Raw genomic sequence first — 57671 nt, forward strand, 5'->3', positions numbered from 1 at the left:
ACTGGCCGGCGCACTCGGCGATGAGCAGCCACGATGCGCTGATGGTGGCCAGCGGCATCACCACCGTGCTGGATGCTATCGGCGTGGGGGATGTGCGTGATGGCGGCCACCGACTGGAAAATCTCAGTAAAATGATTGGCGCGATTCGTGACAGCAACCAAAAGGGGCTTAATCGCGCGGAGCATTTACTGCATCTGCGTTGTGAGCTGCCGCATCATACAACGCTGCCGCTGTTTGAAGCCTTGCTGTCCTCACCTGAGCTGTCGCTGGTGTCGCTGATGGATCACTCACCGGGCCAGCGTCAGTATGCGTCGCTGGAAAAGTACCGGGAATACTACCAGGGAAAATACCAGCTGAATGACGAGCAGATGGATGCGTTTGAGCGCGAGCAACTGGAACTGGCCGAGGCCTGGTCACAGCCCAATCGTCTGGCGATTGCCGCGCTGTGCCGCGATCACGGCATCGCGATCGCCAGTCATGACGATGCGACTGTTGACCATGTCGAAGAGTCGCACGCCGTGGGCAGTGCGATTGCCGAGTTTCCCACCACGCTGGAGGCGGCGAAAGCTTCGCGCTACCGCAACATGCAGGTGTTAATGGGCGCGCCCAACATTGTTCGCGGCGGTTCGCATTCCGGCAACGTGGCCGCCTGGGAGCTGGCCGCTCACGGCATGCTGGATATCCTGTCGTCGGACTACTATCCCGCCAGCCTGCTGGATGCGGCGTTCCGTCTGGCCGCCGATGAGCGCAATACGCTCTCTTTGCCTCAGGCCATTGCGCTGGTGACGTGCAATCCGGCACGTGCGCTGGGGCTGGAAGATCGTGGCGTGATCAGCGAAGGCTGCCGCGCCGACCTGGTCCTGGCGCATACTCAACATGGCCATCCCCATATTCGCCATGTCTGGTGTAAAGGTCGGCAGGTGTACTGATGGCCCGGCTCATCTGGCTTATCGGCCCGTCCGGTTCAGGCAAAGACAGCCTGCTGGACCGGCTGCGCGAGGCACCGCCTGAGGGCTTGCTGATTGCTCATCGCTATATTACGCGTCCCCATGATGTAGGGGGCGAAAACCATATCGCCCTGACGGAAGCGGAATTTATCCGGCGCGATGCGCTGGGGTTATTTGCCGTCAGCTGGCAGGCGCACGGTTTTTATTACGGCGTGGGCAGTGAAATCGACCACTGGCTGGCGTGCGGGCAAAACGTGCTGGTCAACGGATCGCGCCAGCATCTGGAACACGTCCGGGCACGTTACGGCACGCGACTGTTACCGCTATGCCTTGAGGTGTCGTCTGCGGTACTGGCCGCACGGTTACGCCAGCGTGGCCGTGAGAGCGAAGCGGCGATCGCCCAACGGCTGGCACGGGCTGACCGGCATCAGCCAGAAGGCTGCCTGCGGCTGAATAACGATGGCGCACTCGAAGAGACCGTACAACAGTTACGTCAGCTGCTGGAGGGCGCCTCATGAAACTGACCCTGCTCGGTACGGGCGGCGTAACCGGGGCACCCGTGTTCGGTTGTGACTGTGGCGCCTGTTTGCGCGCCCGTCAGTTTGCCCGTTATCGCCGCGCGCCTACAAGCGCGTTAATCGAAGCCGGACGTGAACGTATTTTACTGGATGCGGGCTTACCCTGGCTGGCAGAACGGTTTCAGCCTGAGGATATCAACCGGATTCTGCTGACGCACTATCATATGGATCATGTGCAGGGCTTATTTACCCTGCGCTGGGGCAAAGGGAAACCGATTCCCGTCTGGGGGCCGCCGGATGAAAAGGGCTGTGACGACTTGTTTAAACATCCCGGCTTACTGGATTTCCGGCCCGCGTTAACCCCCTTCGTGGCCCAGTCATTTGGCGACCTGCGGGTGACGCCCTTACCACTCCAGCATTCACGGCTTACGCATGGCTATCTGTTTGACTGGCACGGTGCCCGGCTGGCCTGGCTGTGTGATACCTGCGGTCTGCCGCCGGATACCGCGGATTTCCTTCGTGGACAAACGCTGGACCACCTGGTGGTGGACTGCAACGATCCCCCCGGTCAGGGCGGGCGTAACCATAACGATGTGACCGCGGCCCTGACCATCATCGAGGCACTGAAACCCCACCAGGCCTGGCTGATTCATCTGAGTCACGATATGGACAACTGGCTGGCCGAGCATCCGCTACCGGCCTCGGTGCAGGCGGCGCATGACGGCCTGTCGCTGTCTCTGGACGCCGTTTTGCCTGTCATCGTTTAATCACATAACCGTAATACAGCTTTCATCCCCGGTGTTCTTAATATAGCGGTCTCTCGTCAGGTTCCTGCTGCGTGAGCAGGGCCTGCTGTCCCTGCTGCCAGCAAAGGCACTGAGCCAACAGGTACGGGCCAGACAGGGTAATGAAGCCCCGGATTCAGCGTCGGGTGCACAGAACGTTAACTGGAACAACGGAGAACATCATGGCACAGGCACTGCTGAAAACGGTGGTCGATAACGTCACGTCGTTGACCCACTCCGGCGGGCAAAAAGTGTTATCTGTTCAGGGATTGAGCAAAGCCTACGGTAGCAACAAGGTCCTCGATAATGTCAGTTTCGATTTGCATGCGGGTGAATTAGTAGCGGTGATTGGTCGCTCTGGCGCAGGCAAATCGACATTGCTGCATATGCTGAACGGCACCATTTCGGCCTCGCAGGGCGCAATCATCAGCCTGCATCACGGCGAAGCCGATCGCAATGTGGTCAACCTCAGTAGCCGCCAGATGCGCGAATGGCGTGCGCAGTGCGGCATGATTTTTCAGGATTTCTGCCTGGTGCCGCGTCTTGACGTGCTGACCAACGTGCTGCTGGGTCGTCTCAGCCAGACGTCGACGCTGAAATCGTTTTTCAAAGTCTTCTCTGACGCCGACCGCGCCCGCGCGATTCAACTGCTGGAGTGGATGAACATGCTACCGCAGGCGTTACAGCGTGCCGAAAACCTTTCAGGTGGACAAATGCAGCGCGTGGCGATCTGTCGGGCGCTGATGCAAAACCCCAAAATTCTGCTGGCCGACGAACCGGTTGCCTCTCTCGATCCCAAAAATACCACCCGCATTATGGACGTTCTGCGCCAGGTGAGTGAACAGGGCATCAGCGTGATGGTTAACCTGCACTCGATCGAGCTGGTGAAAAGTTACTGCACCCGCGTCATTGGGATTCAACGCGGTGTGGTGCTCTTTGACGGCCATCCTTCTGACCTGACCGACGGCCTGCTGCATCAGCTGTACGGCGATGAATTCAACCAGATCCACTAACTATCACAGCAAGAGAACAAGGCTAATGAAAATCAAAGCTTTCGCGTTATTGACTACGGCACTGCTTACCTTTGGCGTTAATGCAGCGGATGCACCTAAAGAACTGAATCTGGGCATTTTGGGCGGTCAGAACGCCACCCAGCAGATTGGTGATAACCAGTGTGTGAAATCCTTCTTTGATAAAGAACTGCACGTGGATACCAAAATCCGCAACTCGTCCGACTATTCCGGCGTAATTCAGGGCCTGCTGGGTGGCAAAGTGGATCTGGTGCTGAGCATGTCGCCGTCGTCTTACGCCTCGGTGTATATTCAGGACCCGAAAGCCGTCGATTTAGTCGGCATTGTCGTGGATGACAAAGATCAGTCTCGCGGTTATCACTCTGTCGTGATTGTGAAAGCTGACAGTCCTTACAAAAAGCTGGAAGATTTGAAAGGCAAATCGTTTGGGATGGCCGATCCGGATTCCACGTCAGGCTTCCTGGTACCCAATCAGGCCTTTAAAAAGCTGTTTGGCGGCAACATCGACAACAAATACAACAATTTCTTTTCCAGCGTAACCTTCTCCGGTGGTCATGAGCAGGACATCCTGGGCGTGCTAAATAATCAGTTCGACGGCGCCGTCACCTGGACCTCCATGGTGGGGGATTACAATACGGGCTACACCTCGGGTGCGTTTGGCCGCCTGATCCGTATGGATCATCCTGACCTGATGAAACAAATCCGCATCATCTGGCAGTCACCGTTAATTCCTAACGGGCCTATCCTCGTGAGCAATAAACTGCCCGCCGATTTCAAAGCGAAAGTGATTGCTGCCATCAAAAAACTGGATAAAGACGACCACGCCTGTTTCACCAAAGCCGTGGGCGGCCAGCAGCACATTGGCAAAACCTCTGTGGCTGACTTCCAGAACATCATCGACATGAAGCGCGAGCTGATGAAAGGCGCGCGCGGCTAACGGTAAAGCCGTTGGCGTTGAGCCAGCGAGCCGCCCGCCGGGGTGCGGGCGGCCCGCTATCACAGACAGATTTCCCTTTCTCTGCTGACTTTGCCACACATCAATCTGAGAACACCGCCGTGACCGACTTCGAACGCTATTATCAACGTATCCGCCGCCAACAGAAGCGTGACTCGCTCGTCTGGTCACTGGTGCTGGTGGGGCTTTACCTGGCGGCGGCGAATATGGCCGAGTTCAATCTCGTGACCATCTGGCAATCCTTACCGCACTTTTTTGATTATCTGCACGAAATCATGCCCGTATTGCATCTGCCGGTGTTATTTGCGGATGGCAAGACAGAAGGTTCGCTGGCTTACTGGGGCTATCGTCTGAATATCCAGCTGCCGTTGATATGGGAAACATTGCAGCTGGCGCTGGCCTCCACGCTGATTGCGGTGGTGATAGCGGGCGTGCTGGCCTTCTTTGCGGCCGATAACACACAAACGCCAGCCAGTCTGCGCATGGCGATTCGCGCTTTTGTCGCCTTTCTACGCACCATGCCGGAACTGGCCTGGGCGGTAATGTTTGTGATGGCATTTGGCATCGGAGCGATTCCCGGCTTTCTGGCGCTGGCGCTGCACACCATTGGCAGCCTGACCAAACTGTTTTATGAAGCCATTGAGTCCGCCTCGGATAAACCGGTGCGCGGGCTGGCGGCCTGCGGTGCCAGCAAACTGCAACGGATGCGCTATGCCTTCTGGCCGCAGGTGAAGCCGGTTTTTCTGTCATACAGCTTTATGCGCCTGGAAGTTAATTTCCGTTCGTCGACCATCCTGGGGCTGGTGGGGGCGGGCGGCATTGGTCAGGAGTTAATGACCAATATTAAACTGGATCGCTTTGATCAGGTCAGCATGACGCTGCTGCTGATTTTGATTGTGGTCTCGCTACTGGACACCGTTTCTGGCCGCCTGCGCCGTCGCGTTGTGGAGGAATAACCATGGTTACGCTTGCGCCCGATATCAGCGCGATGAAACAGCAGCATCCCGCGCTGTTTGCTGCACAAAACCGCTATCTGCTTCGCCTTGCCATGCTGGCCCTGGCGCTGGTGCTCTATTATGTCTTTTTCTTTATGGTGTTTGGCATCGAATGGAACCGCCTGCTTACAGGCTGCCAGCAACTGGGCCGCTATTTTCTGCGCATGTTTGTCTGGCAGGACTTCGTGAACTGGCCGTTTGGCTACTATTTCTCTCAGGTCGGCATTACGCTGGCGATTGTGTTTGCCGGCACGCTGACCGCCACGCTGCTGGCGCTGCCGCTCTCGTTTCTGGCGGCGTGTAATGTGATGCATGACAAGGTTGCCCGTCCCATTGCGTTTATTGTGCGTCGCCTGTTCGATATGCTGCGCGGCATTGATATGGCGATTTGGGGCCTGATTTTTGTTCGCGCGGTCGGCATGGGGCCGCTGGCCGGGGTGCTGGCGATTATCCTGCAGGACATTGGTCTGTTAGGTAAGCTCTATTCCGAAGGCCACGAAGCGGTTGAGCGTTCACCCAGTCGCGGCCTGGGCGCGCTGGGCGCTAACAGTCTGCAGAAGCACCGGTTTGGTATTTTCACCCAGTCTTTCCCACAGTTTCTGGCACTGAGCCTGTATCAGATCGAGTCCAATACCCGCTCAGCGGCGGTGCTTGGCTTTGTCGGCGCGGGCGGTGTCGGCCTGGTGTACGCGGAGAACATGCGTCTGTGGAACTGGGATGTGGTGATGTTCCTGACGATCATTCTGGTTGTCGTGGTCATGGTGATGGATGCCATCTCCAGCCGCCTGCGTAAACGCTATATCATCGGGAAGCCGGTGCCATTGTGGCAGCCTGGCGGGCACGATTAAGCCGCGCGCTGCGCTGCCAGGCGTGCTGAAGCGCCTGCACCAGCTGCGCAGCCTGCCAGGGTTTCGCCAGTCGTTCACACAACGGCAACGTGACGGGCTGGTGACGCAGATCCTGGCCGCTGATGAGCAATGTAGCCAACTGCGGCCACTTTTGCTGTGCCTGACGAATCACCTCCGCACCGTTAATCTCACCCGGCAGCATCAAATCGCTGATCAGCAAATCGATATCCGGCGTCTGGTGCAGTAGCGCCAGCGCCGCTTCGCCCGTGTCACACTCCAGCGTCAGGTAACCCAGTTGGTGCAGATGTTCACACAGGGTTTGCCGCACAGCCGGTTCATCATCCAGCACCAGAACTAACCGGTCCTGCGCGGCATCCGGCTGCGCCGGGTGCGAGGCGACGGATCGGACCGCCGGGACATCGGGCGCGCGGGGTAGCAACAGCCGTACGGTGGTGCCCTGGCCCGGCGCGGTTTCCAGTTCTACCTGTCCGCCCGACTGACGAACAAAACCGTAGACCATCGACAGGCCCAGGCCGCTACCAGTACCGGTTGTTTTGGTGGTAAAGAAGGGTTCAAACACCTGCGCACGCACCTCTTCTGACATGCCGCAACCGTGATCGATGACCTCAATGGTGACCCGGTCTCGCTTTTCACCGCGCTCAGTGCGGCGCTGGTTCCAGATACGCAGACGGATCTCGCCGCTTTGTCCGGCCATCGCATCTCTGGCATTCACCACCAGATTCATGACCGCATTCTCTAACTGACTGGCATCAATCCAGGCAGGCCAGCCGGGCCGTTGGGCATCAATAATCAGGTGTTGACCGGGCAACAGCGAATGTTGCAGCAGCCCCTGCAGGTTTTCCACTAACGACACGACTGACACCGCATGCGGATTCAGGGTTTGCTTACGCGAAAAGGCCAGCAGTCGCTGGGTCAGCAGGGCTGCCCGATCCGCCGCCTGGCGGGCGCGTTCTATCCGGCTCGCAAGAGGGCCGGGCGGCAGTTGCCCCTCGGTTAACGCCAGGCTGCCGATAATGACAGCCAGCAGATTGTTGAAATCATGCGCGATGCCGCCGGTCAGCTGACCTACCGCTTTCATTTTCTGGCTGTGTACCAGCGCTTCTTCCAGCACCTTCCGTGAGGTGCGTTCCAGCACCGTATTCACGCTACCGCGCCGGGGGACCGGGCTGAAGCGCAGTTCTACGGTGCGGCCATCGGCCAGCCTGACTTCCTGTGGTTCCGCCAGATCGTGCAGGTGTATATCAAGCTGCGCCAGCAGATGCTGGTAGTGCAGTCCCCGCTGCAAATCCCGCGGTGCGATGCCCAGAAGCTGCGGATACTGATCGTTCCACACCACCAATTCGCCGCTGTTATCAAACAGGGCAAAGCCATCACGCATTGCCAGAAAGGTGGATTCAAGTTGGGTACTTTTCTCTTTTAGCAGACGCGACGTATGGGCCAGCGAGGCGGTATTACGGGCAAACACGTTGAAGGCGCGCGCCAGCTCGCCCAGTTCATCCCGGCGCTGAAGGCCCGGCACGCTGACATTATGTTCCCCCTGGGCCAGCCGGGTCATTGCGGCGGCAATGGCGGTCAGGCTGGACCCCAGGTTGCGGTAGATGTAGTACCCGGTATAGACGGTGATGGCGAGTGCCAACAGGGCAGAAAGCAGGATAAAGCCACTGACCGAATCCCGTTGTCGGTGAGTGGCAATGTTACGCTGGTCACTTTGCCGGGCTACCTGCTGAACGTACGCGGTAATGTCATCATTCAGCGCGGCTACGAGCGCCTTGATACGGTAGGTGGCATAGGCGATGGACAGATCGCTCTGTTCCAGCGCTGCCGCCAGCGGGATCAGGTTGCGTTGGGTTTCCAGTAACTGCTGCACGTTGTCACCCAACGCCCCCGATGCGACCACGTTGCGCCATTGCGTCATCACCTGCTGCAACTGATCGATGACCGCGGTCGAGGAGGGCGTACGAATCGCAATATCCAGTAGCCTGCCGGTCTGCTGGCGCAAGGCGAAATCGGGTGCGCCGGTTCCGTTGCGGTGTGCCAGGTCATTAATGCGTTCCAGCAGCAGCTGTGACTGCCATAACCCGCTGAGCACAAGATTGCGCTGCAAATGACGTTCATGGCCTTTACGCAGCAACAGACTCACAGACTGCTCAAGCATCAGACTGCGTGCACGCAGTCGGGCCACGCGTTCAGGCTCGCGTGCAGCCAGCGGCGTACTGGCCAGCAGGGCGAGTGAATGTTGCAGGGCCTGCTGATTCTGCTGCAGTCGTCGCGATTCGCTCTGATATTCCAGCGCGCCCACGACCTGAGATAACCGCACGGCGGTGATGGCGACATTTGCGGTATTGCGCGCCAGCGCCAGGCTGCCGTTCATATCGGCCAGCGTCTGGGCCTGAGCCTGTTCCTGGAGGCTTCCGGCATGGCGAAAGCTGGTAATGGCCACCACGCTCACCATCAGGGTGACGCACACAACTAATAAATGCGACAGCAACAGGCGACCGCGCGCCCCGACCTGCCACGGCAAACTGCGTTGCATCAATACGCTCTCCGGCCATGCGACGATAGGGCGAGTATAAAAGTGAGTGCGAAGCGGAATATGACAAATATGAATGGCCGCTGACATTATCCATTTATCTTCTCCTGCTTAACTCGCGGCTATCCATAATCAGCAGGAGCGGGGCGATGACAGCTAAGCCGATACTTGAAATGCGTCAGATCACCCGGCGTTTTGGCCACTTCTACGCACTGAAAGGCGTTGACCTGACCGTTTATCCTGGCGAGGTGCATGCGCTGATGGGGGAAAATGGCGCGGGCAAAAGCACCCTGATGAAGATTCTGGCGGGGGCCTATACGGCCACCAGCGGCGAGGTGTTGATCAACGGCGAGCCGTATCCGCTTAAAGGACCGAAAGCGGCATTAGCGGCCGGGATTACGCTGATCTATCAGGAAATCAACCTTGCTCCGAATCTCACCGTGGCAGAAAACATCTTTCTGGGAAGCGAAATCACCCGTGCTGGCATGGTCAGGCGTCACCAGATGGCCCGTGAAGCGCAGCAGGTTATTAACCACTTAGGCGCGCAGTTCAGCGCAACGGACAAAGTCAGCAGGCTGAGCATTGCCGAGCAGCAACAGGTGGAGATTGCGCGCGCCCTGCATCGCAACAGCCGTATTCTGGTGATGGATGAGCCCACCGCCGCCTTATCCAGCCGCGAAACTGAACAACTCTTTGCCCTGATCAAACGGCTACGCAGCCAGGGAATGGCGATTATCTACATCAGTCATCGCATGGCGGAAGTGTATGAGCTGTCGGATCGCGTCAGCGTACTGCGCGACGGGCAGTACGTCGGCAGTCTGACGCGCGACAACCTTAACGCCAGCGAGCTGGTGCGCATGATGGTAGGACGCCCACTCAGCGATCTGTTCAATAAAGACCGCACCATTCCTCGCGGCGAGGTGCGTCTGGCTCTGCACAATCTGTCCGATGGCGGCAAGGTACAGCCCTGTAGCCTTAACGTACGGGCAGGCGAAATTGTCGGCCTGGCCGGCCTGGTTGGTGCGGGACGCAGCGAACTGGCCCAGCTGATTTTTGGCGTGCACCGGCTTCAGCAGGGTGAAATCTGGGTGGACGGCCAGAAGGTAGAGATTCACTCCCCAAGAGAAGCGATTGCGCACGGCATTGGCTTCCTGACCGAGAACCGCAAAGAGCAGGGATTATTCCTCGAAATGGCTGCACAGGAAAACATCGTGATGGCCACGCTGGAACGGGATGCGCAGTACGGCATGCTGAACCGCCGTCAAGCCAGAAAGATCGCCAGCAAGGCGATTGCCGCGCTCAATATCCGGGTTCCCCACGCGCTGGTGCGGGCAGGAGGCCTGTCCGGTGGCAACCAACAGAAGCTGCTGATTTCCCGCTGGATTGCCATTGGTCCGCGCATTCTCATCCTGGATGAGCCGACGCGCGGCGTGGACGTCGGGGCCAAAAGCGAGATTTACCGCATGATGCAGGATATGGCGCGGCAGGGCGTGGCCATTCTGATGATCTCCAGTGAATTACCGGAAGTGGTCGGCATGAGTGACCGGGTTTATGTGATGCATGAAGGCACTATCGCAGGGGAACTGGCAGGTAACAAGATCAGTCAGGAAAACATCATGACGCTGGCAACCGGTGCGTATAGCGCATCACCGCTTGAAGTATGAGGATAAAACCATGACACAAACGGCACGGATTCATCCACCCACGGTCAGACGAGCCCTGATGGGCGACATCATGCAGACCGTCGGCATTTTACCCATTTTGATTTTAATCGTGGCGGTCTTCGGCGTTGTCACACCCAATTTCTTTACCGAAGCCAATTTACTGAATATTACGCGCCAGGCGTCCATCAACATTGTACTGGCCGCAGGCATGACGTTTGTCATTCTTACCGGCGGTATCGATTTATCTGTCGGCTCAATGCTGGGCACGACGGCGGTGGTGGCGTTGCTCACTTCGCTGGATCCGATGCTGGCCTCGCTCACGATTCCGATGGCGCTGGGAGCCGGGCTGGCGATGGGCCTGTTTAACGGCATTCTGGTGGCCTGGGCCGGGCTTCCGCCGTTTATCGTGACGCTGGGCACCTATACCGCACTGCGCGGAGCCGCCTATCTGCTGGCGAACGGCACCACGGTCATCAACGCCGATATCAATTTCGAGTGGATAGGCAATGGCTATCTGGGGCCGGTACCGTGGCTGATTGTTATTGCGTTCGCGGTGATTGCGCTTTGCTGGTTCATCCTGCGCCGCACCACGCTGGGCGTTCACATCTACGCCGTAGGCGGCAATATCCAGGCAGCCCGTCTGACCGGGATCAAAGTCGGGCTGGTACTGCTGTTCGTTTACGGGATGAGCGGCTTGCTGTCCGGCCTGGGCGGGCTGATGAGCGCTTCACGTCTCTACAGCGCCAACGGCAATCTGGGCATGGGTTACGAGCTGGATGCCATTGCGGCGGTCATTCTGGGCGGCACCAGTTTTGTGGGGGGGATCGGCACCATTACCGGTACGCTGATTGGCGCACTGATTATTGCCACGCTGAACAACGGCATGACATTGATGGGCGTTTCTTATTTCTGGCAACTGGTGATTAAAGGGGCCGTGATCATCATCGCCGTGCTGATCGACAAATATCGCACGCGTCATCATGTGGGCTGATGTCCCCTATGCAGAGAGTACACAACACGCCATTCAGCAGTTGGCCGATAAATAACAGCAGGAGAAGATCTATGCGTTTTAATCCGATTGTAACCGGGTTGCTGGCGGCAACGCTGCTCAGCGCCGGTATGGCTCAGGCAAAAGAACTGAAATCGATTGGCGTGACGGTGGGCGATCTGGCTAACCCGTTCTTCGTGCAAATCACCAAGGGCGCAGAGATGAAGGCGCGCCAGCTGGCTGGCGATAACGTCAAGGTGACGCTGGTGTCGAGTGGCTACGATCTCGGACAGCAGGTAGGGCAGATAGATAACTTCATCGCCGCTAAAGTCGACATGATTATCCTGAATGCCGCGGACTCAAAAGGGATCGCGCCCGCAGTGAAACGCGCACGGGATGCCGGGATTGTGGTGGTGGCTGTCGACGTCGCCGCCGACGGTGCCAACGCGACGATCACCTCGGATAACACTCAGGCCGGTGAAATGGCCTGTAAATATATCGCTGACCGTCTGAAAGACAAAGGCAACGTCGTCATTATCAACGGGCCGCCGGTCTCGGCGGTGCAAAACCGCGTGGAAGGCTGTATGACGGCGCTGAAACGCCATCCTGACATCAAACTGCTTTCTTCTAATCAGAACGCCAAAGGCAGCCGTGAAGGCGGCCTGGAAGTGATGACCGGCCTGCTGTCGGCCAACCCGAAAATCGATGCCGTGTTCGCGATTAACGATCCAACCGCAATTGGCGCGGATTTAGCGGCGAAACAGGCACAGCGTAACGAGTTCTTCATTGTCGGAGTGGACGGTTCACCGGACGGCGAAGAAGCGCTGAAGCGTAAGAACTCGCTCTTTGCCGCCACGCCCGCTCAGGATCCTCAGGTGATGGCCGCGAAAGCCGTCGAAATCGGTTACGACATCCTGCAGGGAAAACCCGCACCGGATAAACCCGTGCTGATCCCGGTGAAGCTGATCGACCGTAATAATGTCGGCAGCTACAAAGGCTGGACCGTGAAATAAACCAGCAGGCGGCATCGCAGGGTGCCGCCTTAACGGGAGAGCGGAAGATGAAACGCGCCGACGTGAACAGACAGTTGCAATATACGCGAGACTTTTTCACCCGTCAGGACGTCCCAATGCCGTCCTGGGCCGATTACGGTCTCCGGCAGTGGCGTCAGCAACAGGAGGACATCACTGAAATCGTTGCCTTACGCCTGGGCTGGGATCTGACCAGTTTTGGTGGCGACGATTTTCTGCAAACCGGCCTGACGTTATTCACACTCCGCAACGGCTCGCCGCACGGAACGCCCTGGCACAAACCTTATGCAGAAAAAGTGATGCACGTGCGTGAAGGGCAGGTAACGCCGATGCATTACCATCCGCGCAAGATGGAAGACATTATTAATCGCGGCGGCGGCAACCTGATTGTCGAGCTGTATAACCGTGAAGGCCATGAAAAAGCCGCCACGCCGGTGACGGTTTCCCTGGACGGCATCCGGCAAACCCATGCGGCGGGTTCGCAGATCAGGCTTTCCCCTGGTGAAAGTGTCACGCTCGTCGCGGGCGTCTGGCACAGCTTCTGGGGCGAAAACGGCTTTGGTGACGTGCTGGTGGGGGAAGTCTCCATGCCCAACGATGATGACAACGACAACGTCTTCCTGACGCCGCTGGCGCGTTTCAACGACCTTGACGAGGATGAGGAACCCCAGAGGCTGCTTTGTAACGACTATTCCCGCTGGCTCACCTTGAGGAGTGAATGATGGCTTTGATTTCTCTGGCACAGGGGCTGGCGCATGCCCAGCAACAGGGCTATGCGCTGGGCGCGTTTAATGTCCTGGACAGCCATTTCCTGCGTGCGCTGTTTGATGCGGCAGAGCGACAGCGCTCGCCGTTTATTATCAACATTGCCGAAGTGCATTTTAAGTACGTCACGCTCGATCAGATCACTGAGGCGATCCGTTTTGAAGCCGCGAAGCATACTGTTCCGGTGGTGCTGAACCTGGATCATGGCTTGCACTTTGAGGCGGTAATGCAGGCGATTCGTCTCGGGTTCACCTCGGTGATGTTTGATGGTTCGACCCTGAGCTATGAAGAGAACATTCGCCAGACACGGGAAGTGGTTCGCGCCGCACATGCCGTCGGCGTTTCCGTTGAGGCAGAGCTGGGCGCAGTCGGGGGTGATGAAGGCGGCGCACTGTTTGGGGAAGCGGACAGCGAGAAATTTACCGATCCGCGACTGGCCGCTGAATTTGTGCGCGAAACCGGCATTGATACGCTGGCGGTCGCCATTGGTAATGCGCACGGCAAATACAAAGGGGAACCCAAACTGGATTTTGACCGGCTGGCGGCGATTCGTCAGCAAACCGGTGTACCGCTGGTGCTGCACGGCGGGTCGGGCATCAGCGACGCGGATTTCCGTCGGGCAATCTCACTCGGTATTCACAAAATTAACTTTTACACCGGCATGTCTCAGGCGGCCCTTGACGCGGTGGAACGCAGCCTGGCCTCGCGCAATACCCGTTATGATGAGTTCGCAGAGTTACTAATGGCGGTGGAAAAGGCGATTTGTGAAACCGTTATGCAGCAGATGAACATTTTCGGCAGCGCAGGTCAGGCGTAAATGGCAACGCGAAGCGGCATTCTGGCCGCTGGTGTCATGCTGGTGGATTATGTGCATCGCATCAGCCACTGGCCGGAACAGGGCTGGCTGACCGAAATACAGCACAGCGAAAAGGCCGCAGGTGGCGCGCCGCTCAATGTCCTGCTCACGCTGTCACGCATGCAGTGCACACTGCCGCTGGCGGCGATTGGCCTGCTCGGCAATGACGCCGATGGCGATTTTCTGCTGGCTATGATGAAAGCGGCGCAGATTGACTACCGGTTAGTACAGCGCACCGACGACAAGCCTACAGCGATGACCCAGGTGATGACGACCCCGGACGGACAACGGACTTTTTTCTTTTCACCCGGCGCCAACAGCTTACTGGACAGACCGCACTTCGCCGCCGTCGATGACGCACAGCGCATCTTTCATCTGGGGTATTTGCTGCTGCTGGAAACGCTGGACGGCGTGGACAGTGAATTTGGTACCCGCAGCGCCCGGTTGCTGGCACACATGCAGCAGCGGGGCTATTTCACGTCCCTGGATCTGGCTTCCCGCGCGGGCGATTACCGCCCTCAGGTGCTGCCCGCCTTACGCTGGCTGGATTATCTGGTGATTAATGAACTGGAAGCGCAGGCGTTGTCAGGCGTGCTGTTACGTGATGGCCGCGGCATTCAGCCGCCCGCCGCTTTTGCCCGTGCCGCGCAGTGGCTGGCGGAGCAGGGCGTGCGTCAGCGTGTTGTCATCCATGCGCCCGAGGGCGCATGGGGACGTGAAGCGGACGGCGAAGGTGTCTGGCAGCCCGCCTGGCAACTGGCACCCGACGCTATTGTGGGCAGCGTCGGAGCGGGTGATGCGTTTTGTGCGGGCGTGTTGTTTGCCAGCCATGAAGGCGAGGATATGGTCTCGACGCTGAAACTGGCCCATACCTGCGCCTGTTTTAATCTGCGTGCCGCCAATGCGACAGACGGCATTCGCCCCTTGCGCGACATGCGTGAATGGATGGCTCAGGCGGTTTGTGTGGAAAGTCCCAGCCCTTCAGGTTTGACCACATCGGCAGAAAAAACATAGCCCAGCCCGCGGATGGTGCGGATCAGGCCGGGCTGATGCGGATTGGCTTCAATTTTACGACGTAACCGCATGATCAGCACATCGATCGTGCGGTCAAAGACATCCATCGTCTCGCTGTGGGTCAGTTCTAATAACTGATCGCGTGTCAGGACCTTACGTGCATGCCGTACCATGGCGCGTAACAAAGTATATTCCCCCTGCGTCAGGGGAACCGTTTCGCGTTGAGGATTGAGTAACTGGCAGCGCGCTTCATCAAGCACCCAGCCATTGAAGCGCCAGCCTGACTGCGCGTCATCACTGGTCGCGGCACGTCCGCTGCGTCTGAGGGCGGCGCGTGCGCGGGCCACGACCACGCGGGGATTGAATGGTTTAGCAATATAGTCGTCCGCGCCCATCTCCAGACCCACGACCATCTCCGATTCCGATCCCATGCCGGTCAGCATGATTACGAGGATATCAGGCCGTTGACGCTGCAACTGCTGGAGCACCAGCAATCCATTGGTATCAGGCAACATCATATCCAGCATCACCAGCGCGATGTCCGGGTGAGCACCGACCATCGCCAGCGCCTCTTTACCCTGATGACAGCGATAAACCCGTAAAGCATGTTCACTGAGCGCGTCCTGCAACAGATCGCAGACCGCAGGATCATCATCCACCACCAGAACTGCTGGCTTCATTGTGTGACCTCAATGTTACTAAAGAGTTAATTTCGAGTTTACACATTCCCCTTTTGCCTGCAGGTTAATGCGGCTGAAACGTGACCAGCGTCGCCTCACAAAGTGTTGAAGCGTGCGTCAGCACCCCTTTTTTCGCCTTTTCGGCATTGAAAGGAAAACGTTTGCGCATTTAGGGGGCAATGCACCATAATCGCGCCCTGATTCGGTTCAGAATTCTCTTAAGGCTCGTTTGCGCTTATTCAGGTAATCGATTGCGTGTCGGACTGGCACAGCAATTGCTTAAGCCTTAGCAATTGCTCACATGACAAAGGAAAGCAACCCCGGTTTTTAGCAGGCCTGCAACGGCGCGGGCCTGCCGTCGGCATTACCACAAACAGCATGATAATAACTTTGGCAAGAGAGCACGTACCTGAGTGACGTCTCTATCATCGAGAGATAATGATGTTAGAAAAACTATTTAAATTAAAAGCGCACAACACAACGGTTCGCACCGAAATCATCGCCGGGATCACGACCTTTCTGGCAATGGCTTATATCCTGTTCGTTAACCCCAGTATTTTAGGGGCGACCGGCATGGACAAAGGTGCGGTCTTCGTCGCGACCTGTCTGGCGGCAGCAATTGGTTCTGTGTTGATGGGACTGATTGCCAACTATCCTATCGCCCTGGCACCGGGAATGGGCCTGAATGCGTTCTTCACGTATACCGTTGTGCTGCACATGGGCTACACCTGGCAGATTGCGCTGGGCGCGGTATTCCTGTCTGCGGTTATCTTCTTTGCGTTATCAATCTTTAAAATTCGCGAATGGATTATCAAAAGCATTCCGTTGCCGTTGCGTGCTGGGATTGCCGCCGGTATTGGTCTGTTCCTGGCGATTATCGCGCTGGAAGGGGCGGGAATCGTCGTCGACAATCCGGCCACGCTGGTAGGAATTGGTGATTTGACCAAGCCTGGACCACTGCTGGCGATGTTAGGTTTTATCATCATCGTCGTGCTGGAGGCGCGCCGTGTGACGGGCGCGGTTTTGATTGGCATTCTGATCATTACCTTTATCTCCATGGGAATTGGCCTGACGCCGTTTGGCGGCGTATTTTCTGCCCCGCCGTCCATCGCCCCGACGTTTATGCATCTGGATATCGCGGGTGCGTTTAACGTGGGTTTGATTAGCGTGATTTTTGCGTTCCTGTTTGTCGACGTGTTTGATAACACGGGAACGCTGCTGGGCGTGACCAAACGTGCCGGGCTGGCTGACGAAGAGGGCAACGTGCCTAAAATGGGGCGCGCGCTTGTGGCGGACAGTGCGGCGGCGCTGTTTGGTTCTCTGCTGGGAACGTCCACGACCACCAGCTATGTCGAATCGGCTGCAGGCGTCAGCGCCGGTGGCCGTACGGGATTAACGGCTGTGGTGGTGGCGGTGCTGTTTTTACTGGCGCTGTTCTTTTCACCCCTGGCTTCCAGCGTGCCGGTTTACGCCACGGCACCCGCACTGCTCTTTGTGGCTGTGCTGATGACCTCAGGCCTGGCCGAGATCGACTGGAAAGACATTACTACTGCGGCTCCTGTTACGGTGACGGCCCTGACCATGCCATTAACGTATTCCATTGCAAACGGTATCGCTTTCGGCTTTATCACCTGGACCGTGGTGAAACTGCTGAGTGGGCGGACGAAAGAAATTAATGCGGCGCTGATTATTCTTTCCCTGCTGTTTGTCATTAAGCTCGGCTGGTTGAGTGCATAATTAACTTCACCGTTACAGCATAGTTAATATGCTGTAACGGTTTTAGCGTTATATTTCGTGTCGATGCATCACCATGCTGATTCAGCTTTTTTCAATCGTTGTGCATTCTCTTCCAAAATGAATATGAACTGCCTTTTCTTCACGCCTTTCACCTCTTACTCTTCGACAACACCTTCTGAATAAGGCGGCACGCTGGTTTTATTTTGCGTTCTTATTCAATCAGGTAATGTTTATTGTGCGGGACTTTGCTTCAATAACGTCGAAGCAGGTCGTGAATAACGTTAACGGATGCATGTAATCCGCCTGTCAGGGACTGATAATGGGCAACCTTTGTATAAAACGGGATCGCGGAAAGCCAAACGTAATCGACCGTCATTGCGGGACGGGAGGCAAAACAATGGAAAATTTTGAAAAGCGCTTTGAGCGACTGGAGCAAGACAGCCATCAGATGAAAATTGATCTGGCGCTGTTCAGTGGGCGCGCGACGGCATTTGCGACGAAAACCGATCTTGAAATACTGCGCTCAGAGCAAACGCTGTTTCACGTTGAAATGCTTCAGCGATTCACTGGCCTGGAAGAAAATGTAGAACACGTCGCGAGTCAGTTTGCCGGTATTGAGAACAGGCAGGATCGTATTGACAGCAAAATTTTTGAAATCAATAAGGTATTAGTCGACGTTACTAACCGGTTTAACAGCATTGACGCCAGCTTCTCGGTTGTCATAGCGAAATTTGATGATACTGACAGCCGATTTGATGGGACAGATAAGCGGCTGGACGGACTTGACTGTCGGTTCGATGGTGTGGACATGCGGCTCGATAGCGTGGATAAGCGGTTCGACGGACTCGACTGTCGACTTGATGGCGTGGACAAGCGGTTCGACGGACTCGACTGTCGGCTTGATGGCGTGGATAAGCGGCTGGACGGACTCGACAGTCGGCTTGATGGCGTGGACAAGCGGTTCGACGGACTCGACAGTCGGCTTGATGGCGTGGATAAGCGGCTGGACGGACTCGACAGTCGGCTTGATGGCGTGGATAAGCGGCTGGACGGACTCGACAGTCGGCTTGATGGTGTGGATAAGCGGCTGGACGGCATCGACAGTCGGCTTGATGGCGTGGATAAGCGGCTGGACGGACTCGACTGTCGGCTTGATGGCGTGGATAAGCGGCTAGACGGAATCGACTATCGCCTTGATTGCATTGATAAACGACTCGACGGAATGGATCGTCGCTTCGACAAGGTGGATCAGCGATTCGATAAGCTGGATGCGCGATTTGAAAGCCTGAATAATCGCCTTATCTGGACATTTATGGTCCCGGCTATTCTGGCTGTGTTTGCCTGGTTTATAAATACTGCCGTACTGAACGCAGCCTGATTCAGCAGAAACGGAGAAGGGATGACGGCATTAATGTGAAAGAGACTCACCCTTAATACCGTCTTTGATTTTACTCTTTAACGGAACGGGGGTTCGTTAAACGTTCGCAGTTTACGCGAATGTAACTTGTCACCCTCAGCCCGTAACAGCTCTACCGCCTGAATCCCAATCTGCAGGTGTTCAGAGATGGCGCCGTCGTAAAAGCGATTCGCCTGACCGGGCAGCTTAATTTCGCCGTGTAACGGTTTATCGGAAACACAGAGTAACGTGCCATAAGGCACCCGGAAGCGGTAACCCTGGGCGGCAATGGTGGCACTTTCCATATCCACCGCCACGGCGCGGCTGAGATTAAAGCGCAGGGCCGAAGCCGAGTAACGCAGCTCCCAGTTACGGTCATCGGTGGTGACAACAGTACCGGTGCGCAGGCGCTCTTTGACTTCTTCGCCGGGCATACCGCTGACCGATTTGGTGGCATCGTAGAGGGCGCGCTGAACTTCGGCGATGCTGGGAATCGGGATATCCGGTGGCAGCACGCTATCCAGTACATGATCGTCACGCAAATACGCATGGGCCAGCACGTAATCCCCAATACGCTGACTTTCACGCAGGCCGCCGCAGTGACCTATCATCAGCCAGGCATGAGGGCGAATGACGGCAAGATGATCGCAGATGGTTTTGGCATTGGAAGGACCCACACCGATATTGATCAGCGTGATGCCGCGACGATGCGGTGATGTCAGATGCCAGGCAGGCATCTGATGTTTTTTCCAGGCCAGATCGGACAGCATCGCGTCATTGTTTTCCGTGTCAGCCGTCAGGATGACATCTCCGGCGCATACCAGGCTGTCAAACGGGGTTGACGGATCGCGTACCTGTTCGATGGCCCAGCGGACGAATTCATCCACATAACGCGTGTAGTTGGTAAACAACACGAACGGCTGAAAATACTCCACGGCCGTGCCGGTATAGTGGCGCAGGCGTGCCAGCGAAAAGTCGGTGCGCAGCGCATCAAAGTGGGAAAGGGGAAAGGTGGCGTCAGCATGAAACAAGCCATCTGCCGTCTCATCCCCAATCTGCGAGAGTTCAGTCGTGGGAAAATGACGGGCTATGCCGGCGCTCATGGTCCGGTCCAGCGACAGGTCAGAGCCGTCTATTACATACGGGTAGGGAATCTCCTGCTGTGACGGGCCGACTTCGATGTCCACGTCGTACTCTTTTTCCAGCATCGCCAGCTGTTCTGAAATGTAATGACGAAGCAAAGCGGGGCGGGTGACGGTGGTGCTGTAACTGCCTGTATGTGTAAATCGGCCCCATGCACGCGTGCGATTCTGTTGCGGTCCGTCTCCCTGCCAGGTAATGCGTAATTCAGGATAAACAAACAGGCCTTGCTCACGCGCGGCGGGGTCCGGCAGCACGCCTTCTTCCGTGTAGGCCTTGATGGACGCACGAAGCGCATCGACGGCGTCATTGTAAAGTTGCTCAAGCGCATCGAGTGCCTGTTCGCGTGTCAGCTTTTTCCGTTGGGCTGGCATAACTTCTCCTTTCAGGTTCTTACCACAATCCTCCTCAGCTTAGCGGTTTTAACAACGGATTGGGTGAAGAATCTATGATCGCGCGCATTTTGCGGCTGCCTGTTATGGGCGAGGCTAGTGGGCATCATGCGGCACTGAGTAAAAAAACGGATTAACCCGACAGCATCAGGATGTGCAGGGCAGCAATGGCTTTCGCTAAGGCAAGAGGGTGGACCGGAGCATGGCAGCACCGATTCGGCGCGACTAAAGGCGAGAGCAGAAAAGTGTGTAACGATGATTTAACAGGAATGCAAAACGTTTTGCATATTTCACTTTACGCTACCATCATTAGAGTTCTTTCCCGACATGTTCATATTTGGTACTCCTTTGCAAAATCCCGGCGTAGCAGTGGTGCAGGCGATTAAGCGCACGGCGTGGTATCCGAAACGTCGCGCTTACCGCACGCTGTACTGGCGTGAAATTTCGCCTCTTGCAGTTCCTATCTTTTTTGAAAATGCCTGTGTGCTACTGATGGGCGTGTTAAGTACCTTCCTGGTGAGCTGGCTGGGCAAAGAAGCCATGGCCGGCGTCGGGCTGGCAGACAGCTTCAACATGGTCGTCATCTCCTTTTTTGCCGCCATCGACCTGGGAACCACGGTAGTGGTCGCGTTTAGCCTGGCCAGACGCAATGGTAAACGGGCCCGCGCCGCAACACGGCAGTCGCTGGCAATGATGACGGTATTAGCCCTGGTGCTGGTTATCGCCATTGAGTTCTGGGGGCATCTGATTATTGACGCCATCGCAGGCGCAGCAGAACCGAAAGTGAAAGCGCTGGCACTCAGCTATCTGCAGGTTTCTGCATGGAGTTATCCGGCGGCGGCCATTACGCTGATTGGTAGCGGTGCGCTGCGTGGGGCAGGGAACACGAAAATACCGATGCTGATTAACGGTGGGATGAATATCCTTAACATCGTTATCAGCAGTGTGCTGATTTATGGCTGTTTTTCATGGAAGGGGCTGGGCTTTGTGGGGGCCGGATTAGGGCTGACAATTACCCGCTACATTGGCGCAATAGCGGTCATCTACGTGTTAATGATTGGCTTCAACGCCTCACTGAGAATTTCGCTGTCCAGCTATTTCAGGCGCTGGAACAGCAGTATTTTATTTGAAGTCTTAAGCATCGGTGTGCCTGCCAGTATTGAATCCGTGCTGTTTAACGGCGGGAAGTTACTGACACAGGTCTTTGTGGCGGGCATGGGTACCAACGAAATTGCCGGCAATTTTATCGCGTTTTCAATCGCCTCACTGATTAACCTGCCTGGTAATGCGCTGGGATCGGCGTCGACCATTATTACGGGAAAACGCTTAGGTAAATACCAGGTTTTTCAGGCAGAGCGGCAAATCAAGCACGTCTATCTGTTGGCTACAATCTGTCTGACAGGCGTTGCTGCACTGACCATTCCTCTGGCGGGGCTGTTGGCACGGTTCTACACCAGCGATCCGGAAGTGATTAGCGTCACCAAACACCTTATCTGGCTGAATGCCCTGTTTATGCCGATTTGGGCCGCCTCCTGGGTGCTGCCCGCCGGCCTGAAGGGCGCGCGTGATGCCCGTTATACGATGTATGTATCGATGTTCAGTATGTGGTGCGCAAGGGTTGTTATTGGTTATCTGCTGGGCATTGAACTCGGTATGGGCGTGATTGGTGTCTGGCTGGGCATGTTCCTTGACTGGACGGTGCGCGGCGGATTTTTCTGGTGGCGACTGAAAAGCGGAAAATGGCTTAATAACTACCGCAAGATGCTCGCCAGGGCAGAATCCACCTGAATACCTTCAGCCACCCGTTTGTGAGAGGGGATGATGCGTGGCAGCTTCGCGCCGCGCATCATCACAGTTTGTTTTAATACTGCCACGCTTTTCATTTACCTGCCTCTACACAGGTTTCGTCATTCGTCAGGACGGTTCTGTGCCCAGTTTTCCCGCAAAGCGGACGAAATGCGTTCGAATCCAGGGCCGCGCGTATCGCCTCTTGATAGGAATACTCTTAAATTTAACGCCATTGCTTCGTTTAACTATTTGATTAATATGTGTTATTGATTTTGTTTCAGAAAGACCAGACAGCCAAATTTGACTTAATTCCTCTTTTCAACTTACGCATCGCGTTTGAGCTGACGGTTTTCTCAGCGTTCAGGGCCATCCGGCACCTTAAAATATTCATCTGGCTTAAGCTTTTATACTAAAGGATAGGGGCGCTGAGACCATAGATGAGTATCAGACGTACGAAATGTGCAGGTTTCACCGTATTGTCATCTGTTTGAGTTAGTAAAAAACATAATTACTATTACTTAGTTACGTAACTGAGAGCTGTATTGAATTTTTCAAGGCAATATGTAAAGCTGTGTAAGATGTTAATAAATGGAAAAGAACTTTACACAGGCGAGCAGGATGTACAGGCTCGTGCGGTAGCTATGGTGCTGCATATTTTTTTGTAACCCATTGATTTATTGCTATTTGTGTGAGATCGACTGGAATTTAAGCAGGATGTTACCATTCTCCCCACACGAATAACGATTAACCAGCCCCGTTAAGTTTAACGATTACCTAACAAAAATCGTGTCTTACCAAAACATAATCTGGCTGCTTTAATACCGTTTGCTTTTAGGAATGGGTCAGTTTGCTGAATGTATTTTGTGAAATTCAGCCGACCCGCTTCTCCGGTCATCAGGTTTTATGAACTGTGCCTATACTGTTCATGCTCATCGTATAAAATTTACACTCAATCAACGCTCCTATTCAGGCAACTTGTATTGTTAATCAATGACTTGGCGTTATCTGGCGTCCAGTTGACGTTGTGCAACAATATGACGCGCTGACCACCGGCCAATGGCCACTTTTTTGGGTATTAATGGAACTAAATATGAAAAAAATGGTGAACTTTCGAATTGCATTAAGCCTGATGTTTGTTTTTGCTGTTGCAGGCTGTAAAACACCGCCAAAAATGACAGATGACACAATGGTCACCAATACCGTTGATGGCACTACCCTGATTCACCGTCATGCCGTAGCTGCGCCTGCACAGTTCACCGCCGTCAATGAGAGTTACCGTGCCCTGTATCCTGCCTCTGTGATGACACGCCCGGATTTTGGCGGCAAGGTCGTGGAAACGCTGAAAACGGGTGAAACCTATACCGTTGTGGGTCAGGTAGAAAATAACTGGCTGGCACTGGGCGAAGAAGCTGACGCGGTTTCACCCCCCGCAACTGACGCGAAAGCCACCGACAGTAAGGGCGCCGCGCCTCAGGCACCGACCAATGCGGTCAAAGTCATTGGCTATGTGCCTTTCCGTGCAGTGGTAAAAAGCGATTTATACGACCAAACCATCAAAGCCGATCAGCCTAAGCGTCGTGCGCGTGCCGCCGCGAAGAAAAAGACCTGTGTCTCTGTTGATGGCAACAGCCAGGCCTGCCAGAACAGCAATAACGGTACCTGGATCATTAACTAAGTCAGGGGCAGGGAGGGGCAGATATGGCACATACCCACTTGCGCGCTGGCCTGAAAAAATGGCTCTGGCCCTTCCTGCTATTTCTGCTGACCGCATGCAGTAGCAGTAAGCCCGATATCGCGCGCTACAACCTGAATTTTCAGGCGCATCCCCCCATCAACGCCGGCGCGCCGCTCAAAGTGCGCGTCATGCTGTTGACGTCGGATGCCGAGTTTATGTCCGCTGATTTCTTCACATTACAGAATCAACCCGCGACAGCATTAGGCAATACGCTGCTTAACAGTCAGCAGTTTTTCCTGATGTCCGGTCAGCTCAGTAAAACGCTGAGTGCGAAAAGCCTGCCTGAGGCACGGTTTATCGGCATCATGGCGGAATATCAAAAGCTGGATGGCAAAGTGTGGCGGCTGGCGCTGCCTTTCCCGGACAGCGACAGCAGTTCATTCTGGCAGTTCTGGAAAAGCAATGATGGTGAGCTAAACGCCAACATTATCGTTGACGATGCCGGTATGCGTCCCGTTAAGCAATAACACCGTCTTCAAAGGATGATTATGAACAGAGCCGAAAAGGTTGTTTGGGCGGAAGGGATGTTTTTGCGTCCTCACCATTTCCAGCAGGCAGAAAATTTTCTGCAAAGCTCGCTGCGTGAATGGGGCCAGTCGCAACGTCCTTACATTTGGGGATTTTTCGATCTCGAATTTGATGAAGCGCTGTTACGGCAGGGCAAGCTGGCGCTCAATGCCGCCAGTGGATGTCTGCCGGATGGGACGTTTTTTGCTTTCAGCCAGCCCCAGCAAGGTCCAGCCCCATTAGACGTGCCCGCGAATATTGACCGGGCGAAAGTGGTGCTGGCCATCCCCGCGCGGCGTAATGGCCGCGAAGCGGTAACGTTTGAAGATGCGCCAGATTCTCTGGCGCGCTATCTCGCCTGGGAAACGGAAGTCGAAGATGACAACGCGCAGGCTGTTGGCACCGCCACTGTCCAGTTTGGCAAGCTTCGCCTGCGGTTAATGCTGGAGCAGGATCTGACCGCAGAGTGGACGGCCATGGGCGTGGCGCAGATTGTTGAAAAACGCAGTGACAACCACATTCGTTTAGACAATGACTATATCCCTCCTACCTTAACGCTTGCAGGCAGTCGTCCGCTTCAGAGCATGATGACGGATTTGCACGGTATGATTCAGCAGCGCAGCCAGCAACTGAGCCAGCGCGCGCCAGGTACCGGGCGTTTTAACAGTGCAGATATGGTGGATTTCATGCTGCTGGCGCTCCTTAATCGCCAGTTGGGGCTGCACGCTCATCTGCAGCACCTGCCGTTACTGCATCCTGAAACGCTCTACAGCCACTGGTTACAACTGGCCGCGGAACTGGCAACCTGGACGCAGGCCCGTACGCCTGACGCGCTTCCCCTTTACGATCACGATGATCTGCAAGGTTGCTTTTCGCGCCTCACCCTGTTGCTGCGTCAGGGGCTGTCGCAGGTCATGGAAGAGAGCGCCATTCAACTGCCACTGACGCAGCGTTCACACGGCCTGAACGTCGCCACCGTGCCAGACAACAGCATGGTGCGTGAATTTGGCTTTGTGCTGGCCGTCAAGGCAAGCGTTCCCGCCGATGCACTCAAAACCCATTTCCCGGCACAGATGAAGGTCGCGCCTGTGACCAAAATTCGCGATCTCGTGCAGTTGCAGCTTCCGGGGCTGGCCCTGAGAGCCATGCCTGGCGCGCCCCCGCAAATCCCCTGGCACGCGGGATACAGCTATTTTGAGTTGGATAAAAATAGCGAGCTGTGGCAGGAGATGGAACGATCGGGTGCCTTCGCGCTGCACCTTGCCGGTGAGTTTCCGGGCCTGAACATGGAGTTCTGGGCCATTCGCAGTCAGTCAGAATAATTCAAACTGAGCAGGCATGATGCAGGAACAAAACAAACCGAACAGTGATGCTTTTCAGCAGGAGTTAAGTCTGAGCCATCAGAACACGCTGGTAGCCGCAGCTAATCCGCTGATCAACGCCATTCCCCAGATTCGTCACTCGGTATCGCACGACGATCCCGCCCGTTTACGCCAGCAACTTATCGAACAGATTCGTCGTTTCGAGCTGGCCTGCCAGCAGTCGGGTCTGAGCTACGAAGTGATCGTTGGCGCACGTTACTGCCTGTGTACGGCGCTGGACGAAGCCGCTGCGCTGACGCCCTGGGGCAGCCGCGGTGTGTGGACCAGTAATGGCTTGCTGGTAACTTTTCATAATGAAACCTGGGGTGGCGAAAAGTTTTTCCAGCTGCTGGCTAAACTGTCACAAAATCCGCGACAGCATATTCTGTTACTGGAGCTAATTTATTTCTGTCTGGTGCTGGGGTTCGAAGGGCGCTACCGCGTACTCGACAACGGGCGTTCACAACTGGACACCATTAAACAGCGCCTGCTGCAGATGATCCGAAGCGTCAGGGGAAGTTTTGCCGCTGCGCTTTCGCCGCATCCTACCGATCAACCGGTGTTGCGCAAACTGTGGCGACCGATGATTCCGCTGTGGGCCTGCGCCGCGCTGGCGGGCCTGGCGGCCTGCCTGTTCTACATTGTGCTTAACTGGCGGCTGGGGGATTACACCTCGCCGGTGCTGGCCAAAATTTATCAGACGACACTGCCCGAAGTGCAGATTCGAAATCCGGCACCGCCGCCGCCGCCGTCACTGAACCTGAAGTCCTTCCTCAAACCAGAAATCGATGAAGGCCTGGTCGCGGTGCGTGACGAGGCCGATCAGAGCGTGGTGACGCTGAAAGGAGACGGCTTATTCGCCTCTGGATCAACGGAAGTTCGTGGGCGTTACGATGCGGTGATTCAGCGCATTGCCGAGGCCATGAACAACGTCAGCGGGAAAATCCTGGTCGTGGGATACAGCGATAACGTGCCGATTCGCAGTGCACGTTTTGCGTCGAACTACGAGCTGTCGCTGGCTCGCGCTCAGTCCGTTCAGAACCTGTTGCAAAAACAGCTGGCCAATCCGTCACGTGTCAAAGCGGAAGGGCGGGGCGAAACGCACCCGCTGGTGCCTAATAACAGTGCAGAGAACCGCGCCCGCAACCGTCGTGTTGAAATCACGCTGCAGGTCGCACCTGACACGACGAAAGCTGAACTTAACGGCCTGGCAAGAGGGAACTAATCCATGCTGAATGTCCTGTTTTCGATACTGACCAGCCGCCTGGCGTGGGGCTTCGTCGGTATCACAGCGTTATCATTTATCATTTGGGTCATCGGCCCGGTGTTCTCGATAGTGGATTCCCGGCCGCTGGAGTCTGAACAAAACCGCATGATCAGTATTGCGCTGCTGTATGTGGTCTGGGGCCTGAGTCAGGCGATTCCACGTCTGTATAACTACTGGCTGAACCGCAAACTGATGTCCAGTCTGGAGACCAGCAAACCGGACGCACCTGAGGAAGAGCGCAAACGCCTGACCAGTGAGGATCAGGTGCTTGCCAGCCGCTTCTCTGAAGCGACAGAAATGCTAAAAAAGGCGCATTTTCAGCGCCAGAGCAGCAAAGGCGCCCCTTTCTGGGCGCAGCGCTTCAGCCATCAGTACCTGTACCAACTGCCGTGGTACATGATTATCGGTGCGCCTGGCGCGGGTAAAACGACGGCGCTGGTGAATTCCGGTTTGCAGTTTCCGTTGGCCGATAAATTTGGCAAAGCGGCCTTACGCGGTATTGGCGGAACACGAAACTGCGACTGGTGGTTTACAAATGAAGCTGTCCTGCTGGATACCGCAGGACGCTATACCACGCAGGAAAGTCAGCAGGAGCGTGATGCCAGTGAATGGCACCATTTTCTGGCGCTGCTGCGCAAATACCGTGGCCGTCAGCCTGTAAACGGCGTCATTGTGACACTCAGCGTGGCTGATCTGTTGTCGCAATCGCCCGACGCCATGCGTAATCAGGCGATGGCGCTGCGTCAGCGCCTGATGGAACTTCACGATCAACTGGGCATTCGCTTTCCGGTTTATGTGCTGGTCACTAAAGCTGACCTGTTAAAAGGTTTCCGCAGTTATTTTGCCAGCCTGGATAAAACACAGCGCGAACAGATCTGGGGATTTACCTTCCCATGGGCGAAAGCGTCGACAGCGGATTTCGAACTGAGCAGCCAGTTCCAGCAGGAATATGCTCTGTTGCAACAGCGGCTGGATGCCGGGCTGGCGGATGTTCTGCTGGCGGAAAGTGATGCGCAGGCGCGGGCAGAAAGTTATCTGTTCCCACAAGAATTTGCCGCGCTGCGCCCACAGTTGGCTGAAGCGCTGGATATTCTCTTTGCCCGTTCTGATTTCGAAACGCAGTTTGCGCCGCGCGGGATCTATTTCGCCAGCGGCACCCAGGAAGGGCTGCCATTTGACCGTGTGATGGGCGAACTGACACGTGCACTGCACTTGCCGGGCCAGCAGCAGGGCGAGTCAGGTAGCTGGGACAAGGTGGATAAAGAGGCCCCGATTCCGCAGAACAAAGGCCAGAGTTTCTTCCTGAAAGGGGTGCTGGAAAACGTCATCTTTCAGGAGTCGGGCCTGGCGGGCAGCAATCGCTGGTGGGAACTCCGTAATCGCGTAGGGCTCTGGTCGGGCTACCTGGCCTTGCTTATCCTGGTGCTGATTGCGGGGACATTGTGGCTGATCAGCTATAACAAAAATAAAACTTATCTGCAGGAGATGGCGGCCAAAACGCCGCAGGTCGAGCAACTGGGTGACAAACTGCAAAAAGAGGTGAACGGTAACCTGTTTGCGCTGGTCCCTTATCTCAACACGCTGTTGCACCTGCCGGAAAGCGCGTCTTTTTCCCTGGAGCATCCGCCACTGACGCGTCGCATGGGGCTGTATCGGGGTACGGAAGTGAGTGACGCCACGCAGGCGTTATACGATCGCGCACTTAAACAACTGTTGATGCCACAAGTGGCGCAAAATATTACCCGCTGGTTACGCAATGACAACGGCAGCGATGCCGATTACAGCTATGAAGCCCTGAAGGCTTATCAGATGCTGTATCAGCCAAAGCACTATGACGGTAAGTTTCTTCAGGCGTGGATGATGTTAAATATCTCCCGTGAACTGCCTCAGGATGTGACGCAGGCGGAGGTGAAACAGCTGGCGTGGCACCTGCAGCAGTTGCTGGAAACACAGATCCAGTCCTCGCCCTATGCGAAGGATGACGCGCTGGTAAAGCGCGAGCAGGCGCTGATTAGTCAGATGCCGCTGTCACAGCGCGTTTACGGACGCCTGAAACGCCTGCTGGAACGCGATAGTGCATTGTCACCCGTGACCCTGGCTGCCTTGGGTGGGCCGCAAAGCGAACTGGTGTTCTCACGTAAAAGCGGTAAATCCGTGAATGAAGGCGTGTCCGGACTTTTCACGCCCGATGGCTACTGGAACCACGTTGATAAAGAGATCGCCCCCGTGACGGATGCCCTCTACAAGGATGATATCTGGGTGCTGGGCGGCGAAACGGCCCATGAAGACAGCAAACAAACCGATATGGCGGTGCGTCAGCTGTATATTCAGGACTATATTCGCCAGTGGGAGCAGTTTCTCAGCGATATCCAGCTCAACAGCAGTGCTGATTTAACGCAGCGTATTAATACCGCACGTCTGTTATCCAGTAACCATTCCCCGCTGCGGCAACTGGTTATTAATTTAAGTAAACAGCTCACGCTGACGCGGGCACAATCTGATGACAAGAGCGCGAAAAACGCTGCAGCCGCGTCAGATAACAGTGCCACGCGCACGTTACAGGCACTGTTTACCTCGCCGCGCTCGAATGGTGAACAGGGTGCGGTGCAGCAAACGCCTGAACAAGCGGTAACGGCCCATTTCGCACCGATTATCGAACTGGCACAGCCATTGCAGCAGGGCAGCAAAGTGCTGGCCGTGGATGATTTCCTGAAGCAGATTGACGATCTCTATCGTTACCTCACGGCCGTACAGGACGCGGCGAACAGCGGAATGCCAGCGCCCTCCAGTGATGCGATCAGCCGTCTGCAGGCCAGCGCGGGCCGTTTGCCTGGCTCGCTGCAAAATATGGTCTCCGGTATGGCTGTCGGTGCCAGCAGTGATGCACAGCGTCGCGATATGGATAACGTCCGCAAGCGCATTACCATGGAAGTTGGCAGTTTCTGTCGCCAGGCGATTGCCGGCCGCTATCCTTTAGTGCGCAACGCGCGAAGTGAAGTCACGCCTGACGACCTGGCGCGCATGTTTGCGCCAGGCAGCGGACTGATGGACAGCTTCTTCCGGGACAATCTGGCCAGTAAAGTGGATACCACCCGCGCGGCATGGCGTTTCACGCCGGGCATTGATGGTAAAACGTTACCGGGGGGCGAAGCGCTGCTGCGTCCGTTCCAGCAGGCTCAGTCGATTCGCGATGCGTTTTTTGCCAATGGTGCCACCACGCCTTCTTTCCGCGTGACGTTGCGCACGGTAAAAATGGACAACGACATTCTTAATATGACGCTGGACGTGGACGGGCAAATCTTACGCTACAGTCATGGTCCACAGGCGGTGCAGTTAGTCAGCTGGCCCGGTCCGGGGGGAACCAGTCAGGTGCGCATGCAACTGGGCCTGACGAATGGCACGACCTCCACGCTGACCACCAGCGGGCCATGGGCGCTTAATCGCTTCTTTGACCGCGCACAGGTCACCTCGGTCGGCGGACTGACGCGCGAAGCCAGCTTTAATGTGGACGGCCATAATGTGACGTTGTCCTTTACGCCGGGCAGCATCAGGAACCCCTTCCAGCTCCCTGCATTTAGCTGTCCCTGAAACAGGATCTGACTATGACTCAATACGCAGCACCTGGCTGGTACGGCAAACTGCCCAGTTCGGGTGATTTCGTAAAACGACGTTTCCCCGATACCCTGCAGCGCCAGTGGTCGAACTGGTTTCAGGTAGGATTGCATCACTGGCAAACCAGTGCGGAAGGCGAGCATTCCGCGTCCCGGGCCTTTCTTAAAGCGCCCGTGTGGAATTTTGTCATACCGCCCATGTTAGGTACGCAGCTGATTCAGATGGGCTGCCTGACCGCCGCCCGCGACAGCGTCGGGCGACATTATCCGCTCTGTGCGTTGCGCTACTTTACGCCAACGGAATGGGCCCCGTTATTGCTGGCCCGCGCCGGTGACTGGTATCACCAGATGGGCAATACCTTGTTGCGGGCGGTTCAGGAGGATGGCACGCCCGAGCAGTTTGATCAGGCGTTGTTAAGTATTCCCCTTCCACAGCCTCAGGAAGGCGAAGCCTCATCGGATATCTTATCGGTGATCGGCAGCGGGGAGAATAATGCCTCCACCCTGAGCTGGAATTTGCCATCACAGAGTTTTGATCCCCAGTTTCAAAGCAGTTTTTGGTGGACCAATCAGAGCGACGGTTTTCCGCTTTATACCCATGTCCACAGCGGCAACCTGACAGCGCAGTTATTTTCGCTGTTATTCGATCCGGCGGGCGGTGCAAAGCCCGGGCGAAATGGACTTTATCCTCCTATGTTTGAATCCTGAGGCGAAACGGATGAGTATTGATATTGACACGTTGCTGATACCGGTAAGCCACGATAATCCCTGCGGGGATAACCTGGAATACGATGCGGATTTTCAGGCGATGGAACAGGCCAGCGTAGGCAAAGCCGAGCAGCAGTTCGGCAATACCATCATTCCGGCCGAACCGGCTGACTGGAACAAGGTCGAAAAGCTGGCACTGGATTTAATGAGCCGCAGTAAAGACTTACGCGTCATGCTCACGCTGACGCACGCCTGGACTCGTCTCAAAGGGTTGCCCGGCTATGCACAGGGGTTGCAACTGATTGAGCAGGCCATGTCGCAGTACTGGGAAACCTTGTGGCCACGTCTGGAAGAAGATGGCCAGCCCGATCCCTTTTACCGCATCAATGCCCTGGCCGTGCTGGGCGACCAGTCAGCCCTGGCGGGCGCGGTGCGCCAGTCGTGGCTGCTGCGTTATGCTTCCGACGGGATTACGCTTCGCGATGCCGCTGCATTATGTGACGGCAGTAAAACGGAAGTGCCAGACTACCCTGGCGGCCTGCCGCGTCTTAATGATGAACTGGCGCGAGGCGAGCAACCCGGCGTTGCGGCCATTCAGGACATTGGCGAACGTTTGCAGCGCATTCGTAGCCTGGTGACTGAAAAGCTGGATGAAACGGCCTTACCGGATATGAGTCAGCTTCAGCGCAGCTTCGCCATGCTGAATGAGCGTTGCCAGGCCACCGATATCGGCGCGTTACAGTCTCTGGCAGCGGCCGTACAGTCTGCACCGGAAACTGAAAACCCAACCGCGCCCAGGGCCGCGTCGCGCGCCGCTACAGACTGGCGCAGTGCTCAGCTTAACTCGCGTGCTGAAGCGCAGTTAATGCTGGAAAAAGTGAAACAGTACTTTGCGCAGCACGAGCCCAGCCATCCGGCACCGTTGATGATTGACCGTGTACAGCGCCTGATCGAACTCGACTTTATGGACATCATTCGCGACCTTGCGCCGGATGGTGTACATCAGTTAGAAAACATTTTTGGACGCCGCGACTAAGCTATCAGTGAAGTCTTAACGCAGCGAGACCTGCGCGCCTCCTGCGAGCCAGTAACCGCGCATTATTTATGGAGAGAACCATGCCAACAATGAAGTCCAGTGGGCAGAAATTTATCGCCCGCAATCGCGCGCCACGCGTTCAGATTGAATATGACGTGGAAGTTTATGGTGCAGAACGAAAAATTCAGCTGCCCTTCATCATGGGCGTACTGGCCGATTTAGCCGGTAAGCCGCTGGAGCCGCAGGCCAGCGTTGACGACCGCAAATTCCTGGAAATCGACATCGATAACTTCGATGAGCGCATGAAAGCCATGAAGCCACGCGCTGCATTCCAGGTCGACAATACGCTGAACGGCGACGGCAAACTGAATATTGACCTGACTTTTGAAAGCATGGACGATTTCTCCCCGGATGCCATTGCCCGTAAAGTCGAACCACTTAACAGCCTGCTGGAAGCACGTACTCAGCTTTCAAATCTGCTGACCTATATGGATGGCAAAAATGGCGCTGAAGAGCTTATCGGCAAAATTCTTCAGGATCCGACCCTGCTGCAGGCGCTGACGCATGTGCCTAAGCAGGCGGATGCCGCAGAAGGGAAGGAGGAGCAATAATGAATCAGACTTCTCAACAACCCCAGTCACAGGGCGATGCCAGTTTTAGTCAGGACGAGTTTAGTGCCTTACTGAACAAAGAGTTTCGTCCAAAGAGTGATCAGGCGCGCGAAGCGGTAGAAAGCGCGGTGAAAACGCTGGCACAACAGGCGCTGGAAAATACGGTGACCGTTTCCAGCGATGCTTACCGCACCATTCAGGCATTGATTGCTGAGATTGATGAAAAGCTGTCTCAGCAGGTCAATCAGATTATTCACCATGAAGAGTTTCAGAAGCTGGAAAGCGCCTGGCGCGGTCTGAGCTATCTGGTGAATAACACGGAAACCGATGAGATGCTGAAGATTCGTTTCATGAGCATCTCTAAACAGGAGCTGGGTCGCACGCTCAAGCGCTATAAAGGCGTGGGCTGGGATCAAAGTCCGCTGTTTAAGAAAATCTATGAACAGGAATACGGCCAGTTCGGTGGCGAGCCGTTCGGTTGCCTGGTCGGCGATTACTACTTCGACCACAGCCCACAGGACGTTGAGCTGCTGGGCGAGATGGCCCGCATCGGTGCGGCCGCGCACTGTCCGTTTATCACCGGTACCGCGCCAGGCGTTATGCAGATGGAATCCTGGCAGGAGCTGGCGAATCCACGCGATCTGACCAAAATCTTCCAGAATACCGAATATGCCGCCTGGCGCAGCCTGCGCGAATCGGAAGATGCGCGTTACCTGGGCCTGGTAATGCCGCGCTTCCTGTCTCGTCTGCCTTACGGCATTCGTACCAACCCGGTTGACAGCTTCGATTTTGAAGAGCAGACCGATGGCTCGGATCACAGCAACTACAGCTGGACCAACGCAGCTTATGCGATGGCGGCCAACATCAACCGTTCATTTAAAGAGTACGGCTGGTGTACCTCCATCCGTGGCGTGGAATCAGGTGGCGCAGTGGAAAACCTGCCCTGCCATACGTTCCCCAGCGATGACGGCGGCGTGGACATGAAGTGCCCGACCGAGATCGCCATCAGCGATCGTCGTGAAGCCGAACTGGCGAAAAATGGCTTTATGCCGCTGGTCCACCGTAAAAACTCTGACTTCGCCGCGTTTATTGGCGCACAGTCGCTGCAAAAACCGGCGGAATACCACGATGCGGACGCCACCGCGAATGCTCGTCTGGCTGCCCGTCTGCCGTACCTGTTCGCCTGCTGCCGTTTCGCTCACTACCTGAAGTGCATTGTGCGCGACAAGATTGGTTCATTCCGTGAGCGTGACGATATGGAACGCTGGCTGAATGACTGGATAATGAACTATGTCGATGGTGACCCGGCTAACTCTTCACAGGAAACCAAATCACGCAAGCCACTGGCTGCGGCGGAGGTGAATGTGGAAGAGCAGGAAGACAACCCTGGCTACTATGCGGCGAAGTTCTTCCTGCGCCCGCATTATCAGCTGGAAGGATTAACAGTGTCGCTGCGTCTGGTATCGAAGCTCCCTTCGCTGAAGTCGAACGAGAATTAAATTTTTTTGCAATGTAAAGCACGTCCAGGTGGCGTGCTTTTCAGACGATTAAGCATGACTTTTTTCACTTCCAAAATTCTGTTTCCCGTAAAATAAACCTTTTCTGAAAATACTGGCTCCGGTAGAAGGTCTACGGGTTTCGACCGGGCTATAAAGGTATAATGACAGGCTGCCCAATCAGATATTTTGCTGTTCCAGGTCGGCCAGATAAATAATTAGCTTAACTGTTCTGTTATCGCTGTGAGAATGGATAGGGGTTAAGTCATCAGCCTGCAACAGAATGAACGACATAATTAAATTTAGCGTATATACGACGGATGCCTTGTGTGCGTCAGCATTCATTTGACATACCGATACGGCAAAAAAATCTCCTGCTGTGGCAGTTTATTGTAGTGGGACCCTTCGGGAAGCCTGTAGCACTCCCGAAGTCGAGGCAAAAGTAAAATATGGACTGTTTTATTCAGCCCCATGCTTTTCTCTTTGCCATATAGATGCTTTTTCGAAAGCGACAACTTTTTCCATAACGAAGAGTAAATATTATGGCTATTGATATGTATTTGAAGGTAGACGGCATTACGGGTGAATCTAAAGATTCTAACCATACCGGCTGGATTGATATTACCTCTTTCTCCTGGGGCGCTAATCAGCCGGGTAATATGAGCGTGGGCGGCGGTGGCGGTGCTGGTAAAGTTAACTTCAACGACCTGCACATTAATGCCAAAATCGACAAAGCGGTAACTGCATTGCTGAAAAACTGTGCCAGCGGTAAGCACGTTTCTAAGGTTGAAGTGTCAGTTTGTAAAGCGGGCGGCACGCAAATCGAATACACCCGAATTACCCTGGAAGATGTGCTGGTAACCAACGTTCAGTTCGTGGGTTCAGAGCACGATGACACCCTGGGCGTAACTTATGCATTCCAGGCTGCGAAAGTGAAACAGCAGTACTGGGAGCAGAGCTCTTCTGGTGGTAAAGGTGCAGAAACCAGCGCGGGCTGGAACATCAAAGAGAATAAAGAAGCTTAATTTTATTGCAGCCCTGAGAGGGGCTGCTCTTTCATTAATAAACTCAATTGCATATAAAAGGGATTTTAATATGACACTTTTACGCTTAGGCGATCGAGGTGATGCTGTTGCAGTTTTACAAAAATTGCTTGTAGATAAAAATTACAAAGTTTCAATAGATAAAATATTTGGAAAAAATACTGAGCTAGCAGTAAAGAAATTCCAAACTGATAATAAATTATATCCTGATGGCATTGTTGGAAGGAAAACCTGGGAGGCTTTAGGTAAAAGAATTGTACAGCCAGTTCCTCCCCCACCCATTAAGGGCGTTCAGGGTAGACAATTTGTAATCGGGATGAAACTTTCTGAAAGTGGAATTCAGGCACTTTATAAATTAGAATCGTTACGTGGTGTTAGCAACCACTTGCATTGGCCTGGTGGGAAAAGTGGTGTAACTTTAGGTGCGGGCTATGACATGCTCGAACGAACCCAAAGTGAGATAAAAGAAAAGCTTATTTCTATCGGTATCGATGCAAATTCTGCTGCTAAAGCAGCTGAAGGAGCAGCGAAAAGTCATAAAGCTGCGTCTGATTTTGCAGTACAAAATAAAGATCTTATTAATTTAACAAAGCAGCAGGAAATTGAGTTATTGAGATTAACTGTTCCACATTATGAAACATTAATTAAAAATAGGATAACAATACCGTTAACCCAATATGAATTTGATGCATTGGTATCATTCGCATATAACTCTGGAGGGGTTTTAAATAAAGTAACCAATGATATTAATAAGGGTAATGTCGGTGATGCGATGACAACGATAAAAAAAATAATCTATAGCGGTGGTAAAGTCTTTAAGGGTTTGGTTAATCGACGTAATTCTGAAGTTAAACTCTATCTTGAAGGGATTTATGATTTATGAAGAGTAATAAATTGACGTTTATGCCAGCCCTTTTAAGTAGTTTAATGCTTGTGTCTTCTTGTTATGCAAGTGGAGATATTGGAAGTAATATCATTGGGCAATGGATTGTCGAAAATGTTTATGTAGATGGTAATGACTCTTCAAGACCTGACTTTATCAGCAATGACCCAAACTTGGTTGGGCGAGTTATTAATTTCGACAAAAACAGTATTTCTGGTTCGATTCTTGTGGCAAAGGGGTGTGCATCTCCCTCCTATAATAAAAAAGACCCTATCACGGTAGCTCAGCTGCTTAACCTCACAGCCGGCGAAAGCGAAAATGAAAAAAACGATCTGGCGAATGATTACGGATTGCCTTTAGTTGCTAAAAATACGGTCGTTCCTTATGAAGTAAATTGCAAGTCAGGTATGTTTGGCCCTTCAGGTGAAAAAATTGGTAATTGGATCGTTGAAAAAAAAGATGGTGAACTGCTCACTAACTGGAATTCACAAAGCTACTTATTGTTAAAAAGGTTACCAGCTAATGTCAAACCCATGCCATCATTCAATTGTATTAAAGCGTCAACAGACACAGAAAAAGCTATATGTAGCAACAACGAATTAGCCGGTTGGGATAGGAGCGTTGCACAAGCCTATAGCATTGCGGTAAAACAAATAAAAAGTATTGACGTCGATGTAAAGTCTAAACTTTCAATGCTTCTAGTTTCGCAGAATAATTGGATTAAAAAGCGAAATGAATGTAAGGGCGACGAGAAATGTCTCTCGGAAAAGATGCAGAATAGAGTTTCTGAACTTGTTGAACAGTCCAAATAAAAGTTCATAATTCTTGAATGTTGAAAACACTAGTGGTTTTTTTAGGTGAGTAAATGTACTTTTTTTGGCTAAAAATGTAGAGTACTTCGTTTATTCACCTGTTTTTTAATTTTATTTATCATACTTGTTTTTATTACATCCAGAATGTCGAAATTACTATTTATGATTGAGCTATCGTTGCGGTTATTTATACCACTGAAGCCCCTGATCACTACGGAGATGATTACTACATTTTGGGATTAAAAAGTGGTGATGACAGTGTCTATTACGATCAGAGTGTTACTGAAAATTTTCAAAATTCTTATATAAAAAATCTCTCTGAACTTCGTAAGGCTTATCAAAAATAATTTTAATCAAACCTCTTTAGCAAACCAAACAAGGCTATATATTAATTTTAATTAAAGGGGTTTGCATATGAGATGTATGATTAAACTCCTTTGTACTATTGGTTGAAATTGATGTATTTCCCGCTATAAAAATAAATTTTGATGCAGCAGGTAATGATAGGCCTAATAGCACAGTATCTAGTCGTCATATCCATTGGCCTAAAGGAGCTTCTGGCGTAACAATCGGATGTGGTTTTGATATGGGTGGGCGTTCTAGTGATACGGTGAAAATAGACCTGATCCACGCTGGTGTTCCACAGGAAGAAGTTATTCTTCTGGCGAGAGGTGCTCGATTATCGCCTTCACAGTCAGACAAGTTCGTAAAAGAACACCGTAATGAGTATGGTATTATTAATCGTGTGGCTCAAGCTGAATTATTTGAAATGATATACCCTAAATACCTGGTTAGAGGGTAATCAATTTATCTTAGAAAACTTCTGGCTTCCCAGAAAGTACCCCTTTGTAAAACCTTAAACCTCCTATAAAATATATAGCTGTAGACTTTGCATATCAAGGGCTAGGTTTTGAAAGAACCATGAAAGCCTGCATGTATAACGATAACGATATCGATAAGTTAATGGATTTTATTGAAAATAATTCCCAAGTAAAAAGTTATGAGGGTAGACGCCAATGAGAAAATTATTTGAGAAAACATAAACAGGCGGAGATTTTTATGTGCAGGCAATATATTTATAGTTTGGCTTTTATCTTTTTTATATTTGGTCATTCAGCTTATGCGATGGATGATTGCTCTAAGGAAACAAGTGATCCGGCAGTGTTTACTTGTGCTGAAAAAACAAAAACACTGCAGAGCAAAAGTTAAATAATGAGTACTCGGCGGCAAAGAAACGCATCGATAAAGTCTTTCAAAACGAAGCTGAAGTCAAAAAAGAATATTTGAATATATTTCTTGAGTCACAGCGAAGCTGGCTAAAATATCGCGATGGGCAGTGTAAGTTATTTGCGCATGTTGCCGATAAAAACAGTAATCCTTATACGGTATTTACGAATAATTGTATTGCAGAACTTGATGAGGCAAGAACTAAACAGTTGGAACAGATCCCGTACGATTGATTGTTTTTAATATGCACCTGTTGTAATCCAGGTGCATATTATATTGTAAAGCTTTAGTAACTCTATCTATTTTTATATCCCGCCTTTCTCCCCGAGAGACGCGCGATATAGATGTCGAACAGCTAACCGCAGGAATCCGTGATGCGCTTTACGATAATAACCGCTAAACCCGGCCATCAACCGCCGCAAACCAGTTTTGATTTTCTTCCTCCCGGCGGCACAATTGGTCGTGGCGTGGATAACAATCTGGTACTGCCCGACGACGATCGCACGATTTCCCGCCTGCAGGCGATTGTGCATATCACTGCTGAAGGTGAATGCCGCCTGACGAATCGCGGTAACGTGACGCGCGTGCTGTTAAACGATATCCCACTGGAGCGGGGACGCCAGGTGGAATTGCAGGATGGCGACGTGCTGGGCATTGATGACTACCGCCTGCTGGTTAACGATCTTAACGGTGAACAGCAACCACAGCCGTCGCCTGTCGTGACGGCTGCACCAGCCAAAGCGCCGGTCATGAACGATGCGCCACCGGTCGCCGCACCAGTCACTGCCACAGCAAGTACGGCGGCCATTCCGAGTGAAATCTGGGACAGCCTGGCAAAAGAGTTTTCCATTTCGGATGATTTGTCGAAGCGTAAAACGCCGGCCCCCGATATGCCAGATGCCAATCCGTTAACTTCGACGGCGGCGAACCGTAATCCGGAAGATCCGCTGGCACAGTTGATCAGCGATAAGCCGCTGGATATCGGGCAACAGCCTAAAACCAGTAGTCTGTTTGATGAAGGCGATGCGCTCTTTGCGCAGGAAAGCATCTTTGATGATCGTACGCCGAGCACCTTATCAGCCCAGCAAAATGCTCAGGGACAGCCGAAAGTCGAGGCGCCATCGGGCGATCTGGATCCCCTGAATCTGTTTGGCAGTCAGAATACGCCCGACCCACGTCATCATGACGATCCCCTTGGATTAATGATGAGCGGCGCGGTGCCGCTGGCGCAACCTGAGGTGCCGGTTACACAACCTGAAGCAGGGCCAGCCCCGCAGAAACCGGCCCCGCATCCGCAAACGCCTGAGCCTGCTCCCGAACCGCGTGACAGCGCGCCGGTTGAGTTGGCCGAGTTAAGCAGCTCACCGCTGTTTGATCACACTGAAACGCAGCCCACTCACGATCCCGTATTCGAAACCGAGCCGGAGCCTGCGCAGACTGAAGGGGCGCAGAGTCCCATCGATTACGGTGGCATTACGTTACCGACGCCGCAGGCGGTTCAGCGTGCGCCTTCGCCGACGCCAAAAGGACGACTGCGTATTGATCCGGTTGCCTCGCACAACAATAACGGTGGGGCAGAGCAGACGACAGGAAACAGCAGTAGCGGTGATGCGTTGAAAGGTGAATTGCTGGATGCGCTGCTCGAAGGCATGGGTCTGCAGGATCTGCAACCAACGCCGCAATTCGACCGTGAGCAGATGCGGCAATTTGGCCAGATGCTGAGCATGTTTTCACAGGGAACGGTTGCGCTGCTCTCGTCGCGCTCAATTTTGAAACGCGGCGTGAAGGCGGATATGACGGTGATTCTCGACGACGCGAATAACCCGTTTAAACTGTTGCCCTCGGGCAAGACCGTGCTGATGCAGATGTTTGGAAGCCGCATGCCAGGCTTTATGCCACCACGTCAGGCGGTACGCGATGCGCTGATTGATTTGCAGGCCCACCAGTTGGGTATGATTGCCGGTATTCGTGCGATTATCGCCTCCATGCTGCAATCGTTTAATCCCGATCAACTGGAAGAAGAGGCGCGTCAGAACGGATTAATCTCACGCATTGGTCTGCTCGGTAATCGCAAAGCCGCGCTGTGGGAACATTTTGTTCAGCGCTATGGCGAAACCGCCGGTGAAATCGAAGATGACTTCCATACCTTGTTTGGCGAAGCCTTCTTGCACGCGTACGACATGGAAGTAAATCAGTATAAAGACTCACAAACCCACACGGATGACGCATGAATATCTCTACTGCTTCCACGTCGAATCAGGGCGACCGCGCCACCAATCAGGATCAAACCGGTGAGCGCATCGGTGAACGTTCGGCCTGCTTTGTGGTGTGCGATGGTGTGGCAGGGTTTCCTGGCGGTGATGTGGCAGCGAAAATTGCGCGCAGCAGCCTGATGGAAGCCTTCGATGGCAATGCGCACCTGGATGCGCAAACTATCCGCGATTACGTCAATTATGCCAACGACGCAATCCGGCAACAGCAAAAAGCCAACAGTCAGCACAGTCGCATGGGCACCACGCTGGTGAGTTTGTTTATCGACAGAGACTATGAGCTGGCTTACTGGGCACACGCAGGCGACAGCCGCCTGTATCTGTTTCGCCGCGGCTATCTCTATCATGTCACCACCGATCACAGCCTGGTGCAGCAAATGAAAGATGCCGGTCATCAGACCGAAGGCATCAACAGTAACCTGCTTTATTTCGCCCTGGGCATGGGCGATGAACAGCGTGATGCCAGCTATAGCGACGTGGTGCCTATTGAAGACGGCGACGCCTTTCTGCTGTGCACGGACGGCTTCTGGCATGGCGTCACGCTGGAACAAATGCAGCAATCGTTGCATATGGTGAACACGCCAGAAGAGTGGCTGACCCTGATGCAACAAATTATCAAAAACAGCCAACCGCAGGGTGGTCAGCAGGACAACTTCAGCGCCATGGCTGTCTGGGTAGGTTCCCCGGAAGACACCACTTTATTGCACTCGCTGTCAGATGCGGCGCAGTTTTTCCCTCTTCGAGATTGAGAACGCCAACATGAAATATGGATTAGTGGGCCTGGCTGCAATGCTGTTGAGTACCCATGCCTTTGCTGAGAACTATCGCATTGTGCAGTCGCCAACTCAGAAACTGGATGTCTGGATTGATGATGTTAAAGATAACCAGCTCGCAAGCTGGTGTAAGAGCACGGTGAACCTGCGCATTGTGACGCACGGGGATAAAGATCCTTCAGTATTAAATGATTTTCTGCCGCGTGTCGCCGGATTAATGGGCTCGCAATGTAAGCCGCTGCAACAACTGCACTGGACATTAACCGATACCGAAGGTGCCCAACTGGGTAACGGCAGTGCGGCAAAAGCGCAGCAGTGGAAAGTGGTTATCACACCGCCGGCAACCTCACAGCCTGCTTCAGCTGCCACTGCACAGCAGCAGGCACCGGTGACGCAGACGCAACCCGCCGCGCCGGTCGTGCTGAATTCCCCACCCGCTGATACCACGCCATGGCTGCAGTTCAGTTTGCTGGATGGCTGTCATTTCCGGACCTGGTGGCATCAGCCCGCGCAGTCAAGTGCCGTTTTCGTGCCCGCTAAGCAGGGCGTGACCTGTGGCAAAGATGGCTGGCTGAGCGGTCACAGTACCTTAACGGAAGTGGGCAAGGGCCAGAGCAAACCCGTCTCTGTCAGCTTCTTACAGGGTTTCCCGGTGGCGGGCCTGAGCGACAAACAACAGCTTGATGAGCTGACGATTACCACGGTCAACAGCGAGCGCATGGTGCTGAGCGATGAAAAATCGCCAGACAGCTGGCTGGTGCTGCCGTTCAGCCCACAACTCAACGGCTGGCAGGCGGTGAATCAGGTCGTTGTGGCGATGCCTGCCAGCGAAGCCGCAGATGAAAATGCCCTGCGGGCGCGCCTGCAGGAAGTGCGGAAAACCTGGTCACCCTGGCTGAGCAGCCCTGCCTCAATCAAAGTGCAGTTGGTGGAAAAACTCCATCCGGAACTGAAAGATCCGGCCGCCGCCGTCTATCGCACCATCAACTAAGGCATAAGGAGTTTGAATGGATTCTTTACAACAGCGTCTGGCTAACGCCTCTCTGGCAGAAAACCTGGCCAGCATTACCGCGCAAATCCAGGCAAACCCTGCGGATGCCGATTTACGGGCTGCCTTCGTCCAGCTGTTGTGCCTTGCCGGTAACTGGAAGCGGGCACAGACACAACTGAAATCCTGGCTGGCGATGCTGCCGCAGGCGCAGCCCACCGTCACCTTGCTGCAACAGGCAATTGCGGGCGAAGTATTACGTGAGGCTGTCCTGCGCGGCGAGGCCGATCCACAACTGCCTGGCAGTGCCTGGCCCTGGTGCAATCTGATGCTGGCCGCGTTGAAAGCCGATATCGCCGGGGATAGCGTAGCAGGGGCGACACTGCGTGCTCAGGCGCTGGACAGCGCAGAAGCGAGTGCCGGTCGTGCCGTTGCGCAGGAGGGCGAAAGCTCGTTCGCCTGGCTGATGGACGGCGACAGTCGCTTCGGACCGATCTGTGAAGCGATTGCTAATGGTCGCTATTACTGGATCCCGTTTGCGGCGATCGCGGAAATGGAATTCCAGGCACCAGCAAGCGTGACGGATCTGGTCTGGCGTCATACGCGTTTGCAACTGGTGGATGGCAGTGAGCAAATCTGTCAGATCCCGGTTCGTTATCCTCTTCAGGAAGGCGCAGACGAACGCTTCCTGCGTGCCAGCATCACAGAATGGCAGGCACTGGACGGTGACGAAGGGCAGTTCATTGGGCACGGACAAAAAATGTGGCTCAGTGACGAGGCAGACTTTCCCTTACTGACGCTGCAACAGATGATTTTCAACGAAACTGAGTTACCTCATGAGTCGTAACGACAATTCATCCGGTGACGGCTATTCACAGCTGCATGGCGGCTATCGTTCGCGTAAAAATCGCGACACGCTGACCGCGCGCGATAAGCTTCAGTCATCGCTGCTGGACAGACTGACGGATGATGCACCCGAGAAAGCGACAGAATCGGGCAACAGTTCGGTGATTACCCACAGCACGCTGCGACGCAATGTACTGCGCGATCTTCAGTGGCTGTTCAACACCATTAACAATGAAGCACAGCACGATCTTAGCGGGTTGAATGAGGTACAGCGCTCTGTGCTGAACTTTGGCGTCGCGCCGCTGGCCGGACAGAATATTTCTGACATTGAGTGGCAGGATATGCAGCGGAAAATGACTGATGCCATCCTGCATTTCGAACCGCGTATTATACCGCAGGGCCTGCAGGTGCGCTGTGTCAGCGATCTGACCTCCCTCAGCCTGCACAACGTTTTGTCGATCGAGATAAAAGGCCGGTTATGGTGCGTACCTTACCCGCTGGAGTTTCTGTTCCGCACTCAGGTGGATTTAGAGAGCGGCCATTTTGAACTACAGGATGCAGGTTAATCATGGACAGCAAGCTGCTCAATTATTACAACCGTGAACTGGCCTATCTGCGTGAGATGGGCGCGGAATTTGCTGCGCAGTATCCGAAAGTCGCCGGACGGCTCGGGATGCGCGGCATTGACGTTGCCGATCCCTATGTCGAGCGGCTGATGGAAGGTTTTGCTTTCCTGACCTCCCGTGTGCAGCTAAAGATGGATGCGGAGTTTCCGCGCTTTTCGCAGCGCATGCTGGAAATGGTGGCGCCCGGCTATCTGTCTCCCACGCCGTCCATGGCCATTGCGCAACTGACGCCGGACAGCCGGAAAGGCGATATCAGCAATGGTTTTTTAGTGCCGCGCGGCACGATGATGGAAAGCCAGAACCTGAAAAAAACCGGTGTCACCTGTAGCTACAGCACGGCACATGATGTGATGCTGCAGCCGCTGCGCATCAGCGATGTCTCCCTGGGGGGCGTACCGGCGGATATTCCGCTGGGAGAACTGAAGGCACGCGGATCGTCCGGGGCGTCCAGTGCACTGCGCATCCGTATGACCTGCGAAGGCATTTCCTCGCTGAGCCAGCTCAGTCTGGACGACATTATGTTTTTCCTCAGCGGCCCGGATATTCAGGCGCTCAAGCTGATGGAGCTGCTGATGCAGCATCGTAGCGGCATTATTTTGCAGTCCGTGGAAGCAAAACCGCAGCGCCAGTCGCTGCCAGACGATGCGCTGGAGCAGGAAGGCTTTTCGCCGGATCAGGCGCTGCTGCCGGATGACCTGCGTAATTTCGATGGCTATCGTCTGCTACAGGAATATTTCGCTTTCCCGGCACGTTTCCAGTTTGTCAGCCTGCGCCAGCTCGCGCCGTTTTTGCGCCGCTGCGACAACACGCAGTCTTTTGACATCGTTATCCTGCTGGATAAAGCCGATGCCGCGCTGGAAAGCGTGGTCGACAATACGCACCTGGCGCTGCACTGCACGCCGGTGATCAACCTGTTCCCGAAAACGGCTGAGCGACTCAAAGTCAGTGACAGTCAGCACGAATATCATCTGGTGGTCGACAACATCCGCCCACTGGACTATGAAATTCATTCGGTGAAGCGGCTGTTTGCCTCGGTGGAAGGGCAGCGTGAAGAGCAGATTTTCCGTCCCTTCTGGAGCACCTTCAGCCACGATGGCGGCGATTACGGCGCCTATTTCTCGCTGCGTCGCGAACAGCGCACACTGTCCGAACATGCGCTGCGCTATGGCACCCGCACAGGCTATATCGGCTCTGAAGTATTTTTGTCGTTGGTCGATCAAAACCACACGCCATGGAACAGCGATATCCGTTACCTGTCTGCCGAGGTGATGTGTACCAGCCGCGATCTGCCGTTAATGCTGTTACAGCAGGAGCAGGGCAACTTTGTCATGCCCGATTCAATTCCGGTCGGGCAGCTTACCTTATGCAAAGGGCCCACGCCGCCACGTCCCGCGCTGGCAGAAGGGCTGTCAGCCTGGCGGTTAATCAGTCATCTGCAGATGAACTATCTCAGCCTGATGGACAGCAGTGAGGGGGAAGGCGCGGCGGCCTTGCGCCAGATGTTGAGTCTGTATGCGAGCCTGGCGGAAACACCGCTAACGCGCCAGATCGACGGCATACGGCACTGCAACCTGAAAGCCGTGCACCGTCGCGTACCGGAACCGGGCCCGGTGGTCTTTGCACGCGGCGTGAGCATCGCGCTGGAAGTCGATGAACAGGCTTTTTCAGGTGCCAGTCCGTGGCTGTTTGGCAGCGTACTGGAGCGCGTCTTCTCTCGCCTCGTGGCGCTGAACAGCTTTACCGAATTCACCCTGAGCAGCCAGCAGCGTGGCGAAGTGGGCTACTGGCCACCGCGCATGGGTAAAAAGGCGCTGCTATGAGTGAAACGGCGCACATCATTCCCTTACAGCGGGCCGTTCGCCTGCCTGATGACTTCTGGCAGGCGGTCATGGCCGCCCCCTGGCGCTATGACCTGTTTCAGCTGTTGCGTAAGCTGGATGCCCAGAGCGGTCAGCGTTATGCCTTAGGTAAAGCGCCGCTGCCAAAATTTGAAGCCGTGCGCATCGGACAAACCCCTTCGCTGGCCTTTGCACCGTCCACCGTGTCACAGGTTAAACCGCGCGAGCAGGACGACCGTTATGACGTGTCCATCTACAGCTTTGGCTTGTTCGGCCCTAACGGCCCGTTACCGACGCACTTAACGGAATACGTTCGTGGCCGCATCGATCACCACCAGGATCACAGCCTGAGCGCCTTTGCCGATCTGTTCCACCATCGCGCCACCTTGCTGTTTTACCGGGCCTGGGCGAATGCTCAGCCCACCAGCTCGCTGGATCGCCGTGATGACCGACGCTTTCAGGATTACCTGGCCTGCGTGGCAGGCATTGGCTTACCGGCTCAGCAACAAGCCAGTTCGCTCAGCCTGCATGCGCGCCTGATGCTGTCCGGCCACCTCAGCCGTCACGGTCATGATGCCGAAGGCCTGGTGCGGATTCTGCGTCATTACTTTGGTGTGCCGGTGATGTTGCAGCAGAACGTGCCGCAATGGTTAGCGCTGGACAGCCGCGATCAGGCGCGGTTGTCAGCAGGACGCCACATGCCGCGGCTGGGTGAGTCCGCTTTCCTTGGCGTGGCCGTACGTGATGTGCAGCATCGCTTCCGCCTGCGCATCGGACCACTCAGTGCCGAGCAGTATGAACGTTTTTTACCCAATGCTCAGGGCGCGTGCGAAGTGCGCGACTGGGTACGTCACTATTTAGGGATTGAGATGCAGTGGGATCTCAGCCTGATCCTGGCGGCCGACGCCGTGAAAGGGGTAACCCTGGGCGGTGAGGCGCGGCTGGGCTATACCAGTTGGCTTGGACAGCAACCGCAGCCCATAGATCGTGAAGATTTTGCTTTTGAGGTTGAGGCCATGCCGTAACGGCGCAACCGCTTTCCCCGATATTTAGCCGCTTCTTTCATTAAAGAGAACCGATATGTCAGAAATCAGCCGTGCCGTACTATTTGGCAAACTGGATACGCTGTTATTTACCTCGCTTGAGAGTGCGACCGCCTTCTGCAAACTGCGTGGCAATCCCTACGTGGAGCTGGTGCACTGGCTGCATCAGCTCATGCAGCAGCAGGATGGCGATCTTCAGCAGGTGATTAAGCACTTTTCACTGGATGAAAACGCGCTGACGCGGGATATCGTCGCTGCCCTGGACCGCCTGCCGCGCGGCGCCAGTGCGGTCTCCGATCTCGCAGAACACATCGACAGCGCCGTTGAACGCGCCTGGGTTTATGCGTCGCTGAAATATGGCGCGAACCGCATTCGCGGCGGGCATCTTCTCATCGGGATGTTGAAAACCTTTAATCTGGCCAGCGTGCTGAAAGGCATCTCGCCGCAGTTTTCGCGCATCAATGCCGATGCGTTACTGGCGCAGTTTGATACCTTGCTGGCGAACAGCAAGGAGGTTCAGCAGGCCGTTGTGCCGCCTGCCGGTGAGGCCGCCGCGCCAGCGGCAGCGGGCACCAGTACGCTGTCGCAGTATGCACAGGATCTGACGGCCCGCGCACGGGACGGAAAAATCGATCCTGTCGCAGGCCGTGATGAAGAGATCCGCCAGATGGTGGATATTCTGATGCGCCGCCGCCAGAACAACCCGTTACTCACCGGTGAAGCCGGCGTGGGAAAAACGGCGGTGGTAGAAGGGCTGGCGCTGCGCATCGCGGCCGGTGACGTACCTGCACCGCTGCGCGACGTACAACTGTGGCTGCTGGATATCGGTATGCTACAGGCTGGTGCGGGCATGAAAGGCGAATTTGAAGCGCGCTTACAGGCGTTGATCAACGAGGTGCAATCCAGTCCCACGCCGATTGTGCTGTTTATTGATGAAATTCATACGCTGGTAGGCGCGGGTGGACAACAGGGCACAGGCGATGCCGCCAATCTGTTAAAACCCGCCCTGGCCCGTGGCCAGCTGCGCACGATTGGCGCAACCACCTGGGCCGAATACAAAAAATACATTGAGAAAGATCCCGCGTTAACCCGCCGCTTCCAGACCGTGCAGGTGCAGGAGCCGGATGAAGCGAAAGCGATCCTGATGCTGCGCAGCACCGTCAGTGCTCTGGAGAAACATCACCAGGTAATGCTCCTGGATGAAGCCGTCAGCGCCGCCGTGAAGCTGTCTCACCGCTATATTCCTGCCCGTCAGTTACCGGATAAAGCCGTGGCGTTACTGGATACCGCCTGCGCCCGCGTGGCCGTCAGTCAGGGTGCTCAGCCGCCTGCGCTGGAAGATTGTCTGCACCGCCTGGCGGCGCTGGACATTGAAGCAGACATCGCGGAACGCGAAGCGAAGGTCGGGCTGGGCGATGAAACCCGTCAGGCCGCCATTGCCGCGCAACGCAGCGCACTGGAGGCCGAGCGTGATGCGCTGGACGCCCGCTGGCAGCAGGAGCGCGAACTGGTCGAAGAATTGATTGCACTCCGTGCCCGCTGCGTGACGGAAGGAGAAGCCTCGCTGCGTGAGGCGCTGGATCACACCCGGCAGAAGCTGCAGGCGGTCCAGGGTGAAGCGCCCCTGCTGTTTGCCGCCGTGGATGCCAGTGTGGTCGCAGCGGTGGTATCTGACTGGACCGGTATCCCACTGGGCCGCATGGTGAAGAACGAAATCGACGCCGTGCTGAATCTGGCCGATACGCTGAACCAGCGCGTGATTGGTCAGCGCCACGGTCTGGATCTGATTGCCAAACGCGTCCGCACCTCGCGCGCCCGTCTGGATAATCCCAACAAACCGGTCGGTGTGTTTATGCTCTGCGGCCCGTCAGGCGTGGGCAAAACCGAAACCGCGCTGGCGCTGGCTGAATCGCTTTACGGTGGTGAACAGAACACTATCACCATCAACATGAGCGAGTTCCAGGAAGCGCACACCGTATCAACCCTGAAAGGTGCGCCTCCGGGCTACGTCGGTTACGGGGAAGGGGGCGTACTGACGGAAGCCGTCCGCCGTCGCCCTTACAGCGTGGTACTGCTGGATGAGATTGAAAAAGCCCATCCTGACGTGCATGAGCTGTTCTTCCAGGTGTTTGATAAAGGCTGGATGGAAGACGGGGAAGGCCGTCATATCGATTTCCGTAATACCATCATTATTCTGACCTCCAACGTCGGTACGGAACTGATCAGCGCTCTGTGCGCCGATCCGGAACTGATGCCGGAGCCAGAGGCTCTCAGCACCGCGTTACGTAAACCGTTGCTGGAGGTTTTCCCGCCTGCGCTGTTGGGCCGTCTGCTGGTGGTACCGTATTATCCGCTGAGTGATGAGATGCTGGCGGAGATTGTTAAACTTCAGCTGGGACGCATTGTCCGTCGGCTGGAAGAGAATCACGGTATTGAGGCCGTTATTGACGATTCGGTGGTCAGCCAGATCGTGCAGCGTTGTACGGAAGTGGAGTCTGGCGGTCGCATGGTCGACGCCATCCTGACCAATACCCTGTTGCCGCAAATGAGCCAGATACTGCTCAGCGCCCATGCCCGTGACGAACGTTATCGTCGTGTGCAGGTCAGCTGTGAGCAGGGCGAGTTTGTTTGCCAGTTTGCTGTCTAAAGCCGTTCGTTATCAGAGAGCGTTCGAATATGTCGGAACACGATAATCACCAGACTGTACCCAATGCGCTACCGATTGGTTACCGGTTCAATGAGTTTGAAATCAAGGAAGTCATCGGCGGCGGTGGCTTTGGCATCGTTTATCGCGCATGGGATCACCAGCTGGAACGCGATATCGCCATCAAGGAGTTTATGCCGTCTTCACTGGCTGTGCGCAGCGACGATCTGAATCTGGTACTGCGCAGTGAACGGTTCAGTAAGACGTTCCATGCCGGCCTGAACAGTTTTATTCAGGAAGCCCGTCTGCTGGCGCGTTTTAACCATCCTAATCTGCTGCATGTACTGCGCTTTTGGGTGCAAAACGACACCGCCTACATGGGCACGGTGTTTTACAGCGGGACCACACTGTCAGCCCTGCGTGAGCGCAATCCGCAGCTGCTCGATGAGAACTGGATTCGTCGCCTGCTGCCGCCCCTGCTGGGTGCGATTAAGACCATCCATGATGCGGGTTATCTGCATCGGGATATCTCGCTGGATAACATCCAGATTCAGAGTAACGGCGATCCGGTGTTGCTGGATTTCGGCTCCGCGCGCAAAACCATCGGTAACCTTTCGGATGAAAGCGAAACCATGCTGCGTCCGGGTTATGCGCCGATTGAGCAATACAGCGACAACGATGAAAGTGAACAGGGCGCGTGGACCGATATCTATGCGCTGGGTGCCGTACTGCACACGCTAATCACTGGCGCACCGCCGCCGGTGAGCGTGGTACGCAGTATTGAAGATAATTATCAACCGCTGGTTCAGCGTGCGCCGGCCGGCTACAGCCAGACCTTGCTGGCGGCAGTCGATCGCGCGCTGGCCCTGAAACCGGAAGATCGACCGCAAAGCATTGACGCCTTTGCGGCCTCCCTGGTACTGCCAGAAAAAGCGCCCGAACCGCTGCCGGAAGTGAAAAACACCGGGCCGGGCACGATGCTGGTGCCGGTAGAAGAAAACGACGAGGCCGCTGCACCGGCCACCCCGCTGAAGAAACTGATGCGTAACCGTTTTGTGTTACCGGGGCTGGTCGCGGCGGGCGTGCTGGTGGGCGTGTGTGCAGGTTTACTGATGGCGGGCGGCGACAAACAGGACGCTGAACCGGCTGACGTTGCGCAGACGGAAACGGCCCCGGCAGCTTCCTCCGCATCGCAGGCACCGACGGAGCCCTCTGTTACACCGGCTCAAACCCAGACGGCGCCAGCACAAACGCAGACTGCCCAGGCCCAACCGGAAAAAGCGCAGGAGCCGGTGGCACCGCCACCTGCGCCCGTCGCGCAGGTGTATATCAAATTACAGCCCGGCGAGCGCGTTGAGGTGAACGGCCAGCCGCAGGCGGTTGTACCGGCAGCCAATGGTTTTGCCGCACTGCAACTGGCACCAGGCAATTACACGTTTTCAGTGACAGGTCAAAGCGGCGAACGCGAACAGACGTTGACGATTAATCAGGAAGGCGTCTGGTTACTTGATCCTCATATTTAACAGGTATGTCTATGTTTTCACGTATTACTGTACAACTTCCCGCACAGGGACTGCTGTTCCGTCGTCTGAGCGGCCGCGAGGCGCTGTCTGAAGCGTTCGTGCTGGAAGCGGAGCTGCTTTCCACGGACGCGCGCATTGACCGCCAGTCGCTGCTGGGTAAACCGGTCACCTTCACGCTGCCGACGGACGGCCTGATGAGCGCGCTGAACCCGCGCTATATCAACGGCAAAATCACCCGGATAGGAGTGCGCAGCGAGGAGCTGGGCGGTGTGCGCTATGCGGTCTACGGGCTGACGGTGGAGCCGGACCTGTGGCCGATGAAGCGCGACCGCAACCTGCGCATCTTCCAGAGCCAGACGGTGCCGCAGATTGTGCAGACGCTGCTGAAGGAGTACGCGGTAAACGTGGAGACGCGCCTGGCGGGCAGCTACCGGGTGTGGGAATACTGTGTGCAGTATCAGGAGAGCAGCTTCGACTTCATCAGCCGGCTGATGGAGCTGGAGGGCATTTACTACTTCTTCCGCCACGAGGCGGACAAGCACACGCTGGTGCTGTGCGACGCGCCGGATCAGCATCAGCCGTTCCCGGGCTACGAGACAATCGCGTACCACGTGACGCCGTCGGGCGGCAGCGTGACGGAGGAGGGTGTGAGCCAGTGGGCGCTGGCGGAGAGCGTGACGCCGGGCATCTACAGCACCGACGACTACGACTTCCGCAAGCCAAACGCGTGGATGCTGCAGGCGCGCCAGAATCCGGTGTCGCCGACGCCGGGCTCAGTGGACGTGTACGACTGGCCTGGCCACTTTGTCGAGCACGGTCACGGCGAATACTACGCGCGCGTCCGCCAGGAGGTGTGGCAGGCAGAGCACCACGAGGTGAGCGGAAGCGGAACGGCGACGGGTATCGCGCCGGGCTACACCTTTGCGCTGCTGAACGCGCCGCACTTCAGCGACAACGGCAAATACCTGGTGACGTCGGCGTACTATGACTTTGAAGAGAACAGCTACGCCAGCGGCGACGTGGGTGCCACGCGCCACAACATCGACTTCACGGTGCTGCCTGCCGCGGTGACCTTCCGTGCGCGCCCGGAAACACGGTGGCCGAAGACGCACGGCCCGCAGACGGCCAGGGTGGTGGGGCCGAAGGGTGAGAGCATCTGGACGGACAAATACGGCCGGGTGAAGGTGAAGTTTCACTGGGACCGTCTGGCGAAGGGCGACGACACGAGTTCATGCTGGGTGCGCGTGTCGAGCGCCTGGGCAGGCCAGGGGTTTGGCGGGGTGCAGATCCCGCGCGTCAACGATGAAGTGGTGGTGGATTTCATCAACGGCGATCCCGACCGTCCATTGATTATCGGCCGGGTTTACAATGAGGCCAGTATGCCGCCGTGGGCACTGCCCGCTGCCGCCACACAGATGGGCTTTCTGAGCCGTTCGAAAGACGGTACGGCGGATACCGCTAACGCATTGCGCTTTGAGGATAAGGCGGGTGAGGAGCAGGTATGGCTTCAGGCGCAGAAGAATATGGACACCAACATCAAAAATGATGAAACGCATACTGTTGGTGGGGAACGAAGTCACTATGTCGCTAAAAGTGAGTTACATCGTGTTGAAGTCAATCAGGTACAGGCTGTTAAAGGCGACACTGAGATTTTGACCGGTAAAGGTAAAGTTGATGCTGTAGTCGAGCAATATGTTCTGGCGTCGGGGACCCAGCTACGCCTTGTCTCGGGCGAAAGTGCCATCGAACTGAATGCGAATGGCACTATCAATCTTATCGGAAAAGATTTTAATTTCTTCGTCGAGAAGGACGGCAATATCACCACAGGTGGAAAACTGAATCTGAACACCGAAGGCGCGCAACCGGGCACCTCTGCGCCGGGGTCGGGACACAAAGGCGATATCAGCGCGGCTGTTCAGGAGAAATTTACGCCGGGAAAGCCGGGTAAGGCAGGTGCTTTAGCAAGCGCACCTGCCGACGCTTCAAATAATGCCGTTGCACCCGCTAACGTGCAAACGCCCTCTTTCAGTGGTTATGGCAAAGATGTAGACAGTTTGGTTGAGAAGTCACCTACCATGAAACAGGACATCACCACCCTGAAAAAGCGTGGATGGGTTTTCAAAGAGGGTGAGGCGGGGAAAGGGACGTTTGCGGATCGTCAAGGTCGTATCATCACTGTCGATAAAAGCAACATGAATGATGCTGCTAAAGTCGTACAGTCGCTGTCACATGAAAGTGGACATGCACTTTATAAACCCAATATTGATCTGAGTTCTAAGGATAATTACCTGAACAGCACACTCAGTGATGAGGGTGCAGCCACACTAAATAATATTCGTGTACAGCGTGAGATCATTGCTAATCACGGTGAGGACATCGGCATAGCAGGCAATACAGCGAATCAGAAAGATTACAATGCTATCTTCGACTCCCTGCAAAAAGGTGACATCACTGAGAGTGACGCGAGGATGAAGATCGGGCGTATATTCGGAAAAGGTGAGAGGACCTCCACGACGAAGGAGCTATACGAGGATTATTATGGGGGTTGGTATGATAAAAATTACCCGGCAAAGTAAGCTATCAGTCATGTTACTGGCAGGTTTTTTTATAAGCGGATTAGTGGAAGCAAAGATGCAAGCAAATGATATATGGAGTTTTGTCACGCAAATGCGTTCCAGTGTGAAGAGTTTATCTGTACAGGCTATTCACAATGCCCCACTGGCGTTTAAATTAAAAAGTCAGAATGAATATATCAATTTTTACCGGGCTGACGGGATCAGGCTTAACGATGCGTTACTGATTAACGATATTGAGTTGCGACTGAGTAAAAGCCCTGACGGAATGGCACCTTTTCTGAGTTTTTCGCCGCAAGGGAAGTGCATTACGCTGAATGAGATCAAAAACCATTATCAGACTATCCGTTTAACGGATTACCCGCGTGGTCAGTCTGAAAATGAGCTAACCAGCTACACATCACCTCCCGATGCCAATGGCCAGGTCATCACCTTTTCATTTACGGCTAAAAATCCAGACTGCCTGAGCAGAGTGATTATTACTTCTGAAGAGTAAAGGAACGGCTTACTGACAATGATGGTCTGGTACAAAGCTCAGCAGCAATTGTCACCTCTTTGTGCGATTATCTGGCTTTGAATGTTCCTCTCTCATCAGAAAATATATGACGTTAATCAGGTTATTTTTGACACTGGCGTTTTTTTTCACGCCTGTTTTAAGTCTGGCAAATACGGTGTCGACAGAAGCAGTACCTCCACTGAGCAACGACGATTTCTCTGTCCTGCTCAACGACTACGCTTTCACCCCTGGTGACGCATGGAACAATCAGAGCTTCGTCCGTGCAGGCAAAGCCTTGAGCTCGGTTGTGGCCGGAGAAGTGGTCATCGATGAACAGCGATACAACTATTTCCAACACAGCTATGACGGCTTTGCGCTGTTCAGCGCAACGGCGGTGGGAAATGCCAGCCATACCATTCTGGCGGAGATTCTTGTGGACGCTGCCAGCGTGCCGACGGCTCGCAATATTGTGGTGGACGATAGCGTGGAACAGGTCCGGCAAGCCTATGGCCCAGGCAAAGAAAGTGACAGCGATAATCAACACTGGCTTATCTACAAGCTGGGTGAGAAACAGTTGATGTTCGAAATTGACCAGCAAAAGGTCAGCCATATCATGTTGAATACCACTATGAGTGCCAGACAGCATGACATCAGCGCAGACCAGGCTGTCAGCGCGGCAACAGAAGCCATTCATAGTTATCACCTGACAACACTCAGCGATCAATGTCTCAGGTATGATGTTGACGACAGCAGTGATAAAAGTTTCTTTATCATTTCGGTTCGCGAAGACAACCATGACGTCAGTTGTGGCGGCGATCCGGATATCTCTCCTCGTCTTTTCGACATTAAAGTGGCGCGTGATAACACTCAAATACTCACTAACGCCGATGATGCCGATGGCACATATCGAAGCCTGAATACGTCAGCCACACCCAATCAATAAACGGACACCCTATGAATTATCAGTTCAATGAAGGCGCATTTGCGCTGTTTCCTGCTGCGTGGCAGGACACCACCATGAATATTTTGCGGGATGAGGCCAGTGGGCTGGCATTCGTTGTGAGTCGTGGTGTCATTCCTGAAGGTAGCGATGCGGAGACGGAGTTCCAGCGTCAATGGGATACATTACGCAGTCAGATGGGCGCTATTCAGCAAACAGCGTTTGTACGGGTTATGGCTGGGATTGATAGCGCGCTACAGGCGCTGGAAGTTGAAACCGCCTTCGAGCGCAATGGACAAGCTGTGTGGCAGCGGCAGTTGGCTACTCAGGTTCCAGACAGCAACATTTTCATGATTTTTACCCTTTCCGCGATGCGTCCTTTCAATGAAGAAGATGGAGAGCGCTGGAAGAGTTTTAAACACAGTCTGAGTCTGAACAATCCACGGAAAGCATAAGCTATGGATAACCATGCGGCCCGCGTGGGCGATGAGATCATTCACTCCAGCATTATTGCTGATATCACCAGTATTGTCGCTGAGGGCGCAGCCTACGCCGTGATCGGTGCGGCGGTTGGCGCGGCGGCAACCGCCGCCGCGCCCCTGTTAGGTGCAGGGATGGCCGCGGCCGGTGTGGCCGCTATTGGTTCCAGCTGCCTGCTCAGTGGTATTCTGGGCGGCGTACTGGCCAATGCCGTTGGCCTCTCAGAGGACATCACTAAAGTAGCCGATGGGCTGGGAAACATGCTGTTCCCTCCTTCGCCCGCTGGTGTGATTGCCAGCGGATCAGAAAATGTTCTGGTGAACGGTCTTCTCGCGGCACGTGCGGCGGGCATGCTCGTATCCGGAGAAACTCCACCGCCGGAACCGCAGTCACCCAAAAGCTTTGCCGATTACGGCGGCATGTTGCTCGCTGCAGCCAGCCAGTTTGGCAGTGCGATGTGGCAGCCTAGGGTTGCGTCAGCCGATGCCGGAACGTCTCCGCTGGAGCAGGACAAAGTTGTCTGCGAAAAACACGGCGCGCCGCAATATCTGGCCCAGGGTTCTAAGCAGGTTTTTATTAACGGGCAGCCAGCCGTTCGCGCCAAAGACAAAACCACCTGCGAAGCCACGGTAAGTGACGACGTTTCACCCAATGTCATCATTGGCGGTGAAACCGTGACGGTAAGAGAGATCAAAAGCGGTAAAGTACCCGGGCTGGCTTTAGCGATGATCGGCCTGTCCCTGATCCGCGGTCGACCCAGTCAGATTCTGAAAAACATGCCCTGTGCACTCGCCGGTGCGGCCGGGGGGATGATGGCCGATATGGCGATTAATGCGGCCTTTTCGTCGCTGTTTCCGGTTCATGCCTCGACTGGCGTCAAAGTCCTCAATGATGATGCCGAACGTGATTTCTCCCTTCCTGGCCGTTTTCCGCTCAGTTTCCAACGTAGTTACAACAGCCTGACGCAGCGCAGCGGATTATTTGGTCTGGGCTGGGCAACGGTGTTCGACAGCTATTTAGTGCTGGAAGGCACACAGGCAACCTGGTTTGATGACAACGGGCGCGAGCTGCGCTTTGCGGTGCCGGGGGATAAAGAGGTGCTATACAGCATCAGCGAAGGACTGATGGTGCGCCGTAATAAAATGGGCGATATCGCTATTGCCGATGATGATGGTGCGGTTTGGCGGCTCTATAAACCTACAGCGGCGAATCCTCAGGTACTGCGTCTGGCTTCGCTGAGCGACGAATACGGTAACGCGCTGGAGATGGGCTGGGATGAGCAGGCGCGTCTTGTGCGTATTCATGATGCACCGCTGGCCATCGACGTCACACTGCATTACGGCGACAACCAGCACCCTCAGCGCCCGACATCCGCCAGTCACTTTGATGGTGAACAGCACTGGCCGCTAGCGCACTGGGACTATACAGAACAGGGCCAGCTTGCCAGCGTCACCGATGCGGCTGGCATTACCTCGCGCCGTTTCCGTTATAACGACGATGGGTTAATGATCTGGCATCAGCTGCCAGGCGGACTGGAAAGTGAATATCGCTGGCAGAAACTGGATCACTGGCGTGTGGTCGAGAACCGCACCAATACCGGTGATGGCTGCCATATGCACTACGATCTGGAAGCAGGCATTACGCGGGTGTCGACCTATGACGGTCAACAGCGCGAACACCACTGGAATGCTGCGGGCCTTATCACCTGTTTCATTGATGAACGGGGCGAGAAGTGGCGTTATGAGTGGAATGAAAACGAACTCATGACGCGCCGCATCGATCCGCTGGGCAATGCGGTGAGCTTCACCTATGACGATCTTGGTAACCGTGTTGAAGAGAAAGATGCGGACGGCGGTGTGCAGGCAGTGCAATGGCTGTCCCACCGTTCTCTGCCAACGGTCGTTGCAGGCGCAGACGGCTCCACAACGAAATACTATTACGATCCCCATCATGGCCTTGAGCGTGTGGTCGATGCGCTCGGGCAAAGTACTGTTTATAAGCGGGATGAGTTTGGGCTGGTTATCGAAGAAATCGATGCGGCAGGCAACAGCTATCGTCGGGAGTTCAACGATGCAGGCCAGGTCATCCGTGAAACAGACTGCTCAGGGCTGACGACGCGCTACCGCTATCATCCGCTTGGCTGGCTCAGTTGTGTGACGGCGCCGGATGGTGAAGAAACCCGTTATCACTATGATGCAGCAGGCCGTCCTGTTTTGCTGGAGCGGGCAGAGGGCTGGGAAGAGCGGTTGCGCT

Annotated in this window: 47 protein-coding genes (2 of these 47 cut by a window edge); 44 read left to right on the forward strand and 3 right to left on the reverse strand. The window is 54.7% G+C overall.

What is annotated here, in order from left to right:
• The 7 genes from phnM to phnE (RAC90_RS00765) form a co-directional block, all read left to right on the forward strand.
• A protein-coding gene (gene phnM, locus RAC90_RS00735; RefSeq protein ID WP_039338201.1) for an alpha-D-ribose 1-methylphosphonate 5-triphosphate diphosphatase crosses the window boundary here: on the forward strand, positions 1-929 show its 3' portion. The gene continues 208 nt to the left of window position 1, outside the view; 929 of the gene's 1137 nt are visible here — the last part of the coding sequence; its start codon lies off the left edge, out of view; it ends in the stop codon at positions 927-929.
• Positions 929-1465 carry a ribose 1,5-bisphosphokinase gene (gene phnN, locus RAC90_RS00740; protein WP_006119633.1) on the forward strand — a complete coding sequence of 179 codons (537 nt, stop codon included), beginning with the start codon at positions 929-931 and terminating at the stop codon, positions 1463-1465. Before phnM ends, phnN begins: the two co-directional genes overlap by 1 nt.
• Positions 1462-2232, forward strand: coding sequence for a phosphonate metabolism protein PhnP (gene phnP / locus RAC90_RS00745; protein ID WP_375123828.1), 771 nt, complete (start codon positions 1462-1464; stop codon positions 2230-2232). The genes phnN and phnP overlap by 4 nt, the downstream gene beginning before the upstream one ends.
• A 200-nt stretch (positions 2233-2432) precedes the next feature.
• The gene (gene phnC / locus RAC90_RS00750) at positions 2433-3263 is read left to right on the forward strand and encodes a phosphonate ABC transporter ATP-binding protein (RefSeq protein WP_006119631.1); all 831 of its coding nucleotides are present in this window, start codon (positions 2433-2435) and stop codon (positions 3261-3263) included.
• A gap of 25 nt (positions 3264-3288) precedes the next feature.
• A complete protein-coding gene (gene phnD / locus RAC90_RS00755; protein ID WP_054633541.1) occupies positions 3289-4218 on the forward strand; it encodes a phosphonate ABC transporter substrate-binding protein in 930 nt (309 codons plus the stop codon).
• A 119-nt stretch (positions 4219-4337) separates the two neighbouring features.
• On the forward strand, positions 4338-5192 hold the full coding sequence (gene phnE, locus RAC90_RS00760) for a phosphonate ABC transporter, permease protein PhnE (protein ID WP_033739498.1): 855 nt from the start codon (positions 4338-4340) through the stop codon (positions 5190-5192).
• Between the two features lie 2 nt (positions 5193-5194).
• Positions 5195-6079, forward strand: coding sequence for a phosphonate ABC transporter, permease protein PhnE (gene phnE / locus RAC90_RS00765; protein ID WP_375123829.1), 885 nt, complete (start codon positions 5195-5197; stop codon positions 6077-6079).
• Here phnE (RAC90_RS00765) and RAC90_RS00770 read toward each other — a convergent pair.
• Positions 6033-8633 (reverse strand): ATP-binding protein, encoded by a 2601-nt coding sequence (locus RAC90_RS00770; RefSeq protein WP_375123924.1) that lies wholly within the window; start codon positions 8631-8633, stop codon positions 6033-6035. The genes phnE (RAC90_RS00765) and RAC90_RS00770 overlap by 47 nt on opposite strands.
• A gap of 146 nt (positions 8634-8779) precedes the next feature.
• On the opposite strand from RAC90_RS00770, the gene RAC90_RS00775 reads away from it, so the two are divergent.
• The 6 genes from RAC90_RS00775 to RAC90_RS00800 all read left to right on the forward strand — a co-directional run bounded on the left by RAC90_RS00775 (position 8780) and on the right by RAC90_RS00800 (position 14948).
• Entirely contained in the window at positions 8780-10294 is a 1515-nt protein-coding gene (locus RAC90_RS00775) for a sugar ABC transporter ATP-binding protein (RefSeq protein ID WP_375123830.1), read from the forward strand.
• Between the two features lie 10 nt (positions 10295-10304).
• Entirely contained in the window at positions 10305-11285 is a 981-nt protein-coding gene (locus tag RAC90_RS00780) for a ribose ABC transporter permease (RefSeq protein ID WP_033739482.1), read from the forward strand.
• A gap of 71 nt (positions 11286-11356) precedes the next feature.
• Positions 11357-12295: an ABC transporter substrate-binding protein gene (locus tag RAC90_RS00785; RefSeq protein ID WP_054633546.1), complete on the forward strand. Its 939-nt coding sequence runs from the start codon at positions 11357-11359 to the stop codon at positions 12293-12295.
• A gap of 47 nt (positions 12296-12342) precedes the next feature.
• Complete coding sequence (locus tag RAC90_RS00790; protein ID WP_375123831.1) at positions 12343-13035, forward strand: D-lyxose/D-mannose family sugar isomerase; 693 nt, start codon at positions 12343-12345, stop codon at positions 13033-13035.
• Positions 13035-13895, forward strand: coding sequence for a ketose 1,6-bisphosphate aldolase (locus RAC90_RS00795; RefSeq protein WP_033739478.1), 861 nt, complete (start codon positions 13035-13037; stop codon positions 13893-13895). Before RAC90_RS00790 ends, RAC90_RS00795 begins: the two co-directional genes overlap by 1 nt.
• A complete protein-coding gene (locus tag RAC90_RS00800; RefSeq protein ID WP_324030422.1) occupies positions 13896-14948 on the forward strand; it encodes a carbohydrate kinase family protein in 1053 nt (350 codons plus the stop codon). It abuts the gene before it with no gap.
• Here RAC90_RS00800 and RAC90_RS00805 read toward each other — a convergent pair.
• Entirely contained in the window at positions 14885-15628 is a 744-nt protein-coding gene (locus RAC90_RS00805) for a response regulator (protein ID WP_054633550.1), read from the reverse strand. The two genes, RAC90_RS00800 and RAC90_RS00805, sit on opposite strands and share 64 nt — an antisense overlap.
• A gap of 438 nt (positions 15629-16066) precedes the next feature.
• Between RAC90_RS00805 and RAC90_RS00810 the strand changes: the two genes are divergently transcribed.
• Positions 16067-17365, forward strand: coding sequence for an NCS2 family permease (locus tag RAC90_RS00810; RefSeq protein ID WP_199227855.1), 1299 nt, complete (start codon positions 16067-16069; stop codon positions 17363-17365).
• Positions 17366-17762: 397 nt separating this feature from the next.
• Complete coding sequence (locus tag RAC90_RS00815; RefSeq protein WP_375123832.1) at positions 17763-18743, forward strand: hypothetical protein; 981 nt, start codon at positions 17763-17765, stop codon at positions 18741-18743.
• Positions 18744-18820: 77 nt separating this feature from the next.
• On the opposite strand, the gene RAC90_RS00820 is transcribed toward RAC90_RS00815, so the two are convergent.
• Positions 18821-20275, reverse strand: coding sequence for an AMP nucleosidase (locus RAC90_RS00820; RefSeq protein ID WP_033742179.1), 1455 nt, complete (start codon positions 20273-20275; stop codon positions 18821-18823).
• Positions 20276-20620: 345 nt separating this feature from the next.
• On the opposite strand from RAC90_RS00820, the gene RAC90_RS00825 reads away from it, so the two are divergent.
• From RAC90_RS00825 to RAC90_RS00965, 29 genes are all read left to right on the forward strand, one after another.
• Entirely contained in the window at positions 20621-22081 is a 1461-nt protein-coding gene (locus tag RAC90_RS00825; protein ID WP_172677641.1) for an EmmdR/YeeO family multidrug/toxin efflux MATE transporter, read from the forward strand.
• A 1078-nt stretch (positions 22082-23159) separates the two neighbouring features.
• Positions 23160-23756: a hypothetical protein gene (locus tag RAC90_RS00830; RefSeq protein ID WP_033742175.1), complete on the forward strand. Its 597-nt coding sequence runs from the start codon at positions 23160-23162 to the stop codon at positions 23754-23756.
• Between the two features lie 23 nt (positions 23757-23779).
• Positions 23780-24283, forward strand: a complete 504-nt coding sequence (gene tssJ, locus RAC90_RS00835; RefSeq protein ID WP_054633553.1) for a type VI secretion system lipoprotein TssJ — start codon at positions 23780-23782, stop codon at positions 24281-24283.
• A 21-nt stretch (positions 24284-24304) separates the two neighbouring features.
• Entirely contained in the window at positions 24305-25645 is a 1341-nt protein-coding gene (tssK, locus tag RAC90_RS00840) for a type VI secretion system baseplate subunit TssK (protein ID WP_054633554.1), read from the forward strand.
• A gap of 16 nt (positions 25646-25661) precedes the next feature.
• A complete protein-coding gene (locus RAC90_RS00845) occupies positions 25662-26909 on the forward strand; it encodes a DotU family type VI secretion system protein (protein WP_080752842.1) in 1248 nt (415 codons plus the stop codon).
• 3 nt (positions 26910-26912) lie between these two features.
• Complete coding sequence (tssM, locus tag RAC90_RS00850) at positions 26913-30539, forward strand: type VI secretion system membrane subunit TssM (RefSeq protein ID WP_054633555.1); 3627 nt, start codon at positions 26913-26915, stop codon at positions 30537-30539.
• A gap of 14 nt (positions 30540-30553) precedes the next feature.
• Positions 30554-31270, forward strand: coding sequence for a type VI secretion system-associated protein TagF (tagF, locus tag RAC90_RS00855; protein WP_375123833.1), 717 nt, complete (start codon positions 30554-30556; stop codon positions 31268-31270).
• A 10-nt stretch (positions 31271-31280) separates the two neighbouring features.
• Positions 31281-32306: a type VI secretion system protein TssA gene (tssA, locus tag RAC90_RS00860; protein WP_375123834.1), complete on the forward strand. Its 1026-nt coding sequence runs from the start codon at positions 31281-31283 to the stop codon at positions 32304-32306.
• Positions 32307-32386: 80 nt separating this feature from the next.
• The gene (tssB, locus tag RAC90_RS00865) at positions 32387-32917 is read left to right on the forward strand and encodes a type VI secretion system contractile sheath small subunit (protein WP_033742165.1); all 531 of its coding nucleotides are present in this window, start codon (positions 32387-32389) and stop codon (positions 32915-32917) included.
• The gene (gene tssC / locus RAC90_RS00870) at positions 32917-34416 is read left to right on the forward strand and encodes a type VI secretion system contractile sheath large subunit (RefSeq protein WP_033742163.1); all 1500 of its coding nucleotides are present in this window, start codon (positions 32917-32919) and stop codon (positions 34414-34416) included. Before tssB ends, tssC begins: the two co-directional genes overlap by 1 nt.
• 539 nt (positions 34417-34955) lie before the next feature.
• Positions 34956-35438 carry a type VI secretion system tube protein Hcp gene (locus RAC90_RS00875; RefSeq protein ID WP_033742159.1) on the forward strand — a complete coding sequence of 161 codons (483 nt, stop codon included), beginning with the start codon at positions 34956-34958 and terminating at the stop codon, positions 35436-35438.
• A complete protein-coding gene (locus RAC90_RS00880) occupies positions 35389-36339 on the forward strand; it encodes a glycoside hydrolase family protein (RefSeq protein ID WP_253274961.1) in 951 nt (316 codons plus the stop codon). Before RAC90_RS00875 ends, RAC90_RS00880 begins: the two co-directional genes overlap by 50 nt.
• Entirely contained in the window at positions 36336-37151 is an 816-nt protein-coding gene (locus tag RAC90_RS00885; protein ID WP_172912985.1) for a lysozyme inhibitor LprI family protein, read from the forward strand. Before RAC90_RS00880 ends, RAC90_RS00885 begins: the two co-directional genes overlap by 4 nt.
• A 445-nt stretch (positions 37152-37596) precedes the next feature.
• A complete protein-coding gene (locus tag RAC90_RS00890) occupies positions 37597-37953 on the forward strand; it encodes a hypothetical protein (protein WP_155489641.1) in 357 nt (118 codons plus the stop codon).
• A gap of 436 nt (positions 37954-38389) precedes the next feature.
• Positions 38390-38611: a lysozyme inhibitor LprI family protein gene (locus RAC90_RS00895; protein WP_375123925.1), complete on the forward strand. Its 222-nt coding sequence runs from the start codon at positions 38390-38392 to the stop codon at positions 38609-38611.
• 141 nt (positions 38612-38752) lie between these two features.
• Positions 38753-40609 (forward strand): type VI secretion system-associated FHA domain protein TagH, encoded by a 1857-nt coding sequence (gene tagH, locus RAC90_RS00900; RefSeq protein WP_375123835.1) that lies wholly within the window; start codon positions 38753-38755, stop codon positions 40607-40609.
• A complete protein-coding gene (locus RAC90_RS00905) occupies positions 40606-41397 on the forward strand; it encodes a PP2C family serine/threonine-protein phosphatase (RefSeq protein ID WP_039338221.1) in 792 nt (263 codons plus the stop codon). Before tagH ends, RAC90_RS00905 begins: the two co-directional genes overlap by 4 nt.
• A 10-nt stretch (positions 41398-41407) precedes the next feature.
• Positions 41408-42412 carry a hypothetical protein gene (locus RAC90_RS00910; RefSeq protein ID WP_054633578.1) on the forward strand — a complete coding sequence of 335 codons (1005 nt, stop codon included), beginning with the start codon at positions 41408-41410 and terminating at the stop codon, positions 42410-42412.
• A gap of 16 nt (positions 42413-42428) precedes the next feature.
• Positions 42429-43256, forward strand: a complete 828-nt coding sequence (locus RAC90_RS00915; RefSeq protein WP_375123836.1) for a type VI secretion system accessory protein TagJ — start codon at positions 42429-42431, stop codon at positions 43254-43256.
• Positions 43246-43821, forward strand: coding sequence for a type VI secretion system baseplate subunit TssE (gene tssE / locus RAC90_RS00920; RefSeq protein WP_033742150.1), 576 nt, complete (start codon positions 43246-43248; stop codon positions 43819-43821). The genes RAC90_RS00915 and tssE overlap by 11 nt, the downstream gene beginning before the upstream one ends.
• 2 nt (positions 43822-43823) lie before the next feature.
• Positions 43824-45701 (forward strand): type VI secretion system baseplate subunit TssF, encoded by a 1878-nt coding sequence (tssF, locus tag RAC90_RS00925; protein WP_375123837.1) that lies wholly within the window; start codon positions 43824-43826, stop codon positions 45699-45701.
• Complete coding sequence (gene tssG / locus RAC90_RS00930) at positions 45698-46744, forward strand: type VI secretion system baseplate subunit TssG (protein WP_039338228.1); 1047 nt, start codon at positions 45698-45700, stop codon at positions 46742-46744. Before tssF ends, tssG begins: the two co-directional genes overlap by 4 nt.
• Before the next feature lie 55 nt (positions 46745-46799).
• Complete coding sequence (gene tssH / locus RAC90_RS00935; RefSeq protein ID WP_375123838.1) at positions 46800-49409, forward strand: type VI secretion system ATPase TssH; 2610 nt, start codon at positions 46800-46802, stop codon at positions 49407-49409.
• Positions 49410-49438: 29 nt separating this feature from the next.
• Positions 49439-50929, forward strand: a complete 1491-nt coding sequence (locus RAC90_RS00940; RefSeq protein WP_375123839.1) for a serine/threonine protein kinase — start codon at positions 49439-49441, stop codon at positions 50927-50929.
• Between the two features lie 11 nt (positions 50930-50940).
• The gene (locus RAC90_RS00945; protein WP_375123840.1) at positions 50941-53505 is read left to right on the forward strand and encodes a type VI secretion system Vgr family protein; all 2565 of its coding nucleotides are present in this window, start codon (positions 50941-50943) and stop codon (positions 53503-53505) included.
• Positions 53480-53998, forward strand: a complete 519-nt coding sequence (locus RAC90_RS00950; RefSeq protein ID WP_241492751.1) for a hypothetical protein — start codon at positions 53480-53482, stop codon at positions 53996-53998. The genes RAC90_RS00945 and RAC90_RS00950 overlap by 26 nt, the downstream gene beginning before the upstream one ends.
• A 175-nt stretch (positions 53999-54173) precedes the next feature.
• The gene (locus RAC90_RS00955; RefSeq protein WP_375123841.1) at positions 54174-54941 is read left to right on the forward strand and encodes a hypothetical protein; all 768 of its coding nucleotides are present in this window, start codon (positions 54174-54176) and stop codon (positions 54939-54941) included.
• A gap of 11 nt (positions 54942-54952) precedes the next feature.
• On the forward strand, positions 54953-55393 hold the full coding sequence (locus tag RAC90_RS00960; protein ID WP_033742127.1) for a DcrB-related protein: 441 nt from the start codon (positions 54953-54955) through the stop codon (positions 55391-55393).
• A gap of 3 nt (positions 55394-55396) precedes the next feature.
• Positions 55397-57671: the 5' portion of an RHS repeat-associated core domain-containing protein gene (locus RAC90_RS00965; RefSeq protein ID WP_375123842.1), read on the forward strand. The gene runs 2132 nt beyond the window's last position; the window shows 2275 of its 4407 coding nt (coding positions 1-2275); the start codon lies at positions 55397-55399; its stop codon lies beyond the right edge, outside the window.

This window comes from Pantoea sp. CS_6 (assembly GCF_041954745.1).
GTDB classification, from domain to species: domain Bacteria; phylum Pseudomonadota; class Gammaproteobacteria; order Enterobacterales; family Enterobacteriaceae; genus Pantoea; species Pantoea stewartii.

Bases quoted from the DNA above. Each gene is read 5' to 3' on its own strand.
- RAC90_RS00775 (WP_375123830.1), top strand. From the start codon at position 8,780: ATGACAGCTAAGCCGATACTTGAAATGCGTCAGATCACCCGGCGTTTT.
- tagH (WP_375123835.1), top strand. From the start codon at position 38,753: ATGCGCTTTACGATAATAACCGCTAAACCCGGCCATCAACCGCCGCAA.
- RAC90_RS00780 (WP_033739482.1), top strand. From the start codon at position 10,305: ATGACACAAACGGCACGGATTCATCCACCCACGGTCAGACGAGCCCTG.
- tssA (WP_375123834.1), top strand. From the start codon at position 31,281: ATGAGTATTGATATTGACACGTTGCTGATACCGGTAAGCCACGATAAT.
- RAC90_RS00785 (WP_054633546.1), top strand. From the start codon at position 11,357: ATGCGTTTTAATCCGATTGTAACCGGGTTGCTGGCGGCAACGCTGCTC.
- tssG (WP_039338228.1), top strand. From the start codon at position 45,698: ATGAGTGAAACGGCGCACATCATTCCCTTACAGCGGGCCGTTCGCCTG.
- RAC90_RS00820 (WP_033742179.1), bottom strand. From the start codon at position 20,275: ATGCCAGCCCAACGGAAAAAGCTGACACGCGAACAGGCACTCGATGCG.
- tssB (WP_033742165.1), top strand. From the start codon at position 32,387: ATGCCAACAATGAAGTCCAGTGGGCAGAAATTTATCGCCCGCAATCGC.
- phnN (WP_006119633.1), top strand. From the start codon at position 929: ATGGCCCGGCTCATCTGGCTTATCGGCCCGTCCGGTTCAGGCAAAGAC.
- RAC90_RS00815 (WP_375123832.1), top strand. From the start codon at position 17,763: ATGGAAAATTTTGAAAAGCGCTTTGAGCGACTGGAGCAAGACAGCCAT.
- RAC90_RS00800 (WP_324030422.1), top strand. From the start codon at position 13,896: ATGGCAACGCGAAGCGGCATTCTGGCCGCTGGTGTCATGCTGGTGGAT.
- tssM (WP_054633555.1), top strand. From the start codon at position 26,913: ATGCTGAATGTCCTGTTTTCGATACTGACCAGCCGCCTGGCGTGGGGC.
- RAC90_RS00940 (WP_375123839.1), top strand. From the start codon at position 49,439: ATGTCGGAACACGATAATCACCAGACTGTACCCAATGCGCTACCGATT.
- RAC90_RS00885 (WP_172912985.1), top strand. From the start codon at position 36,336: ATGAAGAGTAATAAATTGACGTTTATGCCAGCCCTTTTAAGTAGTTTA.
- RAC90_RS00810 (WP_199227855.1), top strand. From the start codon at position 16,067: ATGATGTTAGAAAAACTATTTAAATTAAAAGCGCACAACACAACGGTT.
- RAC90_RS00905 (WP_039338221.1), top strand. From the start codon at position 40,606: ATGAATATCTCTACTGCTTCCACGTCGAATCAGGGCGACCGCGCCACC.
- RAC90_RS00915 (WP_375123836.1), top strand. From the start codon at position 42,429: ATGGATTCTTTACAACAGCGTCTGGCTAACGCCTCTCTGGCAGAAAAC.
- RAC90_RS00825 (WP_172677641.1), top strand. From the start codon at position 20,621: ATGTTCATATTTGGTACTCCTTTGCAAAATCCCGGCGTAGCAGTGGTG.
- RAC90_RS00770 (WP_375123924.1), bottom strand. From the start codon at position 8,633: ATGCAACGCAGTTTGCCGTGGCAGGTCGGGGCGCGCGGTCGCCTGTTG.
- phnD (WP_054633541.1), top strand. From the start codon at position 3,289: ATGAAAATCAAAGCTTTCGCGTTATTGACTACGGCACTGCTTACCTTT.
- phnP (WP_375123828.1), top strand. From the start codon at position 1,462: ATGAAACTGACCCTGCTCGGTACGGGCGGCGTAACCGGGGCACCCGTG.
- tagF (WP_375123833.1), top strand. From the start codon at position 30,554: ATGACTCAATACGCAGCACCTGGCTGGTACGGCAAACTGCCCAGTTCG.
- RAC90_RS00960 (WP_033742127.1), top strand. From the start codon at position 54,953: ATGAATTATCAGTTCAATGAAGGCGCATTTGCGCTGTTTCCTGCTGCG.
- RAC90_RS00790 (WP_375123831.1), top strand. From the start codon at position 12,343: ATGAAACGCGCCGACGTGAACAGACAGTTGCAATATACGCGAGACTTT.
- tssK (WP_054633554.1), top strand. From the start codon at position 24,305: ATGAACAGAGCCGAAAAGGTTGTTTGGGCGGAAGGGATGTTTTTGCGT.
- RAC90_RS00950 (WP_241492751.1), top strand. From the start codon at position 53,480: ATGATAAAAATTACCCGGCAAAGTAAGCTATCAGTCATGTTACTGGCA.
- RAC90_RS00945 (WP_375123840.1), top strand. From the start codon at position 50,941: ATGTTTTCACGTATTACTGTACAACTTCCCGCACAGGGACTGCTGTTC.
- tssC (WP_033742163.1), top strand. From the start codon at position 32,917: ATGAATCAGACTTCTCAACAACCCCAGTCACAGGGCGATGCCAGTTTT.
- tssF (WP_375123837.1), top strand. From the start codon at position 43,824: ATGGACAGCAAGCTGCTCAATTATTACAACCGTGAACTGGCCTATCTG.
- RAC90_RS00795 (WP_033739478.1), top strand. From the start codon at position 13,035: ATGGCTTTGATTTCTCTGGCACAGGGGCTGGCGCATGCCCAGCAACAG.
- tssJ (WP_054633553.1), top strand. From the start codon at position 23,780: ATGGCACATACCCACTTGCGCGCTGGCCTGAAAAAATGGCTCTGGCCC.
- phnC (WP_006119631.1), top strand. From the start codon at position 2,433: ATGGCACAGGCACTGCTGAAAACGGTGGTCGATAACGTCACGTCGTTG.
- tssE (WP_033742150.1), top strand. From the start codon at position 43,246: ATGAGTCGTAACGACAATTCATCCGGTGACGGCTATTCACAGCTGCAT.
- phnE (WP_375123829.1), top strand. From the start codon at position 5,195: ATGGTTACGCTTGCGCCCGATATCAGCGCGATGAAACAGCAGCATCCC.
- RAC90_RS00805 (WP_054633550.1), bottom strand. From the start codon at position 15,628: ATGAAGCCAGCAGTTCTGGTGGTGGATGATGATCCTGCGGTCTGCGAT.
- RAC90_RS00910 (WP_054633578.1), top strand. From the start codon at position 41,408: ATGAAATATGGATTAGTGGGCCTGGCTGCAATGCTGTTGAGTACCCAT.
- RAC90_RS00875 (WP_033742159.1), top strand. From the start codon at position 34,956: ATGGCTATTGATATGTATTTGAAGGTAGACGGCATTACGGGTGAATCT.
- tssH (WP_375123838.1), top strand. From the start codon at position 46,800: ATGTCAGAAATCAGCCGTGCCGTACTATTTGGCAAACTGGATACGCTG.
- RAC90_RS00830 (WP_033742175.1), top strand. From the start codon at position 23,160: ATGGAACTAAATATGAAAAAAATGGTGAACTTTCGAATTGCATTAAGC.
- RAC90_RS00845 (WP_080752842.1), top strand. From the start codon at position 25,662: ATGATGCAGGAACAAAACAAACCGAACAGTGATGCTTTTCAGCAGGAG.